The following is a 54,239-nucleotide window of genomic DNA, read 5'->3' on the forward strand; positions in this document are numbered from 1 at the left end:
TTGGTGCAGGGGATATTATGTGAGCACGGTAGGGCGAAATCGGCGCACGATCGAGCAGTATATCCGAAATCAGCTTCAGGAAGATATCACATCGGACCAAATGAGTATTTCAGAGTACATCGACCCGTTTACGGGTAAGCCGGTAAAAGAAGGCAAGTAAATAGGCCCCTTTAGGGGCAAGCCCGGGAAATCTGCGCGATTGGCAGACCTTTCGATGAGCCTATAGGCTCTGCCCGGGACATGCCCCAAGGGGGCCCGTGCAAACCACCGGCACGGCCGGTGGTTATGATTGCGTTCACGGAAAATTAATCTTCCCGTGCTTGCCAAGCGATTGGGAATACAGTATAATAACTAAATTAGGGAAAGAGGCGCAGTCGGCGTCAAGCGTATGGGAACCGGGGGACGTGGGAAATGGACACGATCATAAAACTCTTTGATGATGTCAAAAGCATGATATGGCCCATCGGCGTCGCCGACGTCATCGATATGCTCATCATGGCCTTTGTGATCTATAAGGTCATCCTGCTGATCCGCCGCACCAGTTCCGGCGGGGTGGCCAAGGGCATCCTGCTGCTGGTGGCGGCTCTTTGGGTCTCCAGCTTCCTGCGCCTGTATACGGTCAACTTTCTGCTGAGCAAGGTGGTGGAATGGGGCGTTCTGGCCCTGGTTATCCTGTTCCAGCCGGAAATCCGCCGCTTTTTGGAACAGGTGGGGCGCAGCAGTCTGGGAAAGGTCTTTGCCCAGCGGGAAGAGCGCAACGAACTGGACAGCGCCATCACGCAAACGGTAGAGGCCTATACGTCCCTGTCCCGGAGCAAGACCGGTGCGCTGATGGTCTTTGAGCGGAAGAATATGCTGGATGACGCCATCAAGACCGGTACCGCCCTGGACTGCACGGTGAACGCGGAGCTTTTGAAAAACATCTTCTGGAACAAAGCGCCGCTCCACGACGGAGCGGTTATTGTCCGTTCCGGCCGTATCGCTGGGGCGGGCTGTATGCTCCCCATGTCGGGCAACGTAAATCTGTCCCGGGATCTTGGCATGCGCCATCGGGCGGGGATCGGCGCAAGCGAACAGACCGACGCGGTGGTCGCCATCGTCTCTGAGGAGACCGGCTCCATCTCAGTGGCGGTGGGCGGTATGCTCAAGCGCCACTTGTCTCCGGATACCCTGGAGCGCCTGCTGCGCAACGAGCTGCTGCCGGAGCAGGAGCAGGAAGAGGAACCGAAATTCAAGCTTTCCAATCTGCTGCGTTCCAGGAAGGGGGAGAAGAACGATGTGGAAAAAGATCACAGACAGTAAGTGGTTTTATATCGTCGTCTCCCTGCTTTTGGCCTTCGTCCTCTGGCTCTATGTGGGGAAGGAGGCCAACCCCAGCGTGGCCGCCCCCGTCCGTGGGATCAAGGTGACCGTCGCCGGACTGGAAAAGCTGGAAGAGCGGGGACTGATGGTCTCCGAGGGCGCGGACCAGACGATCACACTGGATCTGCAGGCCAAACGCAATGTGTTCAACCGTCTGGACAACGAAAATATTACCATTACGGTGGATGTGTCCAATATTAACGAGCCGGGCGAGGTCAGTCTGGACTACAAGATCACCTACCCGTTGTCGGTCTATGGCGAGGTGATCGAGGAGCGCGGAAAGCGCCCGGAAAAGATCGCCCTGACCATCTCGCGCTGGACCGAGAAAGAGGTGCCGGTGCGTGCCGTCCTGACCGGCAATGTGGCCGAAGATTATCAGCAGGGAGAATTTTCCCTGGCGCCGCAGACCGTAACGGTACGGGGCAGGGAAGAGCTGGTGGAGCAGATCGATTATGCCCAGGTGACCGTTTCCCAGGAGGGAATGACGGAAACCTACCGTCAGGAGATGCCGTTCGTCTTCATCGACCGGAACGGCAGCCCTCTGGAGGAAGAGGACGCTTCACAGCTGGTGACCGAGGAGAGCACGATTCTGGTCACGCTTCCGGTCTATAAGCTCAAGGAGATCCCCCTGACGGTGGATCTGGTCCCCGGAGGAGGCGTCACTGATGTGGACAGCCAGGTGGAGGTCACCTTTAAACCGGTGGATTCCATTGTGGTGGCCGGCAGCGAGGATGATCTGGAGGGGCTCAGCGAGCTGACGGTAGGCAGCGTGGATTTGTATCAGGTCTTTACCTCGGAAGACGTTACCTTCCCTGTACAGCTTTCGCCGGAACTGACGAATGTAAGCGGCGTTACGGAGGTTACGGTCACCGTAGCGATCAAGGGCCTGAGCACCAAAGTGCTGGAGGCCAACAAGATCGAGTTGATCAATGTCCCGGAGGGATATGCCGCCGAGGCCATTACCCAGACCTGCAGTATCCAGATCCGGGGCGCGCAGGAGGCAGTGGATGCTGTGCTGGCCTCTCAGCTGCGGATCGTGGCGGACCTGTCCGACCGTACCGCGGGCAGCCAGACCGTTCCCGTGAAGGTTTATCTGGACGGAAGCAGCGAGGTCGGCGTGGTCGGAGATTACAACATCGTAGTCTCCATTACCCAATAGCCGCGCGTGGATGTGCGCAGAGCGTCACGCAGCCAGTTTCGCCCCGCTTCCCGCCGCTGTGCAGCGAGCGCAGGAGATGCCTGCGCAGCAGGCCCCATACCGGTTTAAGCGCCAGGCGTGCGCATGGAGGTTACCATGGTTCAAACAGCGAAAGTTACAAAATTGTTGGAAGACGGCCGGGCCGAGGTAGCGGTGAAGCGCCAGTCGGCCTGCGGCCACGACTGTTCCAAATGCGGCGGCGGATGCAGCGAGCTGATGGTCAGTTCCACGGTGGCTGTCGTCGCGGAAAATCCGGTCCGGGCCATGCCGGGCGACCGGGTCACGGTGGAATCCTCTACGGGCGGGGTCCTGAAAGCGGCCGCCCTGGTGTATCTGGCGCCCTTTGCGCTCTTCTTTCTGGGCTACTTTCTGACCGCAGCACTGGGGATGACCGAGGGTGTCAGCGCGGCCTGCGGCGGCATCGGTTTTGCCGCCGGCGTGGTATTGGCCATTTTACTGGACCGGCATGTGCGAAAACGCCGCGGCATCTCCTTCCGGATCACTGCGATCGAGCCTGCCGCCTGATGTTCGGCTACGTCCGGCCCAATCGGGAGGAACTGAAGGTCCGCGAGCAGCGGGACTACGACGCGCTCTACTGCGGCCTGTGCCAGGCCCTGGGGACGCGCCACGGTTTTTGGGCCCGAATGTTCCTGAACTATGATTTTACGTTTCTTGCAATGCTCTTGGACCGGGAGACAGGACGGCCCCGGCCGGTGCGGCGGCGCTGCCCGGCCCGGCTCTGGTGCCGCAAGAAGGATTGCCTGTGCCTGGACGGGGGCGGCGCCGCCGCCGACGCGGGTACGATCCTGAGCTACTGGAAGCTGCGGGATACCGTGGCGGACGGGCGCTTTTGGGAGCGGCAGCTGGCGCGGCTGCTCAGTCTTCTGTTCCGCCCCGCTTACCGGCGGGCCGCCGCCCTCCGCCCGGAGTACGACCGGACGGTGCGGGAGTGCCTGGAGGAGCTGCAGGCGCTGGAGAGGGGGCGTTCCGCCTCGCTGGACCGCACGGCGGACACCTTTGCCCGAATCCTGCGCTCTGCCGCGCCTCCCAGCGGAGAGGCCGACCGTGACCGGGCGATGGAACAGCTTTTATATCACCTGGGGCGCTGGATCTACCTGGTGGATGCCTGGGACGATCTGGAGGAGGATGGGCGCACAGGGGCGTACAACCCGGTCTCGGCACGTTTTCCGGATCGCAGTGCGGAGGACGCGGCCTATCTGCGAACCACCCTGCGCCACTCCCTGAACCTGGCCCGCTCCGCCTATGCCCTGCTGGAGCCGGGCCGCTGGCAGGGGGTGCTGGAAAATATCCTGTACCTTGGACTGCCCCTGGTGGAGGAACTGGTGTTTACCGGCCGTTGGAAGGCCGTGAAAAAGAGAAATTCTAGGAGAACAGACGAATGAGCGATCCTTACAGCGTACTTGGGGTCAAACCCGACGCCAGCGACGATGCAATCAAGCGCGCCTATCGCGAGCTGGCCCGGAAATACCATCCGGACAACTATCAGAACAACCCCCTGGCCGACCTGGCGGAAGAAAAGATGAAGGAGATCAACCAGGCCTACGACACCATTACCAAAATGCGCAGCGGCGGAGGCTCCGCTTCCGGCGGCTACCAGAGCCAGGGTTCCTACCAGTATCAGGGCGGCTATCAGCAGCAGCGTCAGTACTCCGATTCCGCCTCCGGTTCCCTGTACAGCCAGGTCCGCCAGTGCATCAACCTGGGCGATATCGGCCGGGCGGAGCAATTGCTGCGCTCCGCGCCCGGTCAGGATGCGGAGTGGCATTTTCTCACCGGCTCCATCGCCTACCGGAAGGGCTGGCTGGACGAGGCGACCCAACACTTTCAGATGGCCTGCAATATGGACCCGTCCAACGCGGAGTACCGTCAGGCCATGGTGATGATGCGCCAGGGGGGGCAGGCTTACCGCCCTTACGGCTATGGCGCAGGGGGGATGGATACCTGCGATTGCTGTACCGCCTGCATGTGCGCCAACTGCCTGTGCGGCGGCTGCGGGAATTGACGTTATGGCGCGGAGTGGAGCGGGGAAGGGCGCGGGCCGGGCGGCCTTGGTGGGTGTGCTGAGCGCCCTCTCCCTGGTATTTTTGTACGCATCTGCGCTTGTGCCGACCGGACAGATGGGAGTGGTGGCCGTTGCGGGCCTGCTGGTGGCAGCGGCGGTGGTCTCCGGGGGACTGAGCGCCGGCTTTTTGTGCTATGGCGCCACGGGCCTGTTGGGCCTGCTGCTTCTGCCGGATAAGGCCAATGCTCTGCTGTATCTGCTTTTTTTCGGCCTGTGGCCCATTCTGAAGAGCCTGATTGAGCGCCTGCGCCGGATCATTCTGGAGTGGGTATGCAAGCTGGGGGTTTTCAACGCCGTGCTCACGCTGTTTTGGTTCGGCCTGCGCGCGGTGTTGCTGCCCTTCCTGCCTGGCGCGCTGCATCAGATAGGGATGGTATACCTTGCGGGCAACGCGGCCTTTGTAATCTATGATGTCGGATGTTCCAAGCTGATCGCCTTCTATGCCGGGCGGATCGACAAGGTGTTGCGAAAGGCTGGATAATTTGATATAATTCTTTATTAGTTCGATTTTAAAGACGCACCTACAAAGGAAAAAGGGAGGCATACCCCTTGGTAAAGAGTATGACGGGCTACGGCAGGGGAGAGGCCGTACTGCGCGGACGGACCATCACCGTGGAACTGCGCTCGGTCAATAACCGCTATCTGGACTGTACGGTAAAACTGCCGCGCATCTATGTATTCGCGGAGGATGCCATCAAGGCGACGGTACAACAGCATATTTCCCGGGGCAAGGTGGATGTGTTCGTGACCATCGGCCCCTCGGAGCGTGGGGATGTGGCCATCTCCGTCAACAAGCCCATGGCCGACGGCTATTATGCCGCCTTGTGCCAGCTGAGGGACGACTACGGTTTGAAGGACGATATCTCGGTGTCCCTGCTCTCCCGCTTTCAGGATGTCTTCCTGGTGGAGAAGACCCAGGAGGATCTGGAGGCCGTCTCCGCCGACCTATGCACGGTGCTGAAGCTGGCTCTGACGGACTTCGACGCCATGCGGGAGCGGGAAGGGGAGCGGTTGTGCCGGGATGTGCTGGACCGGGCCGCGACCATCGAGGGGCTCACAAAACAGGTGGCCGACCGGGCGCCCGGCATTGTGGCCGACTATCGCGCACGGCTGTGGAGCAAGATGTCCGAGGTGCTCCAGAACACCCAGCTGGACGAGTCCCGCATCCTGACCGAGGCGGCCATTTACGCTGACAAGGTAGCGGTGGACGAGGAACTGGTGCGTCTGCACAGCCACCTGTCCCAGCTGCGCCATATGCTCTCGGAGGGCGGCGCGGTAGGCCGTAAGCTGGACTTTTTGATCCAGGAGTTCAACCGGGAGGCCAATACCATCGGTTCCAAATGCAACGATATCGAGACCGCCGGTTACGTCGTGGATATCAAAGCCGAGATCGAAAAGATCCGGGAACAGATCCAGAATCTCGAGTAAGGCGGTGCGCAAGAGATGAAACTCATCAATATCGGTTTTGGCAATATGGTCTCGGCCGGGCGGCTCATTGCCATTGTCAGCCCTGAGTCGGCGCCCATCAAGCGTATGGTGCAGGAGGCACGGGACCGGGGCGTGCTCATTGACGCCACGTATGGACGGCGTACCCGGGCAGTACTCATCATGGACAGCGACCACATCGTCCTCTCTGCGCTTCAGCCGGAAACAGTGGCCGGCCGCCTGGGCGGCAAGGAATCCGAGGGCGCGGGCGAGGAGGCGGAGGCATGACGCCGAAGAAACGGATCAGGGGCCAGCTCATTGTGTTGTCCGGCCCTTCCGGCGTGGGAAAAAGCACCGTGATCGCGGAGCTTCTGAGCGAACGTGAGAACATCTATTTTTCGGTATCGTTTACCACGCGCGCCCCGCGGGTGGGAGAGGCGGACGGCGTCCATTATCATTTCGTCACCCGGGAACGGTTCGAAGCCATGATCGATGGCGACGAGCTTTTGGAATATGCCGAATATGTCCATAATTATTACGGGACCTCGCTGCGGTTGATCCGGGAAAAGCTGGACGCCGGTATCGACGTGCTTCTGGATATCGAAGTCCAGGGGGCGGCAAAGGTTCGGGCCAAATGTCCCGACGCGGTCTTTATTTTTATCGTCCCGCCCTCGTTCGAGGAGCTCTCCCGCCGCCTCCACCGAAGGGCCACTGATCAGGAGGATGTGATCCGGGGCCGGCTCCAGAAGGCACGGGAGGAGTATCGGGAGATCCCCAACTATGATTATCTGGTGGTCAACGACAAGGTGTCGGCGGCGGCGGCCGAGATCATCGCCATCCTGACGGCAGAGGGGTGCCGCACCAAAAATCGTATGAATCTTGTAGAAGGAGTCTGATCCGTTATGATGCTCGAACCTCCCATGAATAAGCTGCTGGAGCAGGTCCCCAGCCGGTATATGCTGGTCAACGTTGTGGCTCAGCGGGCGCGCCAGATCGCCAGCGCCGCTGAGGATGCCGGTATCCCGCTGGACGAAAAGCCCGTGACCCTGGCCATCCATCAGGTGGCCGAAGGCCAGGTGGAGCTGCAGCAGGACGAGTAGGACCGTGTGAGAGGCAAGCGTCCGGGCCATGGATGGCCTGCCGCTTGCCTTTTCCGGGGTAAAGGGGGGATTGGATGGATACCGTTGCGGTGGCCAAGCTCGCGCTCAGCGCCGCTACCTACGCCATCGACAGGCCCTACGATTATCAAGTGCCTCGGGAGTTGGCGGATACGCTGCGCCCCGGTATGCGGGTGGTCGTTCCCTTCGGCGCGGGCAACCGCCGCACAGAGGGGATCGTGTTGGCATGCGAGGACGGACGGCCTCCGGACCCCAAACGCAAGACGATCCTGACGCTGCTGGACGAGGAGCCGGTATTGGATGCCGAGGCGCTCCAGCTGGCGCTCTGGATGCGGGAGCGCTGGTTCTGTACGGTCTATGACGCTGCGCGTGCCATGCTGCCGGCCGGGCTGTATTTTTCTCTTCAGGATCGTTATGCCGTGGCTCCGGGGATCGACCGGGAGACGGCCTATGCTTCCGCCGGGAAGTCGGAGCATGCCAGGCGTATCCTGGAGCTGGTCTTTGCCTCCGGCGGCAGCGCCGAGCAGCGGCAGATCCGGGAAGCATTTGGGACCAAGGACCCCAACCCGGCCCTGCGGCAGCTGACCGACCATGGCGTTCTGCAGCTGGAGACCAGCGCCGAGCGGGGCGTGGGGGACAAGACGGAACAGGTGGCCGTGCTGGCCGTCCCGGCGGAGGAGGCCATGGCCCAAGTGACGCCGAAGCGCCGCTCCGCCCCGCTGCGCTATGCGGTGGTAGAGCTGCTCGCGGCCCTTGGCAGCGCGTCTTCCAAGGAGCTGTGTTATTTTACGGGCGCCTCCAGCGCCACGCTGCGCTCCCTGGCCAAAAGCGGCCTGGTCCGTTTGGAGCGGCGGGAAGTATTCCGCCGCGTGCGCGTGCCGGAGGTGGAAAGCGCTCCGCCGCCGGAACTGAATGAACAGCAGCAGGCGGCCTTTGAAGGACTATCCGCCCTGGCCGCCGCCGGCAAGCCTGCCGCCGCCCTGCTGTATGGGGTCACCGGCAGCGGAAAGACCCAGGTCTATATTCGCCTCATCCGGCAGGTCCTGGACCGGGGCCGTACCGCGATCGTACTGGTGCCCGAAATTGCCCTGACCCCCCAATTGCTGCGCAGTTTCACCGCACAGTTCGGAGATGCGGTCGCGGTACTCCACTCGTCTTTGCGGGCGGGGGAGCGCTACGACGAATGGAAGCGTCTGCGTACCGGAAAAGCCCGGGTGGCCATCGGTACCCGCTCCGCAGTCTTCGCGCCCCTGAAGGATCTGGGCCTGGTGATTCTGGATGAAGAGCAGGAAGCGACCTACAAGTCGGAGAATGTTCCCAAATATCATGCGCGGGACGTGGCAAAATACCGCTGTACCCAGAGCGGCGCGCTGCTGGTGCTGGGTTCGGCCACCCCGTCGGTAGAGAGTATGTATCTGGCCAGGGCCGGCGTTTATCATTGCTTCACCCTCTCCCGGCGCTATAATGAACAGGCCCTCCCCGCTGTTTTTATCGCGGACATGAAGGAGGAACTGCGCGCCGGAAACGGGACTTCTCTGAGCCTGCCCCTCCGGCAGGCCCTGGAGGAGACCCTCAGGGCGGGGGAGCAGAGCATCCTGTTTCTCAACCGCCGGGGGGCAAGCCGCATGGTCTCCTGCGGGGAGTGCGGAGCGGTGCCCACCTGTCCCCGCTGTTCGGTGCATCTGACGTATCACTCCGCCAATGGACGGTTGATGTGCCATTATTGCGGCCATTCAGAGCGCCTGCCGGCGGCCTGTCCGGCATGCGGTGGCACGCTGAATTTTATCGGCGCCGGCACCCAGAAGGTCCAGGAGGAACTGGAAGCGGCCTTTCCCGGCATAACGGTATTGCGGATGGATACGGATACCGTCTCCGCCACCCAATCCCACGAAAAGCTGCTCTCACGCTTCGAAAAAGAGAAGATCCCCATCCTGGTGGGTACGCAGATGGTGGCGAAGGGGCTCGATTTTGAAAATGTAACGCTGGTAGGCGTAGTGTCGGCGGATCTGTCCCTGTATGTAGACGATTACCGGGCGGGGGAGCGGACCTTTTCCCTGCTGACCCAGGTGGTAGGCCGGGCGGGCCGGGGGAACAAAAAGGGGCGGGCCATCGTCCAGACCTATACGCCGGAAAACGATGTGATCCTCTGTGCCGCGCGGCAGGATTACGACCGGTTTTATGAACAGGAGATCGTCCTGCGCCGTCTGAGGGGCTGCCCGCCCTTCCGCGATTTGTTTGTGGTCACGGCCTCCGGCCTGTCAGAGAGCGCCGTGCTAAAGACCTGTATGCGCCTGCGCCGTTCGCTGGAGGATTGGCTGGAGCGCCCGGAATTCCGGGCGCTGGAAGCCCAGGTGCTTGGCCCCGCTCCGGCCAGCGTGGCCAAAGTCAACGACCGTTACCGCTACCGGCTGACCCTGGCCTGCCGGAATACCCGCGCCGTACGGGCCATGGTAGCTCACTTGGTGCGCTGCGCCCAGAAGGACAAGGAAAACAAGGGCGTGTCCGTCTCTGCGGATGTGGACCCATTGGATTAGGAGGAAGCAATATGGCTCTGAGAACAATTTTAGAGGATAGGGATCCGGCCCTGCACAAGGTCTGCCGCCCGGTCACCCGTTTTGACCAGAGGCTCTGGGACCTGCTGGACGACCTGAAGGAGACCCTGGCCGACGCCAATGGCGCGGGCCTGGCGGCGCCCCAGGTGGGCATCCTCCGCCGGGCGGTCATCGTGGTGGACGACCAGGACAACATGCTGGAGCTTGTTAACCCCGAAATCATTGACCAGGCGGGAGAGCAGGAGGGCTTTGAAGGCTGCCTTTCCGTGCCGGGGCGCTGGGGCGTCGTCAAGCGCCCCAAAACGGTCCGGGTGCGGGCGCAGGACCGCAATGGGATGCTATTTGAGGCGGAGGGAGCGGACATGGTAGCCCGCTGCTTCTGTCATGAGATTGAACACCTGGACGGCCGCCTGTTTACTGAGCACGCCCCCCGGCTTTATACGACCGAAGAGCTGGATCAACTGCTGGAGGAGCAGGCGGAGAAGGAGCGGAAATGAGAATCCTGTTCATGGGCACGCCGGAATTTGCCGTGCCCGCTCTGGAGGCGCTGGTGACGGCCGGACACGAGGTATGCGGCGTGTTCACCCAGCCGGATAAACCCAAAAACAGGGGAATGAAGCTGCAGCCCACCCCTGTGAAGGCGTGTGCCCAAGCGTATGACATCCCGGTGTACCAGCCGGTCAAGCTGCGGGACGGTACGGCGCTGGAGCTCATCCGCGGCCTGGCCCCGGAGCTGATCGTGGTAGCGGCCTATGGCCGCATCCTGCCGGACGAGATCCTGTCCGCTCCGGCTGGGGGCTGCATCAACGTGCACTCGTCGCTGCTGCCCAAGTACCGGGGCGCGGCGCCCATCCATTGGGCGGTGCTCAATGGAGAGCGCGAGACCGGCGTGACCATCATGCATATGGCATCTGAACTGGATGCGGGAGATGTGATCGACCAGGCGGTTACCCCCATTGGTCCCGACGAAAACGCCCAGGAGCTGTATGGCCGCCTGGCAAAACTGGGCGGCGCGCTGCTGGTGCAAGTGCTGGACTCCATTGCGGACGGCACTGCCAGACGCACGCCGCAGGACGCGGCCCAGGCCACCTTTGCCCCGATGCTGACCAGGGAGCTTTCCCCCATGGACTTTACCCACACGGCCCAGACGCTCCACAATCAGGTCCGGGGGCTGATCCCATGGCCCGCCGCAGCAACCTTTTTGGGCGGCACCCGGTGTAAGGTGTTTTCCACTGCGGTCTTGGAGGAGCGCACGGCGGAAGCGCCCGGCACCGTTCTGGCAGCGGGAAAGGATGGGATCAAACTGGCCTGCGGCGGCGGCACGGTGCTGCGCATCGACGAGCTCCAGGCCGACGGGGGCAAGCGCATGAAGGCTGCGGATTATTTGCGGGGCCATCCGCTGACCCTGGGGTAGGCCGTGCACCTGCTCTGGAGCGTTCTGATCTCCGCCCTGGTGGCACTGACCGGCCTGCTGCTTCTGCTCCGCTGGCTGGGCGACTGCGGCGCGCCGGTTTCTCTGAGGACGGATGTGCCGGCGGAGCGCGGCGTGTTGGTCGCTCCGCGGGAGTGTGCCGCCGTGTTCGGCACGGCGCTGCTGTTTCGTATCCTGATCTTTCTGGCCGCGGCCCTTCTGGCCGGCCGGCTGCTGGGAGGAGGAGGCGGCTCATCCTGGGCGCTGGATCTGTGGAAAAAATGGGACGCCTGGCACTATGTGAACCTGGCAGAGCTGGGTTATGAGGGGTATGTTGAGAACGGCCAGCACCTGTTCGTCGTGTTTTTTCCACTGTATGTATGGCTTGTGCGGTTGGCCGCCCGGGTGATCGGGAATACTATGGCGGCGGGACTTCTGGTCTCTTTCCTGTGCTTTGGCGGCGGCTGTGTGTATCTGTACCGGCTGGCGGCCTGGGAATACGGGCGCTCCGCCGCCCGGTGGACGCTGGTATTTTTGTCGGTGTTCCCCTACGCCTTCTTTTTTGGAGGCGTGATGACGGAGAGCCTGTTTCTGCTGACCACGGCGGCGGCGCTCTGGCACATTCGCCGCCATCACTGGCTCCCGGCAGGTGTGTGGGGGGCGCTGGCAGCCCTGACGCGGATGCACGGGGTGCTGCTCATTCTGGCGGCGGGCGCCGAGTTGGTACAGAGCTTGGGACGCTTTGACTGGAAACGGATCTTCCGGACGCTTCCGGCGCTGCTGCTGCCCCTGCTGGGCACACTGGCCTACCTGGGACTGAACTGGTCTGTCACCGGAACCCCCTTTGGCTTTACCGAGATGCAGAAGCACTGGAGCCAGGGCTTCTGCTGGATTTCAGAAACCCTTTGGTACGTGCTGCAAAACGCCGTATCTTACTATGACGAGACCATCCGGCTCCAGCTCTGGGTGCCCACGCTGGTCCTCTTTCCAGTGTTTTTCGGGGTCTTGCTGGCGGTCAACCGCCGCTGCCGCAGCATGTATACCCTGTATGCCTTTGCGACCCTGGTGCTGGACTATTCCCTCTCCTGGCTGCTGAGCGCCGGACGCTATCTGTCCTGTGCCGTGCCCTTTTTCCTGTTCGCCGCCGTACTGACCCAGCGGCACAGGGGGGCTTCCATTGCCCTTGCCGCAGGCGGGGCGGTACTGTTTGCCGTTACGCTGCTGGGTTACCTCGCCGGCGGACAAATCATGTAAGAGGATGCTGTTATGCCGTTTTTTTACTACTATGATCCCTATTACTGGATGATCCTGATCCCGGCCATGCTGATCGCCCTGGTGGCCCAGATCCGGGTATCCGCTACGTTTCGCCGCTATTCCCGTCTGCCCGCATCCCGGGGACTGACCGGAGCACAGGCGGCGGAGGCGGTGCTTCGTGCCCACGGCGTATACGACGTGGCCATAGAACGCGTGCGGGGCAATCTGACCGATCACTACGATCCCCGCGCCAACGTGATCCGCCTGTCCGACTCCGTTTACAGCGCCAATTCGGTAGCGGCCGTCGGGGTAGCCGCCCATGAAGCGGGCCATGCGGTACAATACGCCGAGGGATACGGCCCCATCAAGGTACGTTCCGCGCTGATCCCGCTGTGCAATATCGGCTCCCAGCTGTCTATCCTGTTCATCCTCATTGGACTGGTTTTGTATTCCGAGCCCTTGTTCGGCATCGGCGTCATTCTGTTCGGAGTGGCGGTGCTGGGCCAGTTGGTCACCCTTCCAGTGGAGTTCAACGCCTCGCGCAGGGCCATCGCCACACTGGAGAGCGGCAATCTGCTGGGGGATGGGGAGCTGCAGGGCGCGAAAAAAGTACTCTCTGCCGCCGCCATGACCTATGTGGCCGCCCTGCTGGTATCCCTGGCACAGCTGCTGCGCTTCCTGCTGGCCTTCGGCGGACGCCGGAGGGACTGACGTGGGAAACGCCAGAGAGGTCGCGCTGCTCGCGCTGTCCGCCTGTGCGCGGCAGGGGGCGTGGTCGGATGGATTTTTAAAAAGAGCGCTCCGGGATTCGGGTATGGACAGTCGGGACGCGGCGCTGGCTACCCGGCTGTGCTTCGGCGTACTGCAAAACCGGATCCTGCTGGATTTTTACCTTTCGGGCCTGTCCCGCCTTCCGCTGAGGAAGCTGGAAGAGCGGGTACTGGAGTGTCTGCGGCTGGGGGCCTATCAGATCCTGTTTTTGGACCGGGTCCCCGACCGCGCAGCGGTGAACGAATCGGTGAATTTGGCCCGTAAGTACGCGAAAAACCCGCGCTCGGCCGGACTGGTCAACGGCGTACTGCGCGGCCTCGTCCGTCAAAAAGAATCCTTGCCCCCGCCCCCGGATGCCGCCGTACAGTATAGTCATCCTCAGTGGCTGGCAGACGAATTTGTCCGACGGCTGGGCAGGGAGGAGGCACAGGCGCTGATGGCTGCCGACAACGCCCAGCCTCCGACCATGGCCCAGGTGAACACCGGCAAGGCATCGACAGCGGCGGCGGCAGAACGGCTGCGGGACGAAGGGGTCGGCGTTGCACCCCATCCCTGGCTGCCCGACTGTCTGGAGCTGTCGGATACCGGCAGCCTGGAGCGGCTGGAGTCGTTCCGGCAGGGCTTTTTTTACATTCAGGACCCTGCCGCCCGGCTGGCGGTGCTGGCCGCGGGACCGGAACCCGGGATGAAGGTGCTGGACGCCTGCGCCGCTCCCGGCGGGAAATCCTTTGCGGCCGCCATCGCCATGAAGAATCATGGAAGCATCCTCGCCTGTGATATCCACCCCCACAAGCAGGCGTTGATCCAGGCTGGGGCGGAGCGCCTGGGTCTGGACTGCATTCAGACCCAGGTATTGGACGGGAAGTGCTGTAAGGAAGAATTCCTTGACAAGTTTGATCTGGTGATCGCGGATGTGCCCTGTTCAGGGCTGGGTATTATCCGCAAAAAGCCGGACATCCGCTACAAGGCCCCTGAGCCCCTGGAGAACCTGCCAAAGGTGCAGGCCGCCATTCTGGACAATGTGGCCCGGTATGTCAGGCCGGGCAGCCTGGACCGCCACGGCTGCATCTGTCCGGGCGGCGTGCTCCTCTACGCCACCTGCACCCTGCTGGAGCGGGAGAATGAGGACGTGGTGTGGGCGTTTCTTGACAGGCATCCAAACTTTACATTGGAGGGCTTCCAGGTGCCCGGTCCCTTCGAGGGCACGGACACAGGTATGCTTACCTGCTGGCCCCACCGGCACAACACCGACGGCTTTTTCTTCGCCAAGCTGCGCCGGCTGCGGGCGGCCTATGAGATCCGTCCCCGGGAGGGCTTCGGCCCATTCCGCCTGGGCATGACGGAGGAGGAGGCGGAGGAAACCTGCCGCAGGCTGGGCCTGCCGCAGGCCCCCCAATCCTTTTATCTGGAGTATAGGGATGGGCGGCTGTCCCGCATCGGCCTGAACGCTGATGAGGACATCCGGATTCTGTATCGGGGCTTGGAGCTGACCCGCACCCACGCGGAGGATGTGGTCGCCGCCCTGTCAAGGGAGTCCGGTCTCGTGTGTGACTGTGTGGATTCTGAGCTGGCCGATACCTATGACTTCCCGGAGCTGGGCGTGGAGCTGTGGCGGGAGCGGGTGTACCACCCCAAGCTGCTGGACAGACCCGAGTTTCAGCAGCTGATTGCCGCCCTTCCGGAGAATCTGGCGTATGAGCAGTCCCACGGCTGGTACTTTGCCCAGATCTGGGTGCAGACCGACGACTTCCGGACCGAATTTCCGCTGGAGCCGGGCCGCGCACCCTATGACGGCGGACCCTGGCGGTCTGCGCCGCCCCGCGGGCCGGTCACTCCGGAGCAGATGGCGCGGGTAGCCCCAAAATATGGACTGGAGCCGCCGGCCGGACCGGGCGGAGAGGAGAGAGCATGACCGACATCAAATCCATGAATCTGGGCGAGATGACCGACTTTTTCCGGGAGATCGGGGAGCCGGCCTTCCGGGCCAAGCAGGTCTTTCAGTGGCTCCACCGGGGCGCGCGGTCGTTCGATGAGATGACCAACCTTTCCAAGACGCTGCGGGAAAAGCTGGCCAGGCGCTGCAGGCTCTATGCACCTGCGGTAGAACGGAAGCAGGTGGATCCCAAGGACGGCACCGTGAAATACCTCTGGCGGCTGTGGGACGGCAATTGCATTGAAACGGTTTTGATGCGTTATCATCATGGGAATACTGTGTGCATCTCTTCCCAGGTGGGCTGCCGGATGGGGTGCGCGTTCTGCGCCTCTACTCTGGGGGGCAAGGTGAGAGACCTGTCGCCGGCGGAGATGCTGGATCAGGTGCTTTTCACCCAGCTGGATTCCAGTGCGCCCATCAGCAATATCGTGCTTATGGGCATCGGGGAGCCGCTGGACAATTTCGACAAGGTACTGCGCTTTTTGGAGCTGGTGAACAGCCCGGAGGGACTCAGGATCGGGATGCGGCATATTTCTCTGTCTACCTGCGGACTGACTGAAAAAATTGACAAGCTGGCGGAACATCGGTTACAATTGACCTTGTCGGTCTCACTCCACGCGCCGGATGATGAGACCCGTTCCCGGCTGATGCCGGTGAACCGGAGCGTGGGCGTGGAGAAGCTTCTGGAGACCTGCCGCCGCTATTTCGAACGTACCGGGCGGCGCATCTCCTACGAGTACGCCATGATTGACGGCGTGAACGACGCCGACTGGCAGGCCGACCTGCTGGCCCGGTATCTGAAGGGGACGGGCAGCCACGTGAACCTGATCCCGCTCAACGACGTGGAAGAAAGTCCGCTCAAACCCAGCCGCCGGGTGGCGGAATTCCAGAGACGTTTGGAGGCGCAGGGGGTGACGGCCACTGTCCGGCGGAAGCTGGGCGGGGAGATCGACGCCTCCTGCGGACAGCTCCGGCGCAAGGCGCTGCGGGAGCAGGACGGTATTTGATGGACGACAGAAACGCCCCACCCGGCCGCGCAGGGTACAGGGGTGGAATACAGGCGCGGGAAAGAGGCAGTTCATATGATACGTGTATGGGGCATCACCGATAAGGGTGCGGTCAGACCACAGAATCAGGACGGCTTTTACTTAGACAGCCCCTCGGAACATCTGGCCGTAGGCGTGGTATGCGACGGCATGGGCGGCGCCAGGGCGGGCAATATTGCCAGCCTGGTCGCGGTGGAGACCTTCGTGGACGCACTGCAAAACTGGCAGGAGGACGCAGACGCCAACCCGGCGGCGGTGCTCTCCCGCGCAGCGGAGCAGGCCAATGCCGCCGTTTATCATCGGGCGGCCACCGACCCGGACTGCCGGGGGATGGGCACCACCATGGTGGCAGCGCTGGTGGTGGAGCAAACGGCCTATCTTCTGAACATCGGAGACAGCCGGGCCTATCACATCTCCAGAGAGGGGATCCGTCGGGTCACCCGGGATCACTCAGTGGTGGAGGATATGGTGGCGCGGGGCGACATCACACCGGAGGAGGCCCGCAATCACCCCCGGAAAAACCTGATTACAAGGGCCCTGGGCTCTGAGGAGCGCATCCGGGCCGATCTGTATGAGCAGGCGCTGGCAGGGGGCGACTTCCTGCTGCTCTGCTCCGACGGACTGAGCAACATCGTAACCGATCAGGAGATGCTCTACGAGGCGCTCCATGGGGGCGCGCCGGAGGATTGCTGTCAACGCCTGCTGGACATTGCGATGTCCAGGGGCGCGCCGGACAATGTGACCGCCGTCCTCTTCGAAATCCAGTAAAAGGGGGTAATGAACTATGGATCAGTACATAGGGAAATTACTCGACAACCGATATGAGATCCTGGAGCGCATCGGCGTGGGCGGCATGGCCGTGGTCTATAAGGCCCGCTGCCATCGCCTCAACCGTCTGGTAGCGGTGAAGATCCTCAAAGAGGAACTGGCCCAGGATGCGGAATTCCGCCGCCGCTTCCACGACGAATCCCAGGCCGTCGCCATGCTGTCCCATCCCAATATCGTGGCGGTCTACGACGTGTCCCGCTCCTCCGAGCTGGACTATATCGTCATGGAGCTCATCGACGGTATCACCCTCAAGCAGTACATGCAGAAAAAGGGCGGCAAGCTGTCTTGGCGGGAGGCCCTGCACTTCATTACCCAGATCATGAAGGCGCTCTCTCACGCCCACGGCCGCGGTATCATCCACCGGGATATCAAGCCGCATAATATGATGGTCCTGCGGGACGGCAGCCTGAAAGTGGCCGATTTCGGCATTGCACGCCTCACCTCGGCCGCCCAGGCCACGCTGACCCAGGAGGCGCTGGGGTCGGTACACTATATCTCGCCGGAACAGGCTCGCGGCAGTCATATCGACGCCCGCAGCGATCTCTATTCCGCAGGTGTGGTGCTTTATGAGATGATTACCGGCCGCCTGCCCTATGAGGGAGATTCCCCGGTAGCCGTGGCGATCCAGCATATCAACTCCATCCCGCTCTCTCCCCGGGAGATCGATCCGGAGATCCCGGAGGCGCTGGAGGCCATCACCATGAAAGCCATGGCCTCCGACGTGAACCAGCGCTATATCTCCGCCGACGCCATGCTGGCCGATCTGGAGGAGTTCCGCAAGAATCCCAGCATCAATTTTGACTATACCTCGGCGGACCTGCTGGCAGGGGACGGAGACGAGCCCACGCAGGTGTTGGGCGCCAATACGCCGCACAGCGTAAAGCAGCAGCCCGCCCATGGGCGCTCGGGGGAGGAGGGGCCCGGCCAGCCCGTTCCCGACCGGCGCCGGCGGAGCCAGAGCCTCCGCCAGGACGACGATTTCGACTACGACGAAGAGGACGGACGCCGGGAAGGCAGCCGCCTGCCCGTCCTTTTGGCCATTGGCGCGATCATTGTCTTTCTGATCGGGATCGGCGTCTTCCTGTGGGTCTCCGTATTCAGCGGCATGCTGCATGGCGGCACCGAGCCGGGCTACCGCGTGCCGAATCTGACCGGCATGACGGTGGAGGCGGCCAGAGGGCAGGAAGATGTGGTGGCGGCCCAATTCATCATCACGCCGGAAGCGGAAACCGTGGCCAATAACCTGCCCGCAGGACAGATCGTGTCGCAGTCTCCGGACAGCGGCCTGAACGCCGCCGCAGGAAGTACCATCACCGTTACCATCAGCGGAGGCCCCACCGGAGACCCTCTCGCCGGAACAAAGATGCCGGACCTGAAAAATCAGGATAAGCGCTCGGCCATCAGTGTTTTGAAGGGCCTGGGCTTTGATGAGGAGAGCATTGCCATCGTGGAGGAGAACTCCGACGAATATACCAAGGACTATATCATGGACCAGACCCCTGCGGCGGGGGAAGACTTGGAACAGGTGGAGCAGGTTACCCTGGTGGTCAGCCTTGGGCCCAAAGTGGAACAGGTCTCTGTGATCTCCTTCCTGGATATGACGGAGGAGGCCGCCCGCAATACGGCCGAAAGCATGAAGCTGACCGTAGGAGCCGTGGATGAGGCCTATGATCCGAAAATTGCCGCGGGGCGGATCTGCTATCAGAGCATCCAGCCCAACACCTCGGTGGACGAGGGGACGACCATCCTGTTCCACGTCAGCCTTGGCCCCGATCCGGCGGCCACGCCGGAGCCGGGCGTGACTCCCACGCCGGGCTCCGAACCCGGTCCTTCCCCCAGTCCCAGCCCCACGCCGGATCAGGTCAGCCCGGTCTATCGCACCTATACGGTGCATTTGCCGGACGACGGACGTGAGACGGTGACGGTGGTCATTGTGGTGGGAGACACCGAGGTTTACCGGAATGTGGTCAATACGCAGCTGATGGTGGTGAACGCCCCCATTCTCGGCGACGGTGTTCAGGAGGTCAAGGTCTATATCGATGATGTTCTGACCGTGACGGACACGGTAGATTTTGGTTCCTGAGATGCAGGGGATCATCTTAAAGGCCCTCAGCGGCTTTTACTACGTGGACCGCGGGGACGGCGTGCCGGTCGCCTGCCGGGCCCGGGGTAAATTTCGGCATCAAAAGCTGAATCCTCTGGTCGGAGACCGGGTGGATTATACCCTCCTGGCGGACGGCGCCGGGGTGCTGGACGGCATCCTGCCCCGGAAGAATGAATTCCAGCGCCCGGCGGTCGCCAACATCGATCAGCTGGTGGTCATCGCATCCGGTGCGGTTCCGGTTACCGACCCCTTTCTCATCGACCGGGTCGTCTCACTCGCGGAGGGGCGGGACTGCCAATGCGTCGTCTGTATCAACAAATACGATCTGGACACGGCGCAGGCGCTCTACGAAACCTATCAGAAGGCGGGCTTTCCAACGCTGCGGGTGAGCGCTGAAACCGGGGTGGGAATCGCAGAATTGGCCGGACGGATTGCCGGAAAGGTGTCTGCCTTCACGGGGAATTCCGGAGTTGGGAAATCCAGTATCCTCAACGCGCTGGAGCCGGGGTTCCATCTGCAGACCGGCCAGGTTTCCGACAAACTGGGCCGCGGCCGGCATACCACCCGCCATGTGGAGCTGTTTCGTCTGAAAAACGGGGCCATCGTAGCGGATACGCCGGGTTTTTCCTCTTTCGACACCGACCGGATGGAGCTGCGGCGGCCGGAGGAGCTGCAATATACCTTTCGGGAGTTTGCGCCCTACCTGAATCGCTGCCGCTTTACCGGATGCGCCCATATCAAGGAGAAGGGCTGCGCGGTCCTGCAGGCGGTGGCGGATGGCGCGATCGCGCCCAGCCGCCATGCCAGTTATGTCCGGCTGTATGAACAGGCAAAGGAAGTGCCCGAATGGGAATTGAAATGACGCAGGCCCTGATCTTCGGCTCCGCCCCCTGCGGGGATCCTGCCGGTTTGCGCCCGTATCTCGAGCGTGGAGCATGGACGGTCTTCTGTGCCGACGGGGGGGTTCGGAATGCCAGAGCCGCCGGCCTGCAGCCGGATTTTCTCATCGGCGACTGGGATTCCGGCGGCGCTCCGGAGGAGGGGATACCCTGTATCAGCCTGCCCGTTGAGAAGGATAAGACCGATCTGCAGGCCGCCGCGGAGCAGGCCATGTCCATGGGTTGCCGGGAGCTGCTGCTGTGCGGCTGCACCGGCGGGCGGCTGGACCATACCGCATCCAATCTGGCGCTGCTGGAGTGGATCGCCCGGCGGGGCGGTCGGGCCATGATCGTGGACGAGGACAATGAGGCGCGCTATCTGGACAGCGAAGCCCTCTTGCTGGACAATGTACCGCCTTACCGGTATCTCTCCCTTGTCCCGCTGGATCGGAGCATTACGGGCGTGACGCTTCGGAACGTAAAATATCCCCTTGAAGACGCCGTGTTGACCCGCGGCGACACCTTTTCCGTCAGCAACGAGCCCGGAGGACCGCGGCAGGAGATCGTGATCGGTTCCGGTCGTGTGCTGCTTCTGCGCAGCGTCCGGTTGGACAGGCTGTCCGGCGCGTAAAAATCAATGCGGCATTGGAACCAACGGCCGCCTCCCGCGTATACTGGTTATGAGACCAGTTATGGAAGGGAGGCGGCCGTTTTGACGCAGCTGCTGAACAAGAAGACGCTGTATACCGCGGTCCTCTGCCTTGGCGGCGCGGCCGTTCTGCTCCATCCGGCCAGCCTGTTCACGCTGGGCCTGGGCGCCGTTCTGGGCTGTCGGGGCAAGGACTGGATCAAACGATTTTGGGATGACAGGGAGGCTATGCTATGAAGATCGTGGTGGTCAAATCCCCCAAGGCGCTGCGCGGCATTTTGAAGACCCTTTTTGGACTGCGCTGAGAAAAGGACAGACATAGTTGGCCGACCTTGTACATATAGTTCTGTAGCATGAAAAAGGGCCGCAGGGCCCGTACAAGGAGTGGAACGCTATGGAGCTGGAACTTGACCGGACCCAACTGAGCGGCTATGAAGCCGTACTGGATACCACCGTTTTCCACGAAGAGACCCTGGAGATGATCGTACCGGACGCCTGTCCGGATATCCTTCGGATCTGCGATACCGAGGGGAAAGTCTTCCTGAAGAGCAAGGAGGCCCAGGAGGGCAGGGTGGAGGTCTCCGGCACAGTGCGCGCCGCCATTCTCTATCTGCCGGACGGGGAGGAGGGGATGCGCCGGGTGGAAGCGACCCTCTCCTTTACCAGTACGGCGGACAGTGCGGCCGTCGGCCCTCAGTGCAGCGTGGTGGCCGTCCCCTGGGTGGAGATGGCCGAGACCCGAAGTCTCAATCCGCGCAAGGTGTTGGTGCGGGTCAATCTCGCAGTGCACGTTCAGGCCTATGCCGCCATGACGGAAAACATCTGCGCAGGCGTGCTGGCCCCGGAGGAGACCGGGGTGGAACAGCTGGCGGAACGCTGTGATACCTGCGTGGTGGCATGCGTACAGGAAAAGCCCTTTACATTTGCGGACGACGTGGCGATTCCCGGAAGCAAACCGGAGGCGGAAGAGCTGCTCAAGCACCGCGTTGCCCTGCGGTGCAGCGAGGCCAAGGTCATCGGCAGCAAGCTCATTTTCAAGGGCGAGGCCCAGCTTCAGGTGCTCTACCGTACTGTGGAGGGCGCGCTCTGCTCCGTGGAATACGAACTGCCGTTCTCTCAGATCATGGAGGTCAGCGGCGCAGGAGAGGAGTCCACCTGCCAGGTACAGGTGCTGCTGACCGGCGCTGAATGCAGCCTGGAGTCGGGCGACCGCCGCTCCATCTGTGTGGCCCTTGGCCTGTTGGCGCAGGCAGTCGTGCGGGAGGAACGGTCTCTGGAAGTGCTTACCGACGTGTACTCCACTGCCTACGATCTTCATCCGGAGGTACGGGTTTACAGTATGCCGCGCCTGTTGGATTGCGGCGTAAAGGAGCAGACCGTCCGGGAGATCCTGGAGACGGGAATGCTGGCCAAGGAAGTCTTTGACGCTTACGTCTGTGTTGGGGCCGTATCTCAAAACCGTGAGGGAGCGCGTCTGACGCTCAGCAGCCAGATCAATGTAACGGTGCTCTACCTGACGGAGGAGGGAAGCCGGGTCTCGGTCACAAGACCGATCCAGGCTTCCTGCACGTTGGACCTGCCTGAGGGAGCAGTATGCTCGGCGCGGTGTTCCTGCCCGTCCCCCGTGTTTGCCACGCCCACCACCGGCGGGATCGAGGTCCGTTTTCCGGTGGACTTCCAATATGTGGCCCTGGAGATTCGCCGCACGGCAGGGGTCGCGGCCATCCGCATGGACGAGACCGCCCGCCGGGATACCTCGGGCCAGCCCTCTATCGTACTGCGCATGGTCGGCCCGGGAGAGCGGCTCTGGGATCTGGCCAAGGCTTACGGTACTACACAGCAGGATATCATGCAGGCCAATGCCCTTGCAGAGGAAAACGCACCGAACGGTCAATTGCTGCTCATTCCACGAAAGCGGTAACAGCCTCAGGGGACGGCGTATTGCGCCGTCCCCTGAGGCTGTCCCGCGGAACTCAACCGGCTAGGTTCTCATAACAATCGTGAAAGGCGGATAAAAAGCTCTGAATTTCCTGGGCGGTGGTCAAATGACTCAGGCTGATCCGCCAAGCGCTGAGCGCACGTTTGCGGTCGCCGCTGAGGGCAAAGACCGCTCGGGAGGGAGCGCCGTCTTCCGAGCACGCCGATTGGACGGATACGCAGAAGCCGCGTTCATCCAGAGCGCGCTGAAACGCCGTGCCCTTGACTCCCGCTATGCTGAGATTCAGAATGTGAGGAACCGCCGTTTCCGGACTGTTAATCTGTACGTTGGGATAAGCGGAAAGGGCGCTTCGTAGGATCGTATTCCAGCGGCGGACGAGACCGGTACGTTCTTGCAGACCGGCCAGGGCGAGGCGCAGCGCGGTCTCCGCTGCACCGGCCAGTGCCAAAGCCGGCGTGCCGCTGCGGTAAGCCGTCATGCTGCCACCGCCGTGGATCAGCGGCATCAGTGGTATCCGCCTGCGTTTGAGGAGAATACCGCTTCCATTCAGACCATAAAACTTGTGGGGGGCAAAACTCATTGTGTCCGCACAGGAAAAGGACAGGTCCGTCCGGCCCACCGCTTGGGTGGCATCCACGTGGAAACGGCAGTTCGGATAGTTCTGAAGATGCGCCGCGATCGCTTCTATGGGCTGCTGAATACCAAGCTCGCTGTCCACGGCGCAGACGCTGACTAAAACGGTGTCGACCCGGAGCAGGGCGTCCAGATGAGCCAGATCAACGGTGCCGTCGCTGCGAAGGTTCAGCAAATCGACCGTGTAGCCTTGTGTGCGGAGAAATTCCAGGCAACCGTTGATCGATGCGTGCTCCAGCGGCGTAGAAATCACATGCCTGCCAGCCGTTCCAGCGGCCTGTACAAGTCCCTTGACCGCCGTATTGTTGGCTTCGCTGGCGCCAGAGGTATACAGGATCTCAGACGGATGTACCCCCAGCAGGCTGGCAATGGAATCGGTAATGCGGGCCAGCTCTGCCCGTGCGGCCCGGCCCGCACCGTGAGAGGCGTTGGGATTTCCGATCCATTCATGCTCCAGCTGGCAGAAACGCTCCAGCACCGCCGGGTCCACCGGGGTATTTGCCGCATAGTCCAAGTAGATCACAGGGAAATCGCCTCCCGGATGGTCCCGCCGCCCAGTACTAGGTCGCCACGGTACAGAACCGCCGACTGCCCCGGAGTGACGGCCCGCTGGGGCGTATCAAACTCCAGCCGTGCCCAGGTTTCAGATGCCGCGGTAACGGTTGCCCATTGCTCCGCCTGACGGTATCGGATCTTTGCCTGGACCCGGAACGGCACGGACGGCGGGTCGATAATCCAGTTCATATCTTCCGCCAAGAGTCCGCGCGCGTAGAGGGCTGATTCGGGCCCGACGGTAACGGTATTGCACCGCATGCATTTGCCGCAGACATAGACCGGCGCGCCCATGGCCAGCCCAAGTCCCCGGCGCTGCCCCAGCGTATACCGTACCGCGCCATGATGGCGGCCTACTGTACGACCAGCCTGATCCAAAAGGTCGCCGCCCGGATACCGTATTCCAGTGTACTGTTCCAAAAAATGCGCATAATCGCCGTCCGGCACAAAGCAGATATCCTGGCTGTCATGCTTTCGGGCGTTGACGAAGCCAAGCCGCTCCGCAAGGGCCCGGACCTGCTCCTTTTGCAGCTCGCCCAGGGGGAACTGTGTATGGGCCAGCTGTTCCTGCGTCATTCTGTAGAGCACGTAGCTTTGATCTTTATGCGTATCCGCGGCTTTTTTGAGCAGATACCGGCCGGTCGACCGGTCATAAACGATACGGGCATAATGGCCGGTCGCCAGATAGACCAGACCTTCCTGCCGTGCGATATGCAGGAGCCGGTCAAATTTCAGATAGCGGTTGCAGTCAATGCAGGGATTCGGGGTGTCGCCACGCTCATAACCTTGGACAAACCGCTGGATGACCTGCTCCCGGAATTCTGCAGTAAGATCCAGCACCCTATGGGGGATATCCAATTGAAACGCCACTTCCGCTGCGTCTTCTATATCCTGCTGGGCACAGCAGGAATGGAAGCGCGGAAGGCCGATATCCTCATTGCGATACAGACGCATGGTTGCCCCTGCGCAATGGCGGCCCTGCTCCAACAGAAGGTAAGCCGCAACCGAGCTGTCCACCCCGCCGCTCATGGCGATGAGGACGCCTGCACCCGGTTCCATTGGCGTCGTCACTCCTTCCAAAAATAAACCAATTGATTTTGTAGGTTTTATGATAGCACAGGTATACACCGCAGTCAATGATCGAATGTACCAACGCAGGGCAACCATTTTTTCTATTTTTATTTCATATTGAGCCGATGGGTTTGGTTGACACACCGCAGCTGCGCAGGTTATAATAACAGCAAAGCAGAAGATCGGCCCGTCTTCCGTCGAACGAAGGCGGGCTTTTTTGCAACCGAAAGCGTACGGAAGGGAGGCGCGCGGCAGTGCTGAACGTGGAGGAAGCCCTGCGCTATTTGGGCGTGCGGGGCCCTGTACCGGACGGGCTGCGCGGTCAGGCGGAGGACGTGGCGGCGCAGCTGACGGCCCGGATCACGCCCAGGTTTGTCTACCGGGTGTTTCCGCTGCTGCGGGAAGGAGAAAGGCTTTCCCTGTCCGGGACGGGGATCGTCTTGCCGGGGCGGACGGCCGGGACGCTTCTGGCGCAATGCGACCAGGCCGTTTTGCTGGCCTGTACCCTGGGCAGCGGATTTGACGCCATGCTGCGCGCCGAGCAGGCCAGAGATATGGCGCGGGCGGTCCTTCTGGACGCCTGCGGCAGCGCCTGGGTCGAGTCCGGATGCGACGCGGCGGAAGCGCAGCTGCAGCGGCGTCTGCCCGGCCGCTATCGGACGGACCGCTTCAGCCCCGGCTATGGGGACCTGCCGCTGCAGGTGCAGCCGCAGGTCTGCGCCGCGCTGGACGCCGGGCGCCGGCTGGGACTGTCGGTCACGGAGAGCCTGCTGCTCAACCCGGCCAAATCGGTGACGGCGGTGATCGGCCTGTCCGACACGCCCCAGCGCGCCCGCATCCGGGGGTGCGCCTATTGTTCCATGCGGGAGAGCTGTACGCTGCGCAAGGGAGGAAACCACTGTGGAAGCTGAATTTTGGAAAAACGGGATCCTTCTGCTGGACGGCGCTATGGGCACCGTGCTCCAGCAGAAGGGGCTGCCCCCCGGCGGCCAGCCGGAGCTGCTCAACCGGAGCGCGCCGGAATGGATCGCTTCGGTCAGCCGGGAATACGCCCTGGCGGGCAGCCAGGTGGTCTACGCCAATACCTTCGGGGCAAACCGCCGTAAGCTGGCTCACACCGGTCACAGCGTACAGGAGATCGTCACGGCGGGGGTGACCCTGGCCAAGCAGGCCGTTGCTGGAACGCCGGCCCGGGTCGCCCTGGACATGGGGCCGCTGGGAGAGCTGCTGGAACCCATGGGAAGCCTCCGTTTTGAGGAGGCCTATGCGCTGTTTGGGGAAATGGCGCGCTGCGGCGCGGCGGCGGGGGCCGATCTGGTCGCGATCGAGACGATGACCGACCTCTATGAGGCCAAGGCCGCCCTGCTGGCCGTGAAGGAGCAGACCGATCTGCCGGTCTTTGTCACGATGTCCTTTGACGAGGGAGGGCGGACCTTCACCGGCTGCACCATCCCCTCGATGGCGCGTACGCTGGAGGGCCTCGGAGCCGACGCCATCGGCCTGAACTGCTCGCTGGGACCGGACCAGCTGCTGCCGCTGCTGCGTCAGCTGTGCCGGCACACCCGCCTGCCCGTCATCGCCAAGCCCAATGCGGGGCTTCCCGACCCGGTGGACGGACATTACCACATGGCCCCCGAGGCGTTTGCGGCGGCGCTGCTGCGCGGCCTGGAGGCCGGCGTGACCATTTTTGGAGGCTGCTGCGGCACGTCGCCGGAGTATATCCGCCGGCTGCGCGCCGCCTTGGCGGACAAGCACCCCGTTCCCCGGCGCTATGCGGGAAAGGCGTTCGTCTGCACCCCCACCCGGCCCCTCCGGCTGGACGGAGTACGCGTCATCGGAGAGCGCATCAATCCCACCGGCAAAAAGCGCTTTCAGCAGGCCCTGCTGGAGGAGGACCTGGACTATATCCTGGATGTGGCGGTGCAGCAGGAGGACGCCGGAGCCGATATCCTGGACGTGAATGTCGGCTACCCCGGCGTGGACGAAGTCGATATGCTGCCCCGGGTCGTCCGAAAATTGCAGAGCGCCGTGGCCCTGCCGCTTCAGCTGGATTCTTCCAATCCGGACGCGCTGGAGGCCGGCCTTCGGGTCTACAACGGCAAGGCGGCGGTCAACTCGGTGAACGGCGACCCCGAGGTGCTCGCCAGAATCCTGCCCATTGTGAAAAAATACGGCGCCAGCGTGGTGGGGCTCACGCTGGATGAGCACGGGCTTCCCCAGACGGCCCGGGCGCGCCTGGACATCGCCCGGCGTATTCTGGACGCGGTGCTGTCGTACGATATCCCGAGAGAAGATCTTTGGATCGACTGCCTGACCCTCACGGTCTCCGCCCAGCAATCCCAGGCGACGGAGACCCTGCGCGCGGTGCGCGCGGTACGGGAGGAGCTGGGGCTTGCGACCGTTCTGGGCGTGTCCAATATCTCCTTTGGCCTGCCGAACCGTGCGGTGATCACCCAAAGCTTTCTGATCCAGGCGCTGAATATGGGCCTGACGCTGCCCATCCTCAACCCCAATCAACGGGAAATGATGGATGCGGTAGCGGCTTTTCGGGTCCTCTCCGGCGAGGACAGGGCGTGCCGGGACTATGTGGAGCGCTTTGCCGGTACGGTCTCAGCAGCCCCGGCTGCCGCGCCGGGCGCCGGGCTGGAGCTGGAGGAGGCCGTGATGCGGGGGCTGCGCACCGAGGCGGGTCAGCTGGCCCGGCAGGCCCTGCAGCAGGGAAGGGAGAGCGAGCTGTCCCTGGTGGAGCGCCAGCTGATCCCGGCCCTGGACAAGGTGGGGGAGGGGTATGAGCGGGGCAGGGTGTTTCTGCCCCAGCTGCTGAGCGCGGCCCAGGCGGCGCAGGCCGTCTTTGAAGCCGTGCGCGCCTCCCTTGCCGCCAGGGGCGGCGAGCCGGTGCGAAAGGGCCGGCTGGTGGTGGCCACGGTCAAGGGGGATATCCATGACATCGGCAAGAACATCGTGAAAACGATGTTAGAAAACTATGGATACGAAGTCATTGACCAGGGCAGAGACGTGCCGCCGGAAGCAATTCTGGAGACGGTACAGGCCCGGGCGGTCCGTCTGGTGGGACTGTCGGCGCTGATGACCACCACGCTGCCCGCCATGGAGGAGACCATCCGGCTGCTCCACAGCCTGCCGGAGCCGCCGGTCATCTGGGTAGGCGGCGCGGTCGTTACGCCGGAGCATGCCCGGCGGATGGGGGCGGACTACTACGCGGGAGACGCCCGGGCGTCGGTGGAGATCGCGAGGAAGGTGTTGGGATGACATGGGAGTCAAAGCGTATTTGAAGCAGGGTAAGCCCCTGCTGTTCGACGGAGCAATGGGCACCTATTTTGCCGCCCGGCCCGGCCGGGCGGCGGAGCGGTGCGAGCTGGCCAATCTGGAGCACCCGGAGGAGGTATCCGCCATCCACCGTGCGTATCTGGAGGCTGGGTGCCGGGCGATCAAGACCAATACGTTTTCCGTAGGCGTGGACCTGGCGCAGGGGAAGCACGCTTTGGCCCGTCAGATCATCGCGGAGGGAGCCCGGCTGGCCCGGGAGGCGGCAGAGCCCTTCGGCGCCTTCGTTTTTGCCGACCTGGGCCCGGCGCCCCAGGACAAGGAACACAGCCCGGCGGAGCTCTACTGCCTTCAACTTGATCTCTTTCTGGAACAGGGACTGACCTGTTTTCTGGCAGAGACGCTGCCGACAGACGAAGGAATACCGGAACTGGCCTGGTATCTGAAACGCCGCTGCCCGGACGCGTTTCTCCTGGTATCCTTTGCCGTTGGGGCCGACGGAGTCACCCAGGAGGGCGCGCTGGGCCGGGAGCTGTTCCGCCGTACGGCCGCCCTGACGGAGGTGGATGCGGCAGGCTTCAACTGCATCTCCGGCCCGCTCCATTTGCTGCGGTACATCGAGGGGCTGGAGCGCGGGGATACGCTTCTCTCCGTGATGCCCAACGCCGGATATCCCACCGTGGTGGGCCGCCGGACGCTTTACAAGGGCACGCCGGATTACTTTTCCCGGCGGATGGTCCAGATCGTGGGCGCGGGGGCGTCCATTGTGGGCGGCTGCTGCGGCACTACGCCGGAACACATTGCCTGCGCCGCCCGGGCGCTGGAAGGGACCAGCATACGCTGTCCCGCCGCCCCGGCCGAAAAGGCCCGCCTCCGGGTGGAGGCGGGCGATGTCAATCCTCTTTGGGAAAAGCTGCGCTCCGGTAAACGGGTGGTCGCCGTGGAGCTGGATCCACCGGCAGACGATGACCTCGCGCCGTTTTTGGAGGGGGTACGCACACTGCGGGAGGCCGGAGTGGACGCGGTGACCATCGCCGATTGCCCCGTGGGGCGTCCCCGGGCAGACAGCAGCCTTCTGGCCTGTAAGCTGAAACGGGAGCTGGGCGTGGAGCCGCTTCCCCACATGACGTGCCGGGACCGGAACCTGAACGCCACCAAGGCCCTGCTGCTGGGCCTGTCCATGGAGGGGGTCCACAACGTTCTGCTGATTACCGGAGACCCGATCCCATCCACCGACCGGGATGAGGTCAAAAGCGTATTCAACTTCAACTCCCGTAAGCTGGCCCGGTATGTCAGCGGCCTGAATGGAGAGAGCCTTTCCACCCCCTTCCAGATCTTTGCCGCGCTGAATCTGAACGCCCGGAATTTTTCGGTGCAGCTTCGGCTGGCGCAAGAGAAGGAGGAATGCGGCGTAGCCGGTTTTCTGACCCAGCCGGTACTGTCGCGGGAGGCGCTGGAACATCTTATACAGGCCCGGGCCGTGCTGAAAGGAAAGCTGCTGGGCGGTATCTTCCCGGTGGTCAGCCACCGCAACGCCTGCTTTCTGAACAATGAGATCTCAGGCATGTATGTTTGCGATGAGATCGTCTCGCAATACGTGGGCAAGGACCGGGCTGAGGCCGAGGAGCTGGCGCTGCGCATCTCCACCCGGATTGCCCGGGAAATCCAGCCCTATACCGACGGCATCTACCTGATGACGCCATTCCGCCGGGTCGAGCTGATCACGAAGATTCTGAAAGCGATTGGGTAATAAAAATCCACCGGCTACGCCGGTGGATTTTCTTATGCGGGCAAAGTTCTGAAATACTAGCAGCGCCTATCCATGTTGCATACGCTCTTTTGATTTTTCGTTTGCAGTCGCCAGACCGCAAACCTATTTTAAATCAAAAGGAGTTTTTGTCTTTATTCTGCTATAAGCTCTTACCCTCGGCACAGCCGAGGGGGTTCTTTGTACAAAAACGGCAGCCCCTCCCGCGTAGGAGGGGCTGCCGCCCGGTGTGCCGAAACCGCTCGGTACGCTTCTTGAAAAATACAGGTATCTTTCGGGGAGATCCCTGATTACGAAAGGGCCGCAAAGGCCTGCTCCAGGTCAGCAATGATATCGTCTTTGTGCTCTGTACCGACGGACAGGCGGATGGTATTGGGCTTGATGCCCTGATCCAGCAACTCCGCAGGAGAGAGCTGGGAATGGGTGGTGGTGGCCGGGTGGATGACCAGGCTCTTTACATCCGCCACATTGGCCAGCAGAGAAAAGAGCTCAAGATGGTCGATCCATTTGTGGGCTTCCGCCTGACCGCCCTTGATCTCAAACGTAAAGATGGAAGCGCCGCCGTGGGGGAAATACTTCTCATAAAGCGCGTGGTCGGGATGGTCGGGCAGCGAGGGGTGGTTGACATGCTCCACCAGGGGGTGCTTGGACAGATAGCCCACCACTGCCCTGGTATTCTCTGCGTGCCGGTCCAAGCGCAGCGAGAGGGTCTCCACGCCCTGGAGCAGCAGGAAAGCGTTGAAGGGGGAGAGGGTGGCCCCGGTGTCGCGCAGCAGGATGGCGCGGATGTAGGTGACAAAGGCGGCGGGACCTGCGGTATCCGTGAAGGAAACGCCATGGTAGCTGGGATTGGGAGCGGCGATAGGGGCATATTTTCCGTTGGCGGCCCAGTCAAACGTTCCGGAATCCACGATGATACCGCCTAACGTAGTGCCATGACCGCCGATGAATTTGGTGGCGGAGTGGACCACCAGGTCTGCGCCATGCTCAATGGGGCGGATCAGATAAGGCGTGCCGAAGGTATTGTCGATGACCAGGGGCAGGCCGTGCTTGTGGGCAAGGGCTGCAAGGGCGTCGATATCCGGAATATCGCTGTTGGGGTTCCCGAGGGTCTCCAGATAAATGGCTTTGGTATTCGCCTGAATGGCGCGCTCCACCTGCGCCAGGTCGTGGACGTCTACGAACGTAGCGGAGATGCCGTACTGGGGCAGGGTATGCGCCAGCAGGTTGTAGCTGCCGCCATAAATGGTCTTCTGCGCCACGATATGCTCTCCCGCCTGCGCAAGCGCCTGAATGGTATAGGCGATGGCCGCCGCACCGGAAGCCAGCGCCAGGGCGGCCACGCCGCCTTCCAGCGCCGCCAGACGCTTCTCCAGTACATCCTGCGTCGAGTTGGTCAGCCGGCCGTAGATGTTGCCGAGGTCCGCCAGCCCGAAACGGGCTGCCGCGTGAGCCGAGTTTTTGAACACGTAAGAGGTGGTCTGATAAATGGGCACCGCCCGGGCATCAGTGGCAGGATCGGGCTGCTCCTGGCCAACGTGAAGCTGGAGCGTCTCAAAATGATAAGGTTGCTTACGCATAAAGCGGCCTCTCTCTTTCTGTTTCTCATTTTTATGGCAGGGTCAGTCTGCAAACAGGGGGGTGGAAAGGTAGCGGTCGCCGGTATCGGGCAATAGGGCGACGATGGTCTTACCCTTGTTCTCCGGACGGCGGGCCAGCTGGATCGCCGCCCATACGGCTGCGCCGGAGGAGATACCCACCAAAATCCCCTCCGCGCGGCCGATCTGACGGCCGGTGGCAAAGGCGTCGTCGTTCTCCACGGCGATGATCTCATCATAGACGTTGGTATCCAGCACCGCAGGGACAAATCCGGCCCCAATTCCTTGGATCTTATGGCTTCCGGCGGTACCCTTACTCAGCACCGGGGAGGCCGCCGGCTCCACCGCTACGATCCGAACCGCCGGGTTCTGGCTTTTCAGGTATTCGCCCACGCCGGTGATGGTGCCGCCGGTGCCGACGCCGGATACGAAGAGGTCTATCGTCCCATCCGTATCCGCCCAGAGCTCCGGGCCGGTGGTAGCCTTATGCACAGCGGGATTGGCCGGGTTGACAAACTGACCGGGAATAAAGCTGTCTGGAATCTCCCGCGCCAGTTCGTCGGCCTTGGCGATCGCCCCCTTCATCCCCAGAGCGCCCTCGGTCAACACCAGCTCGGCGCCATAGGCGCGCATCAGCTGGCGGCGCTCTATGCTCATGGTCTCCGGCATGACGATGAGGATGCGGTAGCCCCGGGCCGCCGCTACGGAGGCAAGGCCGATCCCGGTATTGCCCGATGTGGGTTCGATGATGACGGAACCGGGCTTCAAAAGCCCCTTTTGCTCTGCATCGTCGATCATGGCTTTGGCAATGCGGTCCTTGACGGAACCTGCGGGGTTAAAATACTCCAGCTTGGCCAGGATACGGGCCTCCAGGCCAAGGTCCCGTTCGATGTGGGTCAGCTCCAGCAGGGGGGTCTTGCCAATCAGTTGGTCTGCACGGGAATAGAGGTTGCTCATATTTACTACCTACTTTCATACTAGGTTTATATGGATAATATACCTTGTCATCGACCTTGTCAATCCTTCTGCCACATTTTCTCTATCCGCCCATTGAAAACCTATTAAACCTATTGTATAATTGGTTAAACCAACGAAAGTGAGGATGTCCTCAATGATGATCTCGACCAAAGGCCGTTATGCGCTGCGGGTCATGATCGACCTGGCAGAACATCAAGCGGACGGCTATATTCCTTTAAAGGTGATCGCGGAGCGGCAGGATATCTCTGAAAAGTATCTGGAGAGCATTTTGAAAGCGCTGGTACGGGAAAAGATACTGACCGGTCTGCGTGGGAAGGGGGGAGGCTACCGTCTGGCCAAGCCGCCGGAGCGCTGTACCGTTGGCAGCATCCTGCGCCTGACCGAGGGAAGTCTCGCTCCGGTTGCCTGCCTGGAGGATGACGCATACCAGTGCCCCCGCATGGCGGACTGCCGCACGCTGCCCATGTGGCGAAAGCTGGATGCCATGATCCGTACGTTTTTCGACGGCATCACCATTGCGGACCTCATGGTATCAGGCCGACCGGGCAACGAATATATTATATGATGGGACAGCCTGGACGGGACCAACACAAAAAAGCCCCTCAGAGTACGCGCCTTCGGGCGCGAGCCCTGCAGGGCTTTTTTGAAAAACGGAGCGGGCGCTGCCGTTATCTTTTTCAGCCTGCCGCTTTTTGTATTGGCCCAACAAACCGTCGTACTTTCGTCCGGCAATGTGGTAATAGAGCTCAAAGCACAGCGTTATGACCAAAACACCGCCAGGAAGCAGGGGATTGCAATGGTGGTCTCCGGAACTTCCGGGTCTTCGCGGATACTCAGCTTCATTGGCGCCCTCCTCCTTCGTGTTTCCAGTGTATCCAGTCTGCAGGCGATTGGCAAGTGCTTTTGCCCAAACGGCGTTTTCAAGCGGCTAAGCGGTCGTTTTTGCGCCCTGAAAAAGCGGGACCCGGAGAATCCCGGGCCCCGCTTCAGGTCATTTGAATTGTCCGACCAGGTCTGCCATGGAATAGAGACCGGGGGCGTCTATGCCGGCCAGGAAACGCGCCGCCTTCACCGCGCCGGAGGCAAAGACCTCGCGGCTCAGCGCGGAGTGACGCAATTCGATGACCTCGTCCCGCCCGGCAAAAAGGACCTCGTGATCCCCCACAATACCGCCGCCCCGTACGGAGGAGATCCCGATCTCGTGGGCCTGACGGGCCCTGCGGATGCTCTGGCGCTCATAGACGTACTCCGGCGTATCGGAAAGCCCATCCGCCGCCGCTTCCGCCAGCATCAGAGCCGTACCGCTGGGCGCATCCAATTTTTTGTTGTGATGGCGCTCCACGATCTCCACGTCATAGCGCTCGCCCAACACCGCCGCCGCCCTGCGCACCAGGTCCAAAAGCACGTTTACTCCAAACGACATGTTGGCGGAACGGAAAATGGGGATCTGCCGTGCGGCCGCGTCAATCGCGGACAGCTGCTCCGGAAGATATCCGGTGGTGCACAGTACCAGAGGTATCCGGCGGCTCCTTGCAAAGTGCAGCAGCGCGTTCAGCGCCGCCGGTGAGGAAAAATCCACGACCACATCGGCCTCGCCCCGGAAGTCGGCCGGGGAGGCGAAGACCGGAAACTCCCGCTCTCCCGCCCCAAGAAGGTCAAAGCCTGCGACGATCTCAACATCCGGTTCGGCGGTGCAGATCGCCTCCACCGCCCGGCCCATCCGGCCGTTACAGCCGGAAATGATCAGCCTTACCATGTTCCACATCCCTCCCGCGTCAAGAAAGGATCCCGGCGCTTATCATGGTCTGGCGCAGCGTTTCCAGATGCCCGTTGGACATATCGCACAGGGGCAGCCGCAAAGAGCCCACATCATAGCCGGCCAAATTCATAGCGGCCTTGATGGGGATGGGGTTGACTTCGAGGAAGAGCGCGTCGATAAAATCCATATACCGCAGCTGAAGCGCGCTGGCTTCCCCGAATCTGCCTTCCAGGCAGAGGTGGGTCATTTGGATCATGATCTCCGGCGCGATATTTGCCACCACGGAAATGACGCCCTTGGCGCCCAGACTCATCATGGGCACCACCTGATCGTCGTTGCCGGACCAGACGTAAAAATCGTCGCCGCAGATTGAGCGGGTGTGCGCCAGCAGGGAAAAGTTTCCGCTGGCTTCCTTGACGCCGTTGATCTTGGGATGCTGGGAGAGAACCTGATAGGTCTCCGCCGTGAAGGAAACGCCGGTCCGGGAGGGGACGTTATAGAGGATGATGGGCAGCTCCACCCGGTCGGCTATGTATTCATAATGCTTGATGAGACCAGTTTGAGACGCCTTGTTGTAATAGGGAGTCACATGCAGCAGAGCGTCGGCCCCGGAGTCCTGAGCGTGCTGGGACAGGTAAACGGCAGCGGATGTATCGTTGCTTCCCGCGCCGGCGATGACCTTGACCCGATGATTGACCCGCTTGACACAGTATTCCACGGCGGCAATATGCTCCCGAATGGAAAGGGTGGCGCACTCGCCGGTGGTGCCGCAGACGCAGATAGCGTCCAGGCCGCGTGCGATCTGCTCGTCGATCAGTCTGCCGAACCGATCGTAATTGACAGCGCCGCTCTGGTCAAATGGGGTCACAATGGCGGAGCAGGCTCCGGTAAAAACAGGTTCTCTCATGATAGGGGGTTACCTCCTTAGAATGTACCCCTCCGCGCACAGCAGTTCGGCCAGCAGGACGGCTCCGCCCGCTGCGCCGCGCAGGGTATTGTGGGAAAGACAGACAAACTTATAATCGTACTGGGTGTCGGGCCGCAGACGGCCCACGGATACGGCCATGCCCCCCTCCAGCGCGCGGTCGAGACGGGTCTGGGGGCGGTCTGGCTCCTCAAAATAATGCAGGAACTGTTTGGGCGCGGTGGGCAGGGCCAGCTCCTGGGCGCGGCCCTTGAAATTTGCCCAACTGTCTTTGATCTCCTCCGGGGAAGGGGTGTTTTGGAAGGTGGCGAAAACAGCGGCCATATGGCCGTTGGAGACGGGGACGCGCAGGCACTGCGCGGTGATGGCGGGCGACGCGGCGTTGACGATCACGCCGTTTTCCACCTTGCCCCAGAGCTTCAGCGGTTCACGCTCGCTCTTCTCCTCTTCGCCGCCGATGTAGGGGATGACATTATCCACCATTTCCGGCCAGGTCTGGAAGGTCTTGCCCGCACCGGAGATGGCCTGGTAGGTGCAGACGAGCACCTTTTCCAGACCAAAGCCGCGCAGGGGGTGCAGTGCGGGGACATAGCTCTGGAGGGAGCAGTTGGACTTGACGGCAATGAACCCGCGCTCCACCCCCAGTCGCTTTCGTTGGGCCTCTATGACCTGAATGTGTTCCGGATTGATCTCCGGCACCACCATGGGCACGTTGCTGGTCCAGCGGTGGGCGGAATTATTGGAGACCACGGGGCACTCATGGCGGGCATACGCTTCCTCCAGCGCCTGAATCTCCTCTTTCTTCATGTCCACGGCGGAGAAGACGAAATCCACTTGGGCGGCGATCCGTTCCACATCCTCGGCGGCATTCATGACGACGAGGTTTTTCGCCTCCTCAGGCATGGGGGTATCCATGGCCCAGCGGGTACCGATGGCTTCCTCATAGGTCTTGCCGGCCGAACGGCCGCTGGCCGCGATAACGGCGAGCTGGAACCAGGGGTGGTTTTCCAAAAGGGTCACAAACCGCTGACCGACCATACCGGTACCGCCAATGACGCCGACCTTGTACTTTTCCATAATCAATGACCTCCATCGTTCATGATGTATCCTATTCCATTGCCGGCTCGTTTGAGACCGGCAAAACCGGATCGAAGCAAAAAATAAATCAGCAGTTTACAGAACTGCTGATTTTGTACTATAATGTCAAAGACGATTTGCCTTTGACAAGATACCCCAAAAGCAGACAGCGCTCCACCGCGGCGCGCGGCGACAGTCGGACGGCTCTTCGCCGGGCGACCAGGAGCGGGGCTTCCGTGGACCGGGCTCCTTCGGCGGCGTCCCCTTTCGCAGCGGTTCCAGGGGCCACCGGAGCCCTCCCCGCGCTACTGTTGAACAGCCGCGACCTCTGTTATGCTAATAACGCCTATGGAATTGAAATTTTAAAAATTGTACCACAATTCGAAGAATCGTGTCAACAAAACCGGGATGTGAGAATTGACAAATGAAGCAAGGGAAATGTTTGAAATTTATACAACTTGCAGCCGCCCTCCTGATGGTTTCCCAATGGATGGGTGCAGCGCCTGCCCAGGCGGCCTCGGTACAGGTGAATCCGACCATCCGGGTGGGGCTCTTTTACGGCGGCAGCGCCCTGCCAGGGGCAAATCTGCTCAACGAAGTGGGTTCCGGGTACCGCTTCGGCTATTTTGACGGCAGCCTGCGCTTTGTTCCGCTGGGCAGCACGGCGAAAACTGCGATCTCCATGGTAAAGGATCAGACCGTGTATTACGGCACTGTGGGCGGCTGGGCTGGATATTACGACTCCATTTCTTCCGGCATTGCCGTGGGGGGCTATCATCTCCAGCTTCCGGAGCGCTATGCCGACTTCCAGGCGGCGTCTGCGGCGGCCTGCCGGTATGCCGGCGCCTTTCCGGCATGGATCGACGGAGCCTATTACGTCAGGCTCGGCTCCTATCTGGACAGCGCCTCGGCACAGAACGCACAGGCCGCGGTGCCCGGAGCGTCGGTGACGGCCCCGTCGGGCACGGGCGTTTCGGTGGTGGAGACGGGGACCGGAACGATCCTGTTCCAGTTCGACAGCACCGACGGATGGGCCCTGGCGGTCCAGCCCGGTTTGGATGATACGGTCAAGACCCGGACTATTTTCCGGGGAAATACCTATTACGGCGCGTTCCAGTACCGGCGCAGCGGCGGCAATCTGACGGTGAGCAACGTACTTCCCATGGAGGATTATGTGCAGGGGGTCATTTTGTCCGAGATGAGCGCCTCCTGGCCCTTGGAGGCCCTGAAGGCCCAGGCGGTATGCGCCCGGACTTACGGCTATGCCAAGCTGCTGGATCAGCGGCACAGCTCCGACGGCTTCGATATCTGCAACACGGTCCACTGCCAGGCTTACAGGGGGATCGCCGGCATGAGCGACGCCAGCCGCCAGGCGGTGGAGGCCACTTATGGCCAATATATCTGGTATAACGGCGGCTTGACCGAGCCGGTCTATTTTTCCTGCGATGGCGGAGCTACGGAAGACGCGGGGAACATCTGGTATGAGGACACGCCCTATTTGAAAGGGAAGACGGATCCCTATGAGGCCGCTGTATCCGATAAAATTGAACGCTACAGCTGGAGTGTGACCTATACCCGCCAGGAGCTGACTGATCTGCTCAACGGCAAGGGTTACGCCAATTCCGGCATCGTGGACGTTCAGGTCACAAAAACGTCGCCCACGGGGAATGTACTGGCAATTACCTTTACAGATTCGGCGGGAAAAAGCTTCACGAAGACGAAGGAAGACTGCCGGACATTTCTGGGACTGCGTTCCCAGCGCTACAGCATTTCGGGCGGAAGCGGAGGTTACGCGGTGAACGGGGAGGGGACGCTGCCCTCTGTGAGCGGCGTATACGCGGTGGACGGAAGCGGAACGGTATCCCAGCTGCCCTCCGGCCAACCCTATGTCATCGGCGGCGACGCCGCGGTGAAGCAGTTGGCCCCATCCGCCGCTTCGGGGGGCGATACCTTTACCATCGCCGGAACCGGCTGGGGCCATCACGTGGGTATGAGCCAATGGGGCGCGTATTCTATGGCACAGCAGGGCTATACTTATTGGGATATCCTGCAATTCTACTATACCGGAATCGAGGTGCGCCAGCCATAAAGACCGCTGATTTTGATTTTTACCTGCCGGAGGAACTGATTGCACAAACTCCGCTGGAGCGCCGGGATGCCTCCCGGCTCCTGGTGCTGGATAAGAACACGGGGGCGCGGCGGCATATGCATTTTTACGATTTGCCCGCCCTCTTGCGCCCGGGCGACTGCTTGGTGCTCAACGACTCCCGGGTCCTGCCCGCACGGCTTGTCGGCCACCGCGTGCCCGGCGGCGGCGCAGCGGAGGTGCTGCTGCTCATCGACCGGGGCGACAAGGTGTGGGAGTGCCTGGTCCGGCCGGGACGCAGGCTCAAGCCCGGCGCGCGCATTTCCTTCGGAGACGGCGCCCTCACCGCTGAGGTGCTGGAAGTCTGCGAGGGCGGCAACCGCCTGGTGCGCTTTGACTATGAGGGTATTTTTTTGGAAAAGCTGGAGCAGCTGGGCAAGATGCCCCTGCCGCCCTATATCAAGCAGGAGCTGGAGGACCCGGAGCGCTATCAGACGGTCTACTCCCGGGCGGTGGGTTCCGCCGCCGCGCCGACGGCGGGACTGCACTTTACCCGTGCGCTGCTGGAACAGGTGCGCGAAATGGGCGTAAAGGTATGCTACGTTACACTTCATGTGGGCCTGGGGACCTTCCGTCCGGTGAAAGAAGACGAGATCACCGACCATGAGATGCACGCGGAGTACTGCATGATTCCGGCTGAGACGGCCGAGACCATCAACCGCACGAAGCAGACCGGCGGACGGGTCATCTGTGTGGGCACCACTTCCTGCCGCACCATTGAGAGCTGGGCTTCGGAGGACGGCACGCTTCGGGAGAGCGCCGGGTGGACCAATATTTTCATCTACCCGGGGTATCGCTTTAAGGCGTTGGACGGTCTGATTACCAACTTCCATCTGCCGGAGTCCACCCTCATCATGCTGGTCTCCGCACTGGCGGGACGGGAGCAGGTGCTGGCGGCATACCAGGAAGCGGTGGAACAGCGCTATCGCTTTTTCTCCTTCGGGGATGCGATGTTCATCACAGACCTTATCCCAAGGGACGATCAGCCGGACTGACGCCGTGCGGCACATTGGGGGAGATGCGGAGGAAGGAGGAGACGGTATGCACGCAGACCGGAGCGACCGGCGCACGCGGTATACACAGATGGTCCTGAAAAAGAGCCTGATCGAGTGGATGGAGCAAAAGCCGCTTGCAAAGATTACCATCAAAGAGCTCTGTGAGCGGGCGGACATCAACCGCTGTACCTTTTATGCCCATTACCGGGATCAATACGATCTGCTGCAGCAGATCGAGGACGAGATCATCTCCGAGATCCGGGAGCGGCTGTCCGCCTTCGATTTTCGCGCCGATATCGGCGAGGCCTTTCAAGTCGTGGAGCAGATTTTTCAGTATATCGCGGATAACCGCGACTTCTGCAGCCTGCTGCTGAGCGAGAAGGGCGATTTCAGCTTTCAAAAGCGGGTCACGGCTCTGTTTCAGGAGCAGTATGCCCAGCAATGGCAGGCGTCCCGCTCCACCGACCCGGAGACCGTGGAATATTTGTACCGTTATGTCATCACCGGCAGCATCGGCATCCTGCAGAATTGGCTGAAAAGCGGCATGCGCAAGTCGCCGGGTGAAATGGCGGGACTTTTGCTGCGGCTGACCAATCAGGGCCTGGCCGCTTTTTCCTGACGGTCCGCTCAAGGCAGGCGAATTGGAATGGGATCATTGGCCTGCTTGCCCAATCTCGGCCCGGTGTTGGCGGAACGTCTTCACAAAATCGGCGTAGATACCCCGGAACCGCTGCGGAGCATGGGCAGCCGGGCAGCCCTGATACAGATTCGCGCCCAGGCGGACCCCAACGCCTGCCTGCACCAGCTGCCGGCCCTGGAAGGGGCGATCCGGGGCGTACGCAAGAAGGAGCTGCCCGATACCTGCAGGACCGAGCTGCGTGCCTTTCATCAAAGCCTGAAATAAAGGAGCGTTTGCGTGTTTAAACTCATCCAGACCGAAGGCCGTGCCCGGCGCGGCGAATTTACCTGTGCCCATGGCACGGTACAGACCCCGGTGTTCATGAATGTGGGAACCCAAGGCGCGATTAAGGGAGCTCTCTCCGCCCACGATCTGCGGGAGATCGGCTGCCAGGTGGAGCTGTCCAATACCTATCACCTGCACCTGCGCCCCGGAGACGACGTGGTGCGCGCGCTGGGCGGGCTGCACCGGTTCATGGACTGGGACGGCCCGATCCTCACCGATTCCGGAGGCTTCCAGGTCTTTTCTCTGGCTGGACTGCGGAAGATCCGGGAGGAGGGCGTCACCTTTGCCTCGCATATCGACGGGCGGCGGATCTTTATGGGGCCGGAGGAGTCCATGCGGATCCAGTCCAACCTCGGCAGCGACATTGCCATGGCTTTTGACGAATGCGTGGAAAATCCGGCCACCTATGAATATGCCAAGGCCTCCTGTGAACGCACGCTGCGGTGGCTGGAGCGGTGCAAAGCAGAGCATGACCGGCTCAACGCCCTTCCGGAGACGGTGAATCCGGGACAGATGCTCTTCGGCATCAATCAGGGGGCGACCTTTCCGGACTTGCGCATCTGGCACATGCAGCAAACCGCAAAGATCGACTGTGAGGGCTACGCCATCGGCGGTCTGGCGGTGGGAGAGCCGGCACAGGTCATGTACGATATCATCGACGTGATAGAGCCCTATATGCCCGTGGACAAGCCGCGCTATCTTATGGGCGTGGGCACCCCTTCCAACATCATTGAGGGCGTGGCGCGGGGCGTGGACTTCTTCGACTGTGTCATGCCTGCCCGCAACGCCCGACACGCCAAGCTTTTTACCTGGTCGGGCGCCATGAACATCAAGAATGAAAAATACAAGCTGGACGAGCGGCCCATCGACCCGGACTGCGCCTGCCCAGTGTGCCGCTCCTTTTCGCGCGCCTATCTGCGCCACCTCTTCGCGGCAGGGGAGATGCTTGCCATGCGCCTTGCGGTACTGCATAACCTGTATTTTTACAACGCCCTGGCCGGACGGATCCGGCAGGCCCTGGATGAGGGCTGTTTTGCGGACTTCCGGGCGGAATATTCCCCCAAATTGGCCGGACGCCTGTGAAGAATCTGTGAATCCTGCGAAAAAGGCTTGTCAAATCCTGCATTTCGTTTTATAATAGCTTTTACGTGATGAAGAGGTTCATCCAAGTATTTATCGGAGGGGATTGTTTTGCTGACACAGGTAACGAGTGCGATGCTGACGCAGGAGGGCGGCACCGGAAGCATGCTGAGTATGATCCTGCCCTTTGTCCTGCTGATCGCAGTCTTTTATTTCCTGCTGATCCGGCCCGAGAACAAAAAGAAGAAAGCGGCTGCCAAGATGCGCTCCGAACTGGCGGTGGGGGATGAGATCACCACCATCGGGGGAATCGTCGGCACCATCTGCGCAGTCAAGGAGGACACCATCGTCATTGAGACCGGCGCCGACCGCGTGCGCATGGAATTCACCAAGTGGGCGATTTCCACCAAGGGCACCCAGGCCACGGAAAACGGCGCGGGCGAGACCAAGGATTCCAAGGACAAGAAGTAATACGAAACGCCCTCCCGGCATATGTTCCAGTAGGAACGTGGCAAGGGAGGGTGTTTTTATGCGGAAAACAGAGGAGGATCAGGCCGCGAAGCTGCTGCGCTACGGGGTCGGGATCGTTTTGGGTGGGGCCGCGGCGCTGGCGGTATGCCTTTTGTTCCTGCTGGCTGCCTCGGTGCTCATCTCACGGGGGCTTTTGGCGGACGGTCTTACTTATCAGCTGAGTATCGTCGGCTGTGTGGTGGGGGCGTTCGCAGGCGGAATGCTGGCGGTTCGCCGCTGCGGCAGGCGTACGCTGATCGTAGGGCTGTGTACCGGAGCGGTGCTTTTTCTGCTGTTGCTTACGGTTGGCGTGCTGTTCTTTGAGACCATGTCGGTGGAGCAGGGCGGGATCGGACTGCTGTGCGGCGGTCTGTGCGGCGGCGCGGCCGCTGGGCTGCTGGGCGGCGGAAAGCGGAGCGGTGGAAAGAAAAAGCGCAGAAAATAATTGAAATCGGGCCGCGGCTATGCTATAATCCTCCTAAACCATTTGTTATGGGAGGGAAACCAGAATGAAGCATGTGAAGACGCTCAACGGCGCGACTCTGAAAAACAGCGCCGCCCACGGCGGCTGCGGCGAGTGCCAGACCTCCTGCCAGTCCGCCTGTAAGACCTCTTGCACCGTGGCAAACCAGAAGTGCGAGAATAAGTAAGAACCGCTGATTGGAGAGGGTGGGGTTTCCCACCCTTTTTCCATGGAATGCGCCAAGTGAGGATCAAATTTATGGTACATACCTTTCAAGCCCTCGGCGTCAATGTCGCCGTGGATGTCAACAGCGGCGCCGTCCATGTGCTGGACGAGCTGACGTATCACCTGCTGGAGCAGGTGAAGCCCCCCATAGCGGAACACTGTCCGGAGGAGGTCTGCCAGACGTTGTCCCGGTATGCCCCCGCCGCGCTGGAGGAGGCGTGGCAGGAACTGCGCAGCCTGACTGCGGAGGGGCTGCTCTTCGAGGAGGACGACTACATCGACCGGGAGAAGGCGGCCTCCATGCAGCAGCAGGCACTGGTGAAGGCGCTGTGCCTCCACGTCTCCCACGACTGCAATCTCCGGTGCAAATACTGCTTTGCCTCTACCGGAGACTTCGGCACCGGCCATCGCCTGACCATGGACGCCGAGACCGCCAAGCGGGCCATCGACTTTGTCATCGCCAAATCCGGCCATCGCCGGAACATCGAAGTGGACTTCTTCGGCGGCGAACCGCTGATGGCCATGGATACGGTGAAGCGGACGGTGGAATATGCCCGCTCCATCGAGGAAGCACACGGAAAGTGTTTCCGCTTTACCATTACCACCAACGGCGTACTGCTTGACGACGAAACCATCGAATACATCAACCGTGAAATGTCCAATGCGGTGCTGTCTCTGGACGGACGCAAAGCGGTCAACGACGATCTGCGTCCCACAATCAACGGCAAAGGCAGCTACGACGTGATCGTACCGAAGTTTCGAAAGCTGATCGAAGGCCGTGGAACCAAGGACTATTATCTCCGCGGTACGTTTACCCGCTTCCACCAGGACTTTGCAGAGGATGTGAAGGCCCTGGCCGCAATCGGCAAAAACATCTCCGTGGAGCCGGTGGTGGGGAAGGAGACGGATCCCTATGCTCTCCAGGAGGCCGACCTGCCTGCGCTGAAGGCAGAGTATGAACGCCTGGCCGAATACCTGCGGGATCATCCGGAGACGAACTTTTTCCATTTCAACGTAGATCTGGCCCAGGGCCCCTGCGTGATCAAACGCCTGCGGGGCTGCGGCGCAGGTTGCGAATATGTGGCCATCACGCCGGAGGGGGATATCTACCCCTGCCACCAGTTTGTGGGCAACGAGGAATACAAGCTGGGCAGTCTGTACGATGGAAGCTTTGATCAGGCGTTGTCCGGAACATTTGCCGCCCTGAACATCTATACCAGAGAGGAGTGCCGGAGCTGCTGGGCCCGGTTTTACTGCTCCGGCGGCTGCAGCGCATCCAATCTGCTTGTCAACGGTGACATAAAACGCCCCCACCGTGTCGGATGTGAATTGGAGCGCAAGCGGCTGGAATGCGCCATCGCGCTGAAGGCCATCGCCGCCGGTATGGGAGCGTAGGGTATACAAATTGTAATTATACAGACTGTAATCGGCAGGATTGGCCCGCAAAAACGAATATCTTGCGCAAAAGCCTACGGACAATACCACATATAGAGCCTGTACGGCGCCGCACGCTGCGGCGCCGTACTCTTTTGATCACGAGGTTTACATAATTTAATTTACATAATACATTGGCATAATATACAAAAATGCGATTTTTTGCAAAGATTTCTTGCACAAGCCGATCGAGTGGTCTATATTTGTATATACCGCTTCCACTTTTGCCGCTTCTACTTGTCCCGGCGCGCGCATATGCTCTCACGGAGGTGAGGCTGGATGCGCAGGGCGGTCGCAGGCGTTTGGGATGTGCCGGATGGCGGTTTTTTCCCCGCACTGGCCATAGTAGGGGCTTTTTTTCTGGCAGGCGGCCTGGCAGGCTGCATCCTCGCCTCTTGCGTGGACGGCGGCGGCGGCGAGAGCTTGAGCGCCTATCTTCAAAGCTTTTTAAGCGCTGCGCGTGCCGGCGCGGTGGACGCGCCGGCCGTATTGTCTCTGGTATGGAGTACGATCCGGTGGCCTCTGCTGGCGCTGCTGCTTGGCTTCACCGCCTTGGGACTGCTGGGCCTGCCGATCCTCTTCGCGGCGCGCGGTTTTCTGCTCGCCTTTTCCATCGCCTCCTTTGTGCGCCTGTTTGGCAGCACCGGCTGCCTGCTGGCGTTTCTGGTCTTTGGGATCACCGGCGCCGTGGCGATCCCGGCGCTTTTTGTTCTGGGCGTGCAGAGTTTGCTGGCTGCGCGGGTCTTGGCCAGCCGCTTTTTGGGGGAGGGGAAACGTCCGTCTCCCTACGGAAAGGCCTATTTTCTGCGCTGCGGCGGGTGTGCCGCGGCGCTGTGTGTGTGTGTGCTGCTGGAGCAGCTGGTCGTACCTGCCCTGATTTCCGGGATGGCGGGTCTGCTGGCTGCCGCCTGAGCAAAACAGGAAGTAAGAGGGTGTTGGTGACAATGGAGTATCTGGAGGGTTATGAAGCGTATCTGGTCACAGAAAAAAAGGCATCCTCCAACACGCTCAGTTCCTACCTGCGGGATGTGAACCAGTTTGTCCGCTGGCTGGAAGGGGAGGGGCTTTCTCCGGAACAGGCTGCCCAGCCGGATGTGGAGAGCTACACCAAGCACTTGTCGTCCAAAGGGAAATCGGTGGCCACCGTCACACGGTCCCTGGCCTCCTTGAAATCCTTTTATACTTATATGTTGGGAGCGGGCCATGTGGCGCTGAACCCTGCCAGAGGAATCGCGCCCGCCAAGGTGGAACGCAAACTGCCCCAGATCCTCACTTCAAAAGAAGTCGAGCTTTTTCTGGAACAGCCTGATCCGGCCGACGCCAAGGGCTGCCGGGACAAGGCCATGCTGGAGCTGCTTTACGCCACCGGGATCCGCGTTTCCGAACTCATCAGTCTGGATCTGGCACACCTGAATCTCTCTGCCGGCTTCATCCGATGCCCCGGCCGTGGGAAGGAACGCATCATTCCATTGTACCAGACGGCGGTACGGGCGCTGGGTGATTATGTGGAGCATGTGCGGCCCCAGATGGTGGAGCGACCCGACACCAGCGCCTTGTTCGTGAATATGAGCGGAGAGCGCATGAGCCGCCAGGGCTTTTGGAAGATCATCAAGCACTATCAGGAGAAGGCTGGGATCCAGAAGGACATCACGCCCCATACGCTGCGCCACTCCTTTGCCGCTCACCTGCTGGAAAACGGCGCCGATCTGCGTTCGATCCAGGAGATGCTGGGGCACGCAGACATTTCCTCCACTCAAATTTACGCCCAGCTGGTAAACCAAAAGCTGAAGGATGTCTATAATAAAGCACATCCACGGGCATAGAATGATTGTGCCGGACTTCTCAACGGCAGATTCTTCTTTTGAACAAAGAGGGCCGCGGAAAACGCCGCGGCCCTCTTTGCACCCATTTGCTTATTGCGCAGGGTTTTCTGCTGTGATACAATATTCTGCGTATGGATTGAGGAAGGTGAGGTCCCCTATGATGATTTTGGGCATCGACCCGGGCTTCGCCATCGTGGGCTTTGGGGTAATAGAGGCCGAACGGGGACGGCAGCGGCTGGTCCAGTGCGGGGCCATCAACACTCCGGCGGGGGAACCGCTGCCCAAACGGCTTTTGCAGATCGCCAATGATATGGACCGGCTGTTCGAGCTGTTCCAGCCTGATGCCATGGCGGTGGAGGAGTTGTTTTTCAACAACAATATTACCACCGGTATCGGGGTGGCGCAGGCCCGCGGTGTGATCCTGACCGAGGCGGAGCGCTTCGGCGTGCCTATCTTTGAGTACGCTCCCTCTCAGGTCAAGCTGGCGGTGGCGGGCTATGGCAAGGCGGAAAAACGCCAGATAATGGATATGACGAAGCGCCTGCTGAGCCTGAGGACCGTGCCCAGGCCGGATGACGCCGCCGATGCGCTGGCCATTGCCCTGTGCCACGCCCGGTCGTACACCTCCCGCCTTCAAAGCCCGGATGCCGCCCGGCCGGGCAGCGGCCGGTACGCGGTGCGAAAGGATTAGGACCCGTACTTGCCGGGGCGGGGCATGGTCCGGGCGAGTGTTTGCCGTACAAGGCGATCTGACGCAAGCCATACGTTTGTGTATGGCAGGGAGAAGCAACGCGGCACGGCGGAAGCCGGCCCGCCCGGACGGTGCGCAATCCTTGCGAATACCGGTTCTGAGGAGACGATACGATGTTTTACTATGTCAAAGGCACCGTGGCCCACGTGGCTCCCTTTCTGGCCGTGATCGACTGCGGGGGGGTCGGCTATGCCTGCCGGACCACCAATACTACGCTCTCCCGCCTGGAAAAGGGAGCGCCCGCCACGCTCTATACCCACCTGAACGTGCGTGAGGACGCCATGGAGCTGTACGGTTTTTATTCAGAAAATGAACTCAACTGCTTTCGAATGCTCATCGGGGTATCCGGCGTGGGGCCCAAGGCGGCGCTGTCCATCCTCTCGGCCACCACGCCGGAGGGACTGGCCATGAGCATCATCACCGGGGATGAGAAGTCGCTCACGGTGGCCCAGGGCATCGGGAAAAAGATTGCCCAGCGCATTATTCTGGAGCTGAAAGACAAGCTGGCCAAGGGACAGCTTGCGGCATCCGGGGAGACTTACGGCGGCACCGGCGTGACCGTCATTCCGGAGAACAAATCCAGTGAGGCCGCCGCCGCGCTGGCCGTGCTGGGCTACAGTCAGAACGAAATCGCCGCCGCCCTCAAGGGCTTGGACATGGAGCAGCTCAAGCTGGAGGAGATCGTCAAGCACGCCTTGAAAAAGATGGTAAAGTAGGGGAGGGCGCCATGCTGTTAATCGTCCACGGAATCTTCATCCTGCTGTTTCTGACTCTGGCCGCCGTTTTTTTCCGCGGAAAGGGCGCGTTCCTGATCGCAGGGTACAACACCGCCAGTCCCGAAGAAAAGGCAAACTATGACGAGAGTGCCCTGTGCCGCTGCATGGGCCGGCTTATGCTGGCCCTGGCTGCCTGCTGGGCGGTCATCGCGCTGAGCGCGGTATTCGATGCGATGATACTTCTGTGGGTCGGGCTGGCGCTCTTCTTCCTTACGGTCGTGACCGGAGTCATCTATCGAAATACATCCAAAACGGTGAGGCGCAAATAGGTTCTCCAGCCGTTTCAAAGGAGTGGACCCATTGAGTATCGATTTTTCCGAGCAGGGCGGCTTTGAGACCCAGGAGCCGCTGGTCACCACCTCGCTGACCCGTGAGGACGAAGGGGAATACTCCCTGCGGCCCAAGGCGCTCAGCGAATACATCGGACAACAAAAGGCCAAGGAGAACCTGTCTGTTTTCATCCAGGCCGCAAAAATGCGTTCCGAGCCGCTGGACCACGTGCTGCTCCATGGCCCCCCGGGCCTGGGCAAGACCACGCTCAGCGGGATCATTGCCAACGAGATGGGGGTCAATATCCGCATTACCTCCGGCCCCGCCATCGAAAAGCCCGGCGACCTGGCCGCCCTGCTGACCAACCTGAATGAGAACGATATCCTTTTCGTAGATGAGATCCACCGGCTCAACCGCTCGGTGGAGGAGATCCTCTACCCGGCCATGGAGGACTACGCCATCGACATCATCATCGGCAAGGGCCCCTCCGCCAACTCCATCCGGCTGGACCTGCCGCATTTCACGCTGATTGGAGCTACCACCCGTGCCGGACAGCTCTCCGCGCCCCTGCGGGACCGTTTTGGCGTTACGCTGCGGCTGGAGCTGTACACCCCAGAGGAGCTTTCGCTCATCGTCAAGCGGTCGGCGGGCATCCTGAACGTGCCCATCGAAGAGGAGGGCGCCATGGAGATCGCCCGGCGCAGCCGGGGCACTCCGCGGATCGCCAACCGGATGCTCCGGCGGGTGCGGGACTTCGCCCAGGTAAAGGCCGGCGGCGTGATCACCCGGGGCGTGGCCGACCAGGCGCTCTCCGCGCTGGAGGTGGATTATCTGGGACTGGACGCCATTGACCGTCGGATGCTCACCAGTATCATTGAGCACTATTCCGGCGGGCCTGTGGGCCTGGAGACCCTGGCCGCTACCATCAACGAGGAGGCCGTGACTCTGGAGGACGTGTATGAGCCCTATCTGATGCAGATGGGCTTTCTGACCCGCACGCCCCGGGGACGCTGCGTCACCCGGCGGGCCTACGAACACTTGGGCCTGAGCGTCCCGGGCGGAGCACTGGACCAGCTTTCATTCTAATGTGTGATCGGACGGAAAGGAAGGATTTTTATGGGCAGATTATTTGGCACCGACGGGATCCGTGGTGTGGTCAACGCCGGGCTGGACGCCCGGCTGGCGTTCCAAGTGGGCATGGCGGCCGCCTATGTTATGGCCGAAGCGAAGGGCGGAGGACAGCCTCGTTTCACCATCGGCAAGGACACCCGCATCTCCTCAGACCTGCTGGAGGGGGCGCTGGTCGCGGGACTGTGCTCCGCCGGGGCGGACGTGCTCCATCTGGGGGTCATCCCAACGCCCGCCGTGGCCTGGATCACGGTGGACGCCAAGGCCGACGCGGGCATCGTGATCTCGGCTTCCCACAATCCCTTTGAACACAACGGCATCAAGATCTTCGACCATCGGGGCTTCAAGCTCTCCGACGCGCTGGAGGGAAAGATCGAGGAGATCGTCCTGAGCCGGATCGCCGTGCCGCTCAAGACCCACGGTGAGATCGGCCGGGTCATCTATGCCGACGAGAAGGAGGCGCAGGACTACATCGACTATCTGGTCTCCACGGTGGACACAGACCTTTCGGGCCTGCACATTCTGGTGGACTGCGCCAACGGCGCCGCTTCCGCCACCGCCGCGCGTCTGTTTGACCGTTTCCCCGACCTGCATACCGATGTGATCCATGCCGACCCGGATGGAGTGAACATCAATCACGGCTGCGGCTCCACCCATTTGGACAGCCTCAGGGCCATGGTGAAGGCGGGCGGCTATGATCTCGGCATCGCATTTGACGGCGACGCAGACCGTTGCCTGATGGTAGACGAAACCGGAGAGGAGATCGACGGCGATCAGGTCGTCGCCTCCTGCGGGCTGGCTCTGAAGCAGGAGGGAAAGCTTCCCGGAAACGCCCTGGTCGCTACCGTGATGAGCAATATGGGCCTGCGGGTCTTCTGCCGGGAAAACGGGATCGATCTCCACTGCACCGACGTAGGGGACCGCAACGTGCTGGAGAAGATGGAGGCGTGCGGTTATATGCTGGGCGGCGAGCAGTCCGGCCATACCATTTTCCGCAAGTATGCCACCACCGGCGACGGCCAGCTGACGGCGCTGCAGTTCCTGTCTCTGCTCCACAAATCGGGTAAGCGCGCTTCGGAGCTGGTGGCAGGCTGCCGGCGCTATCCTCAGGTGCTCATCAATGTCCCTGTGGCAGGTCAGGCGCAGAAGAGCGCGATTATGGCCGACCCATCGATCCGGGATGCGGTGACCGCCCAGGAAGACGCGATGGCCGGGACGGGGCGCGTGCTGGTGCGCCCTTCGGGCACGGAATCCCTGATCCGGGTCATGGTGGAGGCCCAAAGCGAGGGTGATGCACGAAACGCTGCAGAGGCTTTGGCAAATATCATAAAAATCTATGGATAAGCTCGAAATATTTTGCGCAAAAGCTTGACAAAGCCTTTTTTATCTGCGTATAATATGCAAGGAGATCCGGCATGAAAGCAGATCATACCCGGCAATCGGAACGCGCGGACGAAGCTCTGTGTACGTTGGCCGCATCAGGCGACCGCATCGCAGAAGAAGCCCTTGTGATGCGCTATCATCGCCTGGTGCGTATTTGTGCCCGCCCGTATTTTCTGGCGGGGGGGGACAGTGAGGACCTTATCCAGGAAGGAATGGTGGGCCTGCTGGCCGCGATTCGGGAATACGATTCCGGGAAAGCGGCTTCCTTTCGTACGTTTGCGGAGGTCTGCATCAAAAACCGTCTGATTTCCGTCATCAAAGCAGCAGCAAGAGATAAGCACATACCGCTGAACAACTATGTCTCGTTCGAAACCCCTCTTTTTAGCGGGAACGGCGACCATTATGCTTACGGCGCGGCGGATCAGCTCCAGGAAGACCCAGAGGCCATCCTGCTCGGCAGGGAGGCGTTTCAGGAGCGGATGCGGGCGCTGGAGGGCCAATTGTCCGGTTTCGAAGCAAGCATACTTCGGTTGTATCTGAACGGTCTGTCCTATTCCGAAATTGCAGCCGAGGTAAACAAGTCCCCGAAATCGGTGGACAACGCTGTCCAGCGCATCCGGCGCAAATTGGCACAGCACCATTCTTTTGGCGATTTCAGCGAGAGCTGAACGCAATATTACACTGTCCCAGCATAATCGGTTATTCCGGACCTGGGCAACAAAGCAAAGAGAGGGTAAAATCATGTACGAAGACAAGACTCTGGTATGTAAGGAATGTGGCCAGGAGTTCGTGTTCACCGCCGGTGAGCAGGAGTTCTATGCCGAGCGCGGCTTCCAGAACGAGCCCCAGCGCTGCAAGGCGTGCCGTGACGCCCGCAAGGCCGCTTCCCGCGGTCCTCGCGAGTACTTCACCGCGACCTGCGCTGCCTGCGGCGGTGAGGCCAAGGTGCCCTTCGAGCCCAAGTCCGATCGTCCCGTGTACTGCAGCGATTGCTTCGCTCGTATGCGTGAGCAGGGCTAACAGCCTGAAGAGAGAAAGGGACGCCCGCATGGGCGTCCCTTTTTTGCGTCTTTCTCTGACCGCTTGCCGAATGGGCGTGGATTCGGTTTCGGATGCATCCCCTGCGGCCTCCGGTTTAAATGGGGGGAAACGTGCAGCCACGGCGGAGGGAAAGAGCACAGGGGGATAACAGATCGGTTTGATGCGGCGGCGCGAGGGCCGTCAAGGAAGTTGGCTCTGCAGGGAAAACAAGAAAATTGATCTGTGTCTTGAAAAAAGACGAAAGATAGGATATACTACTAATATCCTAGAAATTTGGAGGTCTATCTGAAATGGCTCAGATCACGAAAGATACCATTATCGGCGATATTCTGGACATCGCTCCCGAGACCGCGCCCATCTTCCTGTCCATCGGTATGCATTGCTTGGGCTGCCCCTCTTCCCGCGGCGAAACCGTAGAGCAGGCCTGCATGGTGCACGGCGTGGACGTAGACGAGCTGCTGGCCAAAATCAACGCCAGCGTCGGCGCCGCGAAGTAAGAAACATCCGAAAAAAGAGCGGCCTTGGCCGCTCTTTTTTTATCCTGGGCAAGAGAAGAGAGGAGGATAGCCCCATGGAACTTTCTCCGCGCCTGCGCTCCGTTGCCGGACTGGTGCCCCCGGGGGCGCGTTTTGCCGACGTAGGCACTGACCACGCTTATTTGCCGGTCTGGCTGCTCCAGCAGGGGATCATCGAGCATGCGCTGGTTTCCGACCTGCGCCCCGGTCCGTTGGACCGAGCCCGAAGCACCGCCGCCCGGTACGGTCTGGCGGAGCGGATGGAATTCCGCCTGTGTGACGGTCTTTCCGGCATTGCGCCAGCCGAGGCGGATACCATTGCCATAGCCGGGATGGGCGGGGAGACCATCGCCGCTATTCTGGCGGCCGCCCCTTGGGTGCGGGAGCAGGGGTGTCTGCTGCTGCTCCAGCCCATGAGCGCCCAGAGCGCCCTGCGGCCGTGGCTGCAGCGGCAGGGTTATCGGATTGAGCGGGAGCATCTGAGCCGGGAAGGGGATACCCTTTATACCGCCCTTCAAGTCAGGGCGGGCTTCATGGAAGCGCTCACCCCCGCCGAGCAGTGGGCCGGACGGCAGAGCAGGGAAACGGCGGATCCGTTGCGGCTGGAATATTTGACCCGCTTGGAAGCCCGGGCTGCCCGGGCCGTAACGGGACTGCGCCGCTCCACGCGGGCTTCCGATGCGCCGCGGTTGGAGGCGCTGGAGGCCGTACATCGTGGTTTAGCGAAAATGAGAGAGGAGTGGAGTACATGGCAACCGTAAGAGAGATCTATCAGCTTCTGGATACCCTGGCCCCCTTTTCCATCCAGATGGAGTTTGACAATGCTGGTTTTCTGGTGGGCCGCGGGGATCAGGCGGTCGACAGGATTCTGGTGTCCCTGGATATCACCGAGCCGGTAGTCTCCGAAGCCGCGGAGCGCGGCGCCCAGCTGATCGTCTCCCATCACCCGGTGCTCTTTCACCCGGCGCGCAGCATCACAGACGGCGATCCCACCGGGCGTATCCTGCTCGCGCTTGTGGAACGCAAAATCGCCGCTATCTGCGCCCACACCAATCTGGACACAGTCGCGGGCGGCGTCAACGACGCGCTGGCCCACCGGCTGGATCTGGTACAGATCGAGCCGCTCAAGCAGGACGGCGTGGACGCCTCCGGGCGGCCCTACGGCATCGGCCGGATAGGCAACACCGTGGGTGCGCCCATGTATGCCCCGGCCTTCGCCGCCTTTGTCAAGCGGCAGCTGGGCGCCAACGGCGTGCGCTACGTGGATGCCCGCCGCCCTGTGCGGCGGGTGGCCGTGGGCGGCGGCGCCTGCGCGGATCTGCTTTCCGACGCGCTGGCTCTGGGCTGCGACACGTTTGTGACCGCCGATGTGAAGTATAACGGCTTTTTGGACGCCAAGGCCCTTGGCATCAATTTGATCGACGCTGGCCACTATCCTACGGAGCAGGTGGTGGTGCCCGTACTGGCAAAGTGGCTCTCCGATGCCTTCCCCAAGGTGGAGGTTTTTGCCACAGACCGGCACAAAGAGGCGTTTTCTTATGGATAAGGGGTTGCCAATGCTTTCGTAAAGTGATAAACTATTTGCGCTGATTTTCGACTAAGGAAGGGAACGAGTAGTATGTCAGGACATTCCAAATGGCATAATATCCAGAAAACGAAGGGCGCGGCTGACGCCAAGCGTTCTCAGATATTCACCAAAATTGCCCGCGAGATGATCGTGGCGGTCAAGACCGGCGGCAGCGGCGACCCCAACAACAACTCCCGCCTGGCTACGGTCGTAGCGAAAGCGAAGGCCGCCAATATGCCCAACGACAATATCAAGCGCACCATTGACAAGGCACTGGGTTCCGGCAATGCCGACGCCTATGAGAATGTGACCTATGAGGGCTACGGCCCCTCCGGTGTGGCCGTCATCGTGGACGCTTTGACCGACAATCGCAACCGCACCGCCCCCGAGGTGCGCCATCTGCTGGACAAGTACGGCAAGGGGCTGGGCGCTACCGGCTGCGTGTCCTGGTCTTTTGACCGCAAGGGCGTCATCGTCATTGAGAAGGAAGATTTGGACGAAGACACCGTCATGATGGACGCCCTGGACGCCGGCGCAGACGACATGCAGGCAGAGGGTGAGGTCTTTGAGATCTATACCGACCCCGATGCCTTTGGCGCCGTGCTGGCCACACTGGAGGATAAGGGCTATCTGTTTGTCCAGGCTGCCGTAGAAATGGTTCCCCAGAACTATGTCAAGCTGGAGAACGAGGACGACATCAAGAACATGGAAAAGCTCATCGACCTGCTGGAAGAAAACGACGACGTCCAGAACGTGTGGCACAACTGGGATCAGGATTGAGTCCATGCAAAAAAGTCCGCTTCCGAGACGGAAGCGGACTTTCAGGCGGTCGAAAAACCCTCCTGGAGAAGAGCCTGGCAGAGTTGAGTCGTCCGCAGACGACGGAAGGAAAGGAAGCTTCGCCATTTCTGGCGACACGTGCGTCGGAAATGACACCTCTCATGACGGACAGGGCGACTTTTCCGCAGGAATCG

General features: G+C 61.3%; 56 protein-coding genes, 1 pseudogene and 1 riboswitch. Of the genes and pseudogenes, 50 read left to right on the top strand and 7 right to left on the bottom strand.

The window, feature by feature from the left end; all coding sequences use genetic code 11:
- From MR825_RS01475 to MR825_RS01590, 24 genes and pseudogenes are all read left to right on the top strand, one after another.
- Positions 1–160: pseudogene (locus MR825_RS01475) on the top strand (IS200/IS605 family transposase); the annotation flags it as partial.
- A gap of 251 nt (positions 161–411) precedes the next feature.
- Positions 412–1,302 carry a diadenylate cyclase CdaA gene (gene cdaA, locus MR825_RS01480; protein ID WP_186906530.1) on the top strand — a complete coding sequence of 297 codons (891 nt, stop codon included), beginning with the start codon at positions 412–414 and terminating at the stop codon, positions 1,300–1,302.
- Positions 1,277–2,521, top strand: coding sequence for a CdaR family protein (locus MR825_RS01485; RefSeq protein ID WP_256174924.1), 1,245 nt, complete (start codon positions 1,277–1,279; stop codon positions 2,519–2,521). Before cdaA ends, MR825_RS01485 begins: the two co-directional genes overlap by 26 nt.
- A 135-nt stretch (positions 2,522–2,656) precedes the next feature.
- Positions 2,657–3,085, top strand: coding sequence for a SoxR reducing system RseC family protein (locus MR825_RS01490; RefSeq protein ID WP_256174923.1), 429 nt, complete (start codon positions 2,657–2,659; stop codon positions 3,083–3,085).
- Positions 3,085–3,963, top strand: coding sequence for a DUF5685 family protein (locus MR825_RS01495; protein WP_256174922.1), 879 nt, complete (start codon positions 3,085–3,087; stop codon positions 3,961–3,963). The genes MR825_RS01490 and MR825_RS01495 overlap by 1 nt, the downstream gene beginning before the upstream one ends.
- Positions 3,960–4,583 carry a J domain-containing protein gene (locus MR825_RS01500; protein WP_186906526.1) on the top strand — a complete coding sequence of 208 codons (624 nt, stop codon included), beginning with the start codon at positions 3,960–3,962 and terminating at the stop codon, positions 4,581–4,583. Before MR825_RS01495 ends, MR825_RS01500 begins: the two co-directional genes overlap by 4 nt.
- Before the next feature lie 4 nt (positions 4,584–4,587).
- Positions 4,588–5,124 (top strand): hypothetical protein, encoded by a 537-nt coding sequence (locus tag MR825_RS01505; protein WP_287878316.1) that lies wholly within the window; start codon positions 4,588–4,590, stop codon positions 5,122–5,124.
- Between the two features lie 68 nt (positions 5,125–5,192).
- Positions 5,193–6,071, top strand: coding sequence for a YicC/YloC family endoribonuclease (locus tag MR825_RS01510; protein ID WP_243204653.1), 879 nt, complete (start codon positions 5,193–5,195; stop codon positions 6,069–6,071).
- A gap of 15 nt (positions 6,072–6,086) precedes the next feature.
- Positions 6,087–6,356: an extracellular matrix/biofilm regulator RemA gene (gene remA / locus MR825_RS01515; protein WP_186906524.1), complete on the top strand. Its 270-nt coding sequence runs from the start codon at positions 6,087–6,089 to the stop codon at positions 6,354–6,356.
- Positions 6,353–6,964, top strand: coding sequence for a guanylate kinase (gmk, locus tag MR825_RS01520; protein ID WP_287878321.1), 612 nt, complete (start codon positions 6,353–6,355; stop codon positions 6,962–6,964). Before remA ends, gmk begins: the two co-directional genes overlap by 4 nt.
- A gap of 6 nt (positions 6,965–6,970) precedes the next feature.
- On the top strand, positions 6,971–7,168 hold the full coding sequence (gene rpoZ, locus MR825_RS01525) for a DNA-directed RNA polymerase subunit omega (RefSeq protein ID WP_256174921.1): 198 nt from the start codon (positions 6,971–6,973) through the stop codon (positions 7,166–7,168).
- 74 nt (positions 7,169–7,242) lie between these two features.
- The gene (gene priA / locus MR825_RS01530) at positions 7,243–9,720 is read left to right on the top strand and encodes a primosomal protein N' (protein ID WP_287878325.1); all 2,478 of its coding nucleotides are present in this window, start codon (positions 7,243–7,245) and stop codon (positions 9,718–9,720) included.
- 11 nt (positions 9,721–9,731) lie between these two features.
- A complete protein-coding gene (def, locus tag MR825_RS01535) occupies positions 9,732–10,235 on the top strand; it encodes a peptide deformylase (RefSeq protein ID WP_186906520.1) in 504 nt (167 codons plus the stop codon).
- On the top strand, positions 10,232–11,152 hold the full coding sequence (gene fmt, locus MR825_RS01540; RefSeq protein ID WP_186906519.1) for a methionyl-tRNA formyltransferase: 921 nt from the start codon (positions 10,232–10,234) through the stop codon (positions 11,150–11,152). The genes def and fmt overlap by 4 nt, the downstream gene beginning before the upstream one ends.
- Positions 11,153–11,155: 3 nt before the next feature.
- On the top strand, positions 11,156–12,403 hold the full coding sequence (locus MR825_RS01545) for a glycosyltransferase family 39 protein (RefSeq protein WP_287878330.1): 1,248 nt from the start codon (positions 11,156–11,158) through the stop codon (positions 12,401–12,403).
- Positions 12,404–12,415: 12 nt separating this feature from the next.
- Positions 12,416–13,114, top strand: coding sequence for a zinc metallopeptidase (locus MR825_RS01550; RefSeq protein WP_256174917.1), 699 nt, complete (start codon positions 12,416–12,418; stop codon positions 13,112–13,114).
- Between the two features lies 1 nt (position 13,115).
- Entirely contained in the window at positions 13,116–15,086 is a 1,971-nt protein-coding gene (rsmB, locus tag MR825_RS01555; protein WP_287878332.1) for a 16S rRNA (cytosine(967)-C(5))-methyltransferase RsmB, read from the top strand.
- Positions 15,083–16,114 carry a 23S rRNA (adenine(2503)-C(2))-methyltransferase RlmN gene (gene rlmN, locus MR825_RS01560; protein ID WP_256174915.1) on the top strand — a complete coding sequence of 344 codons (1,032 nt, stop codon included), beginning with the start codon at positions 15,083–15,085 and terminating at the stop codon, positions 16,112–16,114. The genes rsmB and rlmN overlap by 4 nt, the downstream gene beginning before the upstream one ends.
- Positions 16,115–16,189: 75 nt before the next feature.
- Entirely contained in the window at positions 16,190–16,921 is a 732-nt protein-coding gene (locus MR825_RS01565; RefSeq protein WP_186906514.1) for a Stp1/IreP family PP2C-type Ser/Thr phosphatase, read from the top strand.
- A gap of 16 nt (positions 16,922–16,937) precedes the next feature.
- A complete protein-coding gene (gene pknB / locus MR825_RS01570; protein ID WP_186906513.1) occupies positions 16,938–19,064 on the top strand; it encodes a Stk1 family PASTA domain-containing Ser/Thr kinase in 2,127 nt (708 codons plus the stop codon).
- 1 nt (position 19,065) lies between these two features.
- Positions 19,066–19,947: a ribosome small subunit-dependent GTPase A gene (rsgA, locus tag MR825_RS01575; protein ID WP_186906512.1), complete on the top strand. Its 882-nt coding sequence runs from the start codon at positions 19,066–19,068 to the stop codon at positions 19,945–19,947.
- A complete protein-coding gene (locus tag MR825_RS01580) occupies positions 19,932–20,594 on the top strand; it encodes a thiamine diphosphokinase (RefSeq protein ID WP_186906511.1) in 663 nt (220 codons plus the stop codon). Before rsgA ends, MR825_RS01580 begins: the two co-directional genes overlap by 16 nt.
- Before the next feature lie 81 nt (positions 20,595–20,675).
- Positions 20,676–20,849 carry a hypothetical protein gene (locus MR825_RS01585; RefSeq protein WP_186906510.1) on the top strand — a complete coding sequence of 58 codons (174 nt, stop codon included), beginning with the start codon at positions 20,676–20,678 and terminating at the stop codon, positions 20,847–20,849.
- A gap of 157 nt (positions 20,850–21,006) precedes the next feature.
- Positions 21,007–22,533, top strand: a complete 1,527-nt coding sequence (locus tag MR825_RS01590) for a DUF3794 and LysM peptidoglycan-binding domain-containing protein (protein ID WP_186906509.1) — start codon at positions 21,007–21,009, stop codon at positions 22,531–22,533.
- Between the two features lie 52 nt (positions 22,534–22,585).
- Here MR825_RS01590 and MR825_RS01595 read toward each other — a convergent pair whose 3' ends face one another.
- A complete protein-coding gene (locus MR825_RS01595) occupies positions 22,586–23,707 on the bottom strand; it encodes a cysteine desulfurase family protein (protein ID WP_287878339.1) in 1,122 nt (373 codons plus the stop codon).
- Positions 23,704–24,795, bottom strand: a complete 1,092-nt coding sequence (mnmA, locus tag MR825_RS01600) for a tRNA 2-thiouridine(34) synthase MnmA (protein ID WP_287878340.1) — start codon at positions 24,793–24,795, stop codon at positions 23,704–23,706. Before mnmA ends, MR825_RS01595 begins: the two co-directional genes overlap by 4 nt.
- Positions 24,796–25,061: 266 nt before the next feature.
- Here mnmA and MR825_RS01605 point away from each other — a divergent pair, with 266 nt between their 5' ends.
- The 3 genes from MR825_RS01605 to MR825_RS01615 are packed head-to-tail and all read left to right on the top strand — an operon-like array spanning position 25,062 to position 29,839.
- Positions 25,062–25,718 (top strand): vitamin B12 dependent-methionine synthase activation domain-containing protein, encoded by a 657-nt coding sequence (locus tag MR825_RS01605; RefSeq protein WP_186906507.1) that lies wholly within the window; start codon positions 25,062–25,064, stop codon positions 25,716–25,718.
- A complete protein-coding gene (locus MR825_RS01610; RefSeq protein ID WP_287878343.1) occupies positions 25,708–28,074 on the top strand; it encodes a homocysteine S-methyltransferase family protein in 2,367 nt (788 codons plus the stop codon). The genes MR825_RS01605 and MR825_RS01610 overlap by 11 nt, the downstream gene beginning before the upstream one ends.
- Position 28,075: 1 nt before the next feature.
- Positions 28,076–29,839 carry a bifunctional homocysteine S-methyltransferase/methylenetetrahydrofolate reductase gene (locus tag MR825_RS01615; RefSeq protein ID WP_287878344.1) on the top strand — a complete coding sequence of 588 codons (1,764 nt, stop codon included), beginning with the start codon at positions 28,076–28,078 and terminating at the stop codon, positions 29,837–29,839.
- Between the two features lie 308 nt (positions 29,840–30,147).
- Here the strand turns inward: MR825_RS01615 and MR825_RS01620 are convergent, their stop codons facing one another.
- Entirely contained in the window at positions 30,148–31,437 is a 1,290-nt protein-coding gene (locus tag MR825_RS01620; protein WP_256174908.1) for an O-acetylhomoserine aminocarboxypropyltransferase/cysteine synthase family protein, read from the bottom strand.
- A 42-nt stretch (positions 31,438–31,479) separates the two neighbouring features.
- Positions 31,480–32,412: a cysteine synthase A gene (gene cysK, locus MR825_RS01625; protein WP_287878345.1), complete on the bottom strand. Its 933-nt coding sequence runs from the start codon at positions 32,410–32,412 to the stop codon at positions 31,480–31,482.
- 154 nt (positions 32,413–32,566) lie between these two features.
- On the opposite strand from cysK, the gene MR825_RS01630 reads away from it, so the two are divergent.
- Positions 32,567–32,998: an RrF2 family transcriptional regulator gene (locus MR825_RS01630; RefSeq protein WP_186906502.1), complete on the top strand. Its 432-nt coding sequence runs from the start codon at positions 32,567–32,569 to the stop codon at positions 32,996–32,998.
- A 426-nt stretch (positions 32,999–33,424) separates the two neighbouring features.
- Here the strand turns inward: MR825_RS01630 and dapB are convergent, their stop codons facing one another.
- From dapB to asd, 3 genes are read right to left on the bottom strand one after another with little or no spacing between them, the layout of a single operon-like run.
- Complete coding sequence (gene dapB / locus MR825_RS01635) at positions 33,425–34,189, bottom strand: 4-hydroxy-tetrahydrodipicolinate reductase (protein ID WP_186906501.1); 765 nt, start codon at positions 34,187–34,189, stop codon at positions 33,425–33,427.
- A 19-nt stretch (positions 34,190–34,208) separates the two neighbouring features.
- On the bottom strand, positions 34,209–35,099 hold the full coding sequence (gene dapA / locus MR825_RS01640) for a 4-hydroxy-tetrahydrodipicolinate synthase (RefSeq protein ID WP_287878350.1): 891 nt from the start codon (positions 35,097–35,099) through the stop codon (positions 34,209–34,211).
- 9 nt (positions 35,100–35,108) lie between these two features.
- On the bottom strand, positions 35,109–36,194 hold the full coding sequence (asd, locus tag MR825_RS01645; protein WP_287878352.1) for an aspartate-semialdehyde dehydrogenase: 1,086 nt from the start codon (positions 36,192–36,194) through the stop codon (positions 35,109–35,111).
- A 159-nt stretch (positions 36,195–36,353) separates the two neighbouring features.
- Positions 36,354–36,533: riboswitch (Lysine riboswitch) on the bottom strand.
- Between the two features lie 187 nt (positions 36,534–36,720).
- On the opposite strand from asd, the gene MR825_RS01650 reads away from it, so the two are divergent.
- The 22 genes from MR825_RS01650 to MR825_RS01755 all read left to right on the top strand — a co-directional run bounded on the left by MR825_RS01650 (position 36,721) and on the right by MR825_RS01755 (position 54,045).
- Positions 36,721–38,283: a SpoIID/LytB domain-containing protein gene (locus MR825_RS01650; RefSeq protein WP_287878354.1), complete on the top strand. Its 1,563-nt coding sequence runs from the start codon at positions 36,721–36,723 to the stop codon at positions 38,281–38,283.
- Positions 38,280–39,335 (top strand): tRNA preQ1(34) S-adenosylmethionine ribosyltransferase-isomerase QueA, encoded by a 1,056-nt coding sequence (gene queA, locus MR825_RS01655; RefSeq protein ID WP_186906602.1) that lies wholly within the window; start codon positions 38,280–38,282, stop codon positions 39,333–39,335. The genes MR825_RS01650 and queA overlap by 4 nt, the downstream gene beginning before the upstream one ends.
- Before the next feature lie 46 nt (positions 39,336–39,381).
- The gene (locus tag MR825_RS01660; protein ID WP_186906496.1) at positions 39,382–39,954 is read left to right on the top strand and encodes a TetR/AcrR family transcriptional regulator; all 573 of its coding nucleotides are present in this window, start codon (positions 39,382–39,384) and stop codon (positions 39,952–39,954) included.
- A 27-nt stretch (positions 39,955–39,981) separates the two neighbouring features.
- Positions 39,982–40,239: a TfoX/Sxy family DNA transformation protein gene (locus MR825_RS01665; RefSeq protein WP_287878356.1), complete on the top strand. Its 258-nt coding sequence runs from the start codon at positions 39,982–39,984 to the stop codon at positions 40,237–40,239.
- A 12-nt stretch (positions 40,240–40,251) separates the two neighbouring features.
- Positions 40,252–41,382, top strand: a complete 1,131-nt coding sequence (gene tgt, locus MR825_RS01670; protein WP_186906494.1) for a tRNA guanosine(34) transglycosylase Tgt — start codon at positions 40,252–40,254, stop codon at positions 41,380–41,382.
- Between the two features lie 171 nt (positions 41,383–41,553).
- Entirely contained in the window at positions 41,554–41,850 is a 297-nt protein-coding gene (gene yajC, locus MR825_RS01675) for a preprotein translocase subunit YajC (protein ID WP_186906601.1), read from the top strand.
- Positions 41,851–41,908: 58 nt separating this feature from the next.
- Positions 41,909–42,334: a TIGR04086 family membrane protein gene (locus MR825_RS01680; protein WP_186906493.1), complete on the top strand. Its 426-nt coding sequence runs from the start codon at positions 41,909–41,911 to the stop codon at positions 42,332–42,334.
- A 64-nt stretch (positions 42,335–42,398) separates the two neighbouring features.
- Positions 42,399–42,539: a six-cysteine ranthipeptide SCIFF gene (gene scfA, locus MR825_RS01685; protein ID WP_186906492.1), complete on the top strand. Its 141-nt coding sequence runs from the start codon at positions 42,399–42,401 to the stop codon at positions 42,537–42,539.
- 71 nt (positions 42,540–42,610) lie between these two features.
- The gene (gene scfB / locus MR825_RS01690; RefSeq protein WP_256174947.1) at positions 42,611–43,972 is read left to right on the top strand and encodes a thioether cross-link-forming SCIFF peptide maturase; all 1,362 of its coding nucleotides are present in this window, start codon (positions 42,611–42,613) and stop codon (positions 43,970–43,972) included.
- 318 nt (positions 43,973–44,290) lie between these two features.
- Positions 44,291–44,923, top strand: a complete 633-nt coding sequence (locus MR825_RS01695; protein ID WP_186906490.1) for a stage II sporulation protein M — start codon at positions 44,291–44,293, stop codon at positions 44,921–44,923.
- 32 nt (positions 44,924–44,955) lie between these two features.
- Positions 44,956–45,834 carry a site-specific tyrosine recombinase XerD gene (gene xerD / locus MR825_RS01700; RefSeq protein WP_186906600.1) on the top strand — a complete coding sequence of 293 codons (879 nt, stop codon included), beginning with the start codon at positions 44,956–44,958 and terminating at the stop codon, positions 45,832–45,834.
- A gap of 157 nt (positions 45,835–45,991) precedes the next feature.
- A complete protein-coding gene (gene ruvC / locus MR825_RS01705; protein ID WP_186906489.1) occupies positions 45,992–46,525 on the top strand; it encodes a crossover junction endodeoxyribonuclease RuvC in 534 nt (177 codons plus the stop codon).
- Between the two features lie 173 nt (positions 46,526–46,698).
- Positions 46,699–47,301, top strand: a complete 603-nt coding sequence (gene ruvA / locus MR825_RS01710; RefSeq protein ID WP_186906488.1) for a Holliday junction branch migration protein RuvA — start codon at positions 46,699–46,701, stop codon at positions 47,299–47,301.
- Between the two features lie 11 nt (positions 47,302–47,312).
- Positions 47,313–47,630 carry a DUF3784 domain-containing protein gene (locus MR825_RS01715; RefSeq protein WP_186906487.1) on the top strand — a complete coding sequence of 106 codons (318 nt, stop codon included), beginning with the start codon at positions 47,313–47,315 and terminating at the stop codon, positions 47,628–47,630.
- Between the two features lie 31 nt (positions 47,631–47,661).
- Positions 47,662–48,717, top strand: coding sequence for a Holliday junction branch migration DNA helicase RuvB (ruvB, locus tag MR825_RS01720; RefSeq protein ID WP_186906486.1), 1,056 nt, complete (start codon positions 47,662–47,664; stop codon positions 48,715–48,717).
- 30 nt (positions 48,718–48,747) lie between these two features.
- Complete coding sequence (gene glmM / locus MR825_RS01725; protein ID WP_287878366.1) at positions 48,748–50,103, top strand: phosphoglucosamine mutase; 1,356 nt, start codon at positions 48,748–48,750, stop codon at positions 50,101–50,103.
- A 71-nt stretch (positions 50,104–50,174) separates the two neighbouring features.
- Entirely contained in the window at positions 50,175–50,810 is a 636-nt protein-coding gene (locus MR825_RS01730; RefSeq protein WP_186906484.1) for a sigma-70 family RNA polymerase sigma factor, read from the top strand.
- A gap of 73 nt (positions 50,811–50,883) precedes the next feature.
- On the top strand, positions 50,884–51,162 hold the full coding sequence (locus MR825_RS01735; RefSeq protein WP_007487901.1) for a zinc-ribbon domain containing protein: 279 nt from the start codon (positions 50,884–50,886) through the stop codon (positions 51,160–51,162).
- Between the two features lie 311 nt (positions 51,163–51,473).
- Entirely contained in the window at positions 51,474–51,680 is a 207-nt protein-coding gene (locus tag MR825_RS01740) for a DUF1858 domain-containing protein (RefSeq protein WP_186906483.1), read from the top strand.
- Between the two features lie 74 nt (positions 51,681–51,754).
- Complete coding sequence (locus MR825_RS01745; protein ID WP_287878387.1) at positions 51,755–52,459, top strand: tRNA (adenine(22)-N(1))-methyltransferase; 705 nt, start codon at positions 51,755–51,757, stop codon at positions 52,457–52,459.
- Positions 52,447–53,244 (top strand): Nif3-like dinuclear metal center hexameric protein, encoded by a 798-nt coding sequence (locus tag MR825_RS01750; protein WP_287878390.1) that lies wholly within the window; start codon positions 52,447–52,449, stop codon positions 53,242–53,244. Before MR825_RS01745 ends, MR825_RS01750 begins: the two co-directional genes overlap by 13 nt.
- Positions 53,245–53,316: 72 nt before the next feature.
- Positions 53,317–54,045, top strand: a complete 729-nt coding sequence (locus MR825_RS01755; protein WP_186906480.1) for a YebC/PmpR family DNA-binding transcriptional regulator — start codon at positions 53,317–53,319, stop codon at positions 54,043–54,045.
- The last annotated feature ends 194 nt before the right edge of the window (positions 54,046–54,239 follow it).

The organism is Lawsonibacter sp. (assembly GCF_022777125.1).
GTDB lineage: Bacteria > Bacillota > Clostridia > Oscillospirales > Oscillospiraceae > Lawsonibacter_A > Lawsonibacter_A hominis.

What these genes read in the sequence shown, in the direction of transcription:
- cdaA (WP_186906530.1), top strand. Translation starts at nt 412, where the DNA reads ATGGACACGATCATAAAACTCTTTGATGATGTCAAAAGCATGATATGG.
- MR825_RS01485 (WP_256174924.1), top strand. Translation starts at nt 1,277, where the DNA reads ATGTGGAAAAAGATCACAGACAGTAAGTGGTTTTATATCGTCGTCTCC.
- MR825_RS01490 (WP_256174923.1), top strand. Translation starts at nt 2,657, where the DNA reads ATGGTTCAAACAGCGAAAGTTACAAAATTGTTGGAAGACGGCCGGGCC.
- MR825_RS01495 (WP_256174922.1), top strand. Translation starts at nt 3,085, where the DNA reads ATGTTCGGCTACGTCCGGCCCAATCGGGAGGAACTGAAGGTCCGCGAG.
- MR825_RS01500 (WP_186906526.1), top strand. Translation starts at nt 3,960, where the DNA reads ATGAGCGATCCTTACAGCGTACTTGGGGTCAAACCCGACGCCAGCGAC.
- MR825_RS01505 (WP_287878316.1), top strand. Translation starts at nt 4,588, where the DNA reads ATGGCGCGGAGTGGAGCGGGGAAGGGCGCGGGCCGGGCGGCCTTGGTG.
- remA (WP_186906524.1), top strand. Translation starts at nt 6,087, where the DNA reads ATGAAACTCATCAATATCGGTTTTGGCAATATGGTCTCGGCCGGGCGG.
- gmk (WP_287878321.1), top strand. Translation starts at nt 6,353, where the DNA reads ATGACGCCGAAGAAACGGATCAGGGGCCAGCTCATTGTGTTGTCCGGC.
- rpoZ (WP_256174921.1), top strand. Translation starts at nt 6,971, where the DNA reads ATGATGCTCGAACCTCCCATGAATAAGCTGCTGGAGCAGGTCCCCAGC.
- priA (WP_287878325.1), top strand. Translation starts at nt 7,243, where the DNA reads ATGGATACCGTTGCGGTGGCCAAGCTCGCGCTCAGCGCCGCTACCTAC.
- def (WP_186906520.1), top strand. Translation starts at nt 9,732, where the DNA reads ATGGCTCTGAGAACAATTTTAGAGGATAGGGATCCGGCCCTGCACAAG.
- fmt (WP_186906519.1), top strand. Translation starts at nt 10,232, where the DNA reads ATGAGAATCCTGTTCATGGGCACGCCGGAATTTGCCGTGCCCGCTCTG.
- MR825_RS01550 (WP_256174917.1), top strand. Translation starts at nt 12,416, where the DNA reads ATGCCGTTTTTTTACTACTATGATCCCTATTACTGGATGATCCTGATC.
- rlmN (WP_256174915.1), top strand. Translation starts at nt 15,083, where the DNA reads ATGACCGACATCAAATCCATGAATCTGGGCGAGATGACCGACTTTTTC.
- MR825_RS01565 (WP_186906514.1), top strand. Translation starts at nt 16,190, where the DNA reads ATGATACGTGTATGGGGCATCACCGATAAGGGTGCGGTCAGACCACAG.
- pknB (WP_186906513.1), top strand. Translation starts at nt 16,938, where the DNA reads ATGGATCAGTACATAGGGAAATTACTCGACAACCGATATGAGATCCTG.
- rsgA (WP_186906512.1), top strand. Translation starts at nt 19,066, where the DNA reads ATGCAGGGGATCATCTTAAAGGCCCTCAGCGGCTTTTACTACGTGGAC.
- MR825_RS01580 (WP_186906511.1), top strand. Translation starts at nt 19,932, where the DNA reads ATGGGAATTGAAATGACGCAGGCCCTGATCTTCGGCTCCGCCCCCTGC.
- MR825_RS01590 (WP_186906509.1), top strand. Translation starts at nt 21,007, where the DNA reads ATGGAGCTGGAACTTGACCGGACCCAACTGAGCGGCTATGAAGCCGTA.
- mnmA (WP_287878340.1), bottom strand. Translation starts at nt 24,795, where the DNA reads ATGGAACCGGGTGCAGGCGTCCTCATCGCCATGAGCGGCGGGGTGGAC.
- MR825_RS01615 (WP_287878344.1), top strand. Translation starts at nt 28,076, where the DNA reads ATGGGAGTCAAAGCGTATTTGAAGCAGGGTAAGCCCCTGCTGTTCGAC.
- MR825_RS01620 (WP_256174908.1), bottom strand. Translation starts at nt 31,437, where the DNA reads ATGCGTAAGCAACCTTATCATTTTGAGACGCTCCAGCTTCACGTTGGC.
- cysK (WP_287878345.1), bottom strand. Translation starts at nt 32,412, where the DNA reads ATGAGCAACCTCTATTCCCGTGCAGACCAACTGATTGGCAAGACCCCC.
- MR825_RS01630 (WP_186906502.1), top strand. Translation starts at nt 32,567, where the DNA reads ATGATGATCTCGACCAAAGGCCGTTATGCGCTGCGGGTCATGATCGAC.
- dapB (WP_186906501.1), bottom strand. Translation starts at nt 34,189, where the DNA reads ATGGTAAGGCTGATCATTTCCGGCTGTAACGGCCGGATGGGCCGGGCG.
- dapA (WP_287878350.1), bottom strand. Translation starts at nt 35,099, where the DNA reads ATGAGAGAACCTGTTTTTACCGGAGCCTGCTCCGCCATTGTGACCCCA.
- asd (WP_287878352.1), bottom strand. Translation starts at nt 36,194, where the DNA reads ATGGAAAAGTACAAGGTCGGCGTCATTGGCGGTACCGGTATGGTCGGT.
- MR825_RS01660 (WP_186906496.1), top strand. Translation starts at nt 39,382, where the DNA reads ATGCACGCAGACCGGAGCGACCGGCGCACGCGGTATACACAGATGGTC.
- MR825_RS01665 (WP_287878356.1), top strand. Translation starts at nt 39,982, where the DNA reads ATGGGATCATTGGCCTGCTTGCCCAATCTCGGCCCGGTGTTGGCGGAA.
- yajC (WP_186906601.1), top strand. Translation starts at nt 41,554, where the DNA reads ATGATCCTGCCCTTTGTCCTGCTGATCGCAGTCTTTTATTTCCTGCTG.
- MR825_RS01680 (WP_186906493.1), top strand. Translation starts at nt 41,909, where the DNA reads ATGCGGAAAACAGAGGAGGATCAGGCCGCGAAGCTGCTGCGCTACGGG.
- scfA (WP_186906492.1), top strand. Translation starts at nt 42,399, where the DNA reads ATGAAGCATGTGAAGACGCTCAACGGCGCGACTCTGAAAAACAGCGCC.
- scfB (WP_256174947.1), top strand. Translation starts at nt 42,611, where the DNA reads ATGGTACATACCTTTCAAGCCCTCGGCGTCAATGTCGCCGTGGATGTC.
- MR825_RS01695 (WP_186906490.1), top strand. Translation starts at nt 44,291, where the DNA reads ATGCGCAGGGCGGTCGCAGGCGTTTGGGATGTGCCGGATGGCGGTTTT.
- xerD (WP_186906600.1), top strand. Translation starts at nt 44,956, where the DNA reads ATGGAGTATCTGGAGGGTTATGAAGCGTATCTGGTCACAGAAAAAAAG.
- ruvC (WP_186906489.1), top strand. Translation starts at nt 45,992, where the DNA reads ATGATGATTTTGGGCATCGACCCGGGCTTCGCCATCGTGGGCTTTGGG.
- ruvA (WP_186906488.1), top strand. Translation starts at nt 46,699, where the DNA reads ATGTTTTACTATGTCAAAGGCACCGTGGCCCACGTGGCTCCCTTTCTG.
- MR825_RS01715 (WP_186906487.1), top strand. Translation starts at nt 47,313, where the DNA reads ATGCTGTTAATCGTCCACGGAATCTTCATCCTGCTGTTTCTGACTCTG.
- glmM (WP_287878366.1), top strand. Translation starts at nt 48,748, where the DNA reads ATGGGCAGATTATTTGGCACCGACGGGATCCGTGGTGTGGTCAACGCC.
- MR825_RS01730 (WP_186906484.1), top strand. Translation starts at nt 50,175, where the DNA reads ATGAAAGCAGATCATACCCGGCAATCGGAACGCGCGGACGAAGCTCTG.
- MR825_RS01735 (WP_007487901.1), top strand. Translation starts at nt 50,884, where the DNA reads ATGTACGAAGACAAGACTCTGGTATGTAAGGAATGTGGCCAGGAGTTC.
- MR825_RS01740 (WP_186906483.1), top strand. Translation starts at nt 51,474, where the DNA reads ATGGCTCAGATCACGAAAGATACCATTATCGGCGATATTCTGGACATC.
- MR825_RS01745 (WP_287878387.1), top strand. Translation starts at nt 51,755, where the DNA reads ATGGAACTTTCTCCGCGCCTGCGCTCCGTTGCCGGACTGGTGCCCCCG.
- MR825_RS01750 (WP_287878390.1), top strand. Translation starts at nt 52,447, where the DNA reads ATGGCAACCGTAAGAGAGATCTATCAGCTTCTGGATACCCTGGCCCCC.
- MR825_RS01755 (WP_186906480.1), top strand. Translation starts at nt 53,317, where the DNA reads ATGTCAGGACATTCCAAATGGCATAATATCCAGAAAACGAAGGGCGCG.